Source organism: Bradyrhizobium sp. 87, from assembly GCF_023073015.1.
Lineage (GTDB): Bacteria > Pseudomonadota > Alphaproteobacteria > Rhizobiales > Xanthobacteraceae > Bradyrhizobium > Bradyrhizobium canariense_D.
The window spans coordinates 1-49,539 of record NZ_JADPIQ010000020.1; the positions used below are offsets into that span (position 1 = coordinate 1).

At 57.7% G+C, this 49,539-nt stretch carries 37 protein-coding genes and 3 pseudogenes; 17 read left to right on the forward strand and 23 right to left on the reverse strand.

Translation table 11 applies throughout. The features are described from left to right. Positions 1 to 556: 556 nt before the first annotated feature. The 16 genes and pseudogenes from IVB50_RS04330 to IVB50_RS04405 form a co-directional block, all read right to left on the reverse strand. The gene (locus IVB50_RS04330) at positions 557 to 1,675 is read right to left on the reverse strand and encodes a DegT/DnrJ/EryC1/StrS family aminotransferase (protein ID WP_247294771.1); all 1,119 of its coding nucleotides are present in this window, start codon (positions 1,673 to 1,675) and stop codon (positions 557 to 559) included. A 233-nt stretch (positions 1,676 to 1,908) separates the two neighbouring features. Further along, positions 1,909 to 3,012 carry a glycosyltransferase gene (locus IVB50_RS04335; RefSeq protein WP_247294719.1) on the reverse strand — a complete coding sequence of 368 codons (1,104 nt, stop codon included), beginning with the start codon at positions 3,010 to 3,012 and terminating at the stop codon, positions 1,909 to 1,911. Continuing rightward, complete coding sequence (locus tag IVB50_RS04340; protein WP_247294721.1) at positions 3,005 to 3,550, reverse strand: acyltransferase; 546 nt, start codon at positions 3,548 to 3,550, stop codon at positions 3,005 to 3,007. The genes IVB50_RS04335 and IVB50_RS04340 overlap by 8 nt, the downstream gene beginning before the upstream one ends. Positions 3,551 to 3,575: 25 nt before the next feature. Then, positions 3,576 to 5,054, reverse strand: a complete 1,479-nt coding sequence (locus tag IVB50_RS04345) for an oligosaccharide flippase family protein (protein ID WP_247294723.1) — start codon at positions 5,052 to 5,054, stop codon at positions 3,576 to 3,578. Positions 5,055 to 5,182: 128 nt separating this feature from the next. Next, a complete protein-coding gene (locus IVB50_RS04350) occupies positions 5,183 to 6,235 on the reverse strand; it encodes a Gfo/Idh/MocA family oxidoreductase (protein ID WP_247294725.1) in 1,053 nt (350 codons plus the stop codon). A 166-nt stretch (positions 6,236 to 6,401) separates the two neighbouring features. Beyond that, positions 6,402 to 7,391: a glycosyltransferase family 2 protein gene (locus IVB50_RS04355; RefSeq protein ID WP_247294726.1), complete on the reverse strand. Its 990-nt coding sequence runs from the start codon at positions 7,389 to 7,391 to the stop codon at positions 6,402 to 6,404. 125 nt (positions 7,392 to 7,516) lie between these two features. Further along, entirely contained in the window at positions 7,517 to 8,020 is a 504-nt protein-coding gene (locus tag IVB50_RS04360) for a glycosyltransferase (RefSeq protein WP_247294728.1), read from the reverse strand. After that, the gene (locus tag IVB50_RS04365) at positions 8,017 to 8,517 is read right to left on the reverse strand and encodes a UDP-N-acetylglucosamine--LPS N-acetylglucosamine transferase (protein ID WP_346770934.1); all 501 of its coding nucleotides are present in this window, start codon (positions 8,515 to 8,517) and stop codon (positions 8,017 to 8,019) included. Before IVB50_RS04365 ends, IVB50_RS04360 begins: the two co-directional genes overlap by 4 nt. A gap of 237 nt (positions 8,518 to 8,754) precedes the next feature. Further along, entirely contained in the window at positions 8,755 to 10,182 is a 1,428-nt protein-coding gene (locus IVB50_RS04370) for an HlyD family type I secretion periplasmic adaptor subunit (protein ID WP_247294735.1), read from the reverse strand. Then, on the reverse strand, positions 10,179 to 12,383 hold the full coding sequence (locus tag IVB50_RS04375) for a peptidase domain-containing ABC transporter (RefSeq protein WP_247294738.1): 2,205 nt from the start codon (positions 12,381 to 12,383) through the stop codon (positions 10,179 to 10,181). The genes IVB50_RS04370 and IVB50_RS04375 overlap by 4 nt, the downstream gene beginning before the upstream one ends. After that, entirely contained in the window at positions 12,361 to 12,696 is a 336-nt protein-coding gene (locus IVB50_RS04380; protein ID WP_247294740.1) for a hypothetical protein, read from the reverse strand. The genes IVB50_RS04375 and IVB50_RS04380 overlap by 23 nt, the downstream gene beginning before the upstream one ends. 11 nt (positions 12,697 to 12,707) lie before the next feature. After that, entirely contained in the window at positions 12,708 to 17,972 is a 5,265-nt protein-coding gene (locus IVB50_RS04385) for a DUF4082 domain-containing protein (RefSeq protein WP_247294742.1), read from the reverse strand. Positions 17,973 to 18,062: 90 nt separating this feature from the next. Beyond that, positions 18,063 to 18,939, reverse strand: a pseudogene (rfbA, locus tag IVB50_RS04390) (glucose-1-phosphate thymidylyltransferase RfbA). Next, positions 18,848 to 19,837, reverse strand: coding sequence for a dTDP-4-dehydrorhamnose reductase (gene rfbD / locus IVB50_RS04395; RefSeq protein ID WP_247294744.1), 990 nt, complete (start codon positions 19,835 to 19,837; stop codon positions 18,848 to 18,850). The pseudogene rfbA and the gene rfbD overlap by 92 nt, the downstream one beginning before the upstream one ends. A 7-nt stretch (positions 19,838 to 19,844) precedes the next feature. Beyond that, positions 19,845 to 20,903, reverse strand: a complete 1,059-nt coding sequence (gene rfbB, locus IVB50_RS04400) for a dTDP-glucose 4,6-dehydratase (RefSeq protein ID WP_247294746.1) — start codon at positions 20,901 to 20,903, stop codon at positions 19,845 to 19,847. 14 nt (positions 20,904 to 20,917) lie between these two features. Beyond that, positions 20,918 to 21,267 (reverse strand): annotated as a pseudogene (locus IVB50_RS04405) (dTDP-4-dehydrorhamnose 3,5-epimerase family protein). 347 nt (positions 21,268 to 21,614) lie between these two features. On the opposite strand from IVB50_RS04405, the gene IVB50_RS04410 reads away from it, so the two are divergent. From IVB50_RS04410 to IVB50_RS04420, 3 genes are all read left to right on the forward strand, one after another. Continuing rightward, positions 21,615 to 23,951 carry an AAA family ATPase gene (locus IVB50_RS04410; protein WP_247294773.1) on the forward strand — a complete coding sequence of 779 codons (2,337 nt, stop codon included), beginning with the start codon at positions 21,615 to 21,617 and terminating at the stop codon, positions 23,949 to 23,951. Positions 23,952 to 24,018: 67 nt separating this feature from the next. Further along, complete coding sequence (locus tag IVB50_RS04415; RefSeq protein ID WP_247294748.1) at positions 24,019 to 26,025, forward strand: hypothetical protein; 2,007 nt, start codon at positions 24,019 to 24,021, stop codon at positions 26,023 to 26,025. A 221-nt stretch (positions 26,026 to 26,246) separates the two neighbouring features. Then, the gene (locus IVB50_RS04420) at positions 26,247 to 27,602 is read left to right on the forward strand and encodes an exopolysaccharide biosynthesis polyprenyl glycosylphosphotransferase (RefSeq protein ID WP_247294775.1); all 1,356 of its coding nucleotides are present in this window, start codon (positions 26,247 to 26,249) and stop codon (positions 27,600 to 27,602) included. 68 nt (positions 27,603 to 27,670) lie between these two features. Here the strand turns inward: IVB50_RS04420 and IVB50_RS04425 are convergent, their stop codons facing one another. After that, positions 27,671 to 28,039: an H-NS histone family protein gene (locus tag IVB50_RS04425; RefSeq protein WP_247294750.1), complete on the reverse strand. Its 369-nt coding sequence runs from the start codon at positions 28,037 to 28,039 to the stop codon at positions 27,671 to 27,673. Between the two features lie 736 nt (positions 28,040 to 28,775). On the opposite strand from IVB50_RS04425, the gene IVB50_RS04430 reads away from it, so the two are divergent. Beyond that, positions 28,776 to 29,159, forward strand: coding sequence for an H-NS histone family protein (locus tag IVB50_RS04430; RefSeq protein WP_247294777.1), 384 nt, complete (start codon positions 28,776 to 28,778; stop codon positions 29,157 to 29,159). Between the two features lie 170 nt (positions 29,160 to 29,329). On the opposite strand, the gene IVB50_RS04435 is transcribed toward IVB50_RS04430, so the two are convergent. The 3 genes from IVB50_RS04435 to IVB50_RS04445 all read right to left on the reverse strand — a co-directional run bounded on the left by IVB50_RS04435 (position 29,330) and on the right by IVB50_RS04445 (position 31,970). After that, on the reverse strand, positions 29,330 to 30,358 hold the full coding sequence (locus tag IVB50_RS04435; RefSeq protein WP_247294752.1) for a nucleotidyltransferase family protein: 1,029 nt from the start codon (positions 30,356 to 30,358) through the stop codon (positions 29,330 to 29,332). Between the two features lie 37 nt (positions 30,359 to 30,395). Next, positions 30,396 to 31,511 carry a serine/threonine protein kinase gene (locus IVB50_RS04440; protein ID WP_247294754.1) on the reverse strand — a complete coding sequence of 372 codons (1,116 nt, stop codon included), beginning with the start codon at positions 31,509 to 31,511 and terminating at the stop codon, positions 30,396 to 30,398. Between the two features lie 213 nt (positions 31,512 to 31,724). After that, on the reverse strand, positions 31,725 to 31,970 hold the full coding sequence (locus IVB50_RS04445) for a hypothetical protein (RefSeq protein WP_247294756.1): 246 nt from the start codon (positions 31,968 to 31,970) through the stop codon (positions 31,725 to 31,727). A gap of 694 nt (positions 31,971 to 32,664) precedes the next feature. Between IVB50_RS04445 and IVB50_RS04450 the strand changes: the two genes are divergently transcribed. The 7 genes from IVB50_RS04450 to IVB50_RS04485 all read left to right on the forward strand — a co-directional run bounded on the left by IVB50_RS04450 (position 32,665) and on the right by IVB50_RS04485 (position 41,249). Continuing rightward, positions 32,665 to 32,880 carry a hypothetical protein gene (locus IVB50_RS04450; RefSeq protein WP_247294759.1) on the forward strand — a complete coding sequence of 72 codons (216 nt, stop codon included), beginning with the start codon at positions 32,665 to 32,667 and terminating at the stop codon, positions 32,878 to 32,880. Positions 32,881 to 35,214: 2,334 nt separating this feature from the next. After that, the gene (locus IVB50_RS04455; RefSeq protein WP_247294764.1) at positions 35,215 to 36,672 is read left to right on the forward strand and encodes a hypothetical protein; all 1,458 of its coding nucleotides are present in this window, start codon (positions 35,215 to 35,217) and stop codon (positions 36,670 to 36,672) included. A 123-nt stretch (positions 36,673 to 36,795) separates the two neighbouring features. Continuing rightward, on the forward strand, positions 36,796 to 37,815 hold the full coding sequence (locus IVB50_RS04460; RefSeq protein ID WP_085349055.1) for a TAXI family TRAP transporter solute-binding subunit: 1,020 nt from the start codon (positions 36,796 to 36,798) through the stop codon (positions 37,813 to 37,815). Next, a complete protein-coding gene (locus IVB50_RS04465; protein WP_085349056.1) occupies positions 37,812 to 38,363 on the forward strand; it encodes a hypothetical protein in 552 nt (183 codons plus the stop codon). The genes IVB50_RS04460 and IVB50_RS04465 overlap by 4 nt, the downstream gene beginning before the upstream one ends. Positions 38,364 to 38,397: 34 nt before the next feature. Continuing rightward, on the forward strand, positions 38,398 to 38,994 hold the full coding sequence (locus tag IVB50_RS04470) for a DsrE family protein (RefSeq protein ID WP_247294767.1): 597 nt from the start codon (positions 38,398 to 38,400) through the stop codon (positions 38,992 to 38,994). Between the two features lie 481 nt (positions 38,995 to 39,475). Beyond that, on the forward strand, positions 39,476 to 39,772 hold the full coding sequence (locus IVB50_RS04475) for a hypothetical protein (RefSeq protein ID WP_026233245.1): 297 nt from the start codon (positions 39,476 to 39,478) through the stop codon (positions 39,770 to 39,772). A gap of 1,318 nt (positions 39,773 to 41,090) precedes the next feature. After that, the gene (locus tag IVB50_RS04485; protein WP_018456767.1) at positions 41,091 to 41,249 is read left to right on the forward strand and encodes a hypothetical protein; all 159 of its coding nucleotides are present in this window, start codon (positions 41,091 to 41,093) and stop codon (positions 41,247 to 41,249) included. A 672-nt stretch (positions 41,250 to 41,921) separates the two neighbouring features. On the opposite strand, the gene IVB50_RS04490 is transcribed toward IVB50_RS04485, so the two are convergent. Further along, positions 41,922 to 42,137, reverse strand: coding sequence for a hypothetical protein (locus tag IVB50_RS04490; RefSeq protein WP_247294769.1), 216 nt, complete (start codon positions 42,135 to 42,137; stop codon positions 41,922 to 41,924). 80 nt (positions 42,138 to 42,217) lie between these two features. On the opposite strand from IVB50_RS04490, the gene IVB50_RS04495 reads away from it, so the two are divergent. The 5 genes from IVB50_RS04495 to IVB50_RS04515 all read left to right on the forward strand — a co-directional run bounded on the left by IVB50_RS04495 (position 42,218) and on the right by IVB50_RS04515 (position 45,600). Then, positions 42,218 to 42,643, forward strand: coding sequence for a hypothetical protein (locus IVB50_RS04495; RefSeq protein WP_157642985.1), 426 nt, complete (start codon positions 42,218 to 42,220; stop codon positions 42,641 to 42,643). Positions 42,644 to 43,415: 772 nt separating this feature from the next. Next, on the forward strand, positions 43,416 to 43,784 hold the full coding sequence (locus IVB50_RS04500; protein WP_143275430.1) for a hypothetical protein: 369 nt from the start codon (positions 43,416 to 43,418) through the stop codon (positions 43,782 to 43,784). Further along, positions 43,784 to 43,999 (forward strand): hypothetical protein, encoded by a 216-nt coding sequence (locus tag IVB50_RS04505; RefSeq protein ID WP_161495146.1) that lies wholly within the window; start codon positions 43,784 to 43,786, stop codon positions 43,997 to 43,999. The genes IVB50_RS04500 and IVB50_RS04505 overlap by 1 nt, the downstream gene beginning before the upstream one ends. Before the next feature lie 321 nt (positions 44,000 to 44,320). Beyond that, positions 44,321 to 44,494 carry a hypothetical protein gene (locus tag IVB50_RS04510; protein WP_162847236.1) on the forward strand — a complete coding sequence of 58 codons (174 nt, stop codon included), beginning with the start codon at positions 44,321 to 44,323 and terminating at the stop codon, positions 44,492 to 44,494. 893 nt (positions 44,495 to 45,387) lie between these two features. Beyond that, complete coding sequence (locus tag IVB50_RS04515) at positions 45,388 to 45,600, forward strand: hypothetical protein (protein WP_018456774.1); 213 nt, start codon at positions 45,388 to 45,390, stop codon at positions 45,598 to 45,600. 47 nt (positions 45,601 to 45,647) lie between these two features. Here IVB50_RS04515 and IVB50_RS04520 read toward each other — a convergent pair. Beyond that, positions 45,648 to 45,894: pseudogene (locus IVB50_RS04520) on the reverse strand (cold-shock protein). 395 nt (positions 45,895 to 46,289) lie between these two features. Next, positions 46,290 to 46,589 carry a hypothetical protein gene (locus IVB50_RS04525; protein ID WP_026233247.1) on the reverse strand — a complete coding sequence of 100 codons (300 nt, stop codon included), beginning with the start codon at positions 46,587 to 46,589 and terminating at the stop codon, positions 46,290 to 46,292. Between the two features lie 1,137 nt (positions 46,590 to 47,726). Here IVB50_RS04525 and IVB50_RS42645 point away from each other — a divergent pair. Beyond that, positions 47,727 to 48,032, forward strand: coding sequence for a hypothetical protein (locus tag IVB50_RS42645; RefSeq protein WP_346771295.1), 306 nt, complete (start codon positions 47,727 to 47,729; stop codon positions 48,030 to 48,032). The last annotated feature ends 1,507 nt before the right edge of the window (positions 48,033 to 49,539 follow it).

The following is a 49,539-nucleotide window of genomic DNA, read 5'->3' on the forward strand; positions in this document are numbered from 1 at the left end:
CGTCAACGCATTGTCGGAAATATGGAAGCCGCGCCGGCGCACCACGCGTTCAAAATAGACGTCAAGCACCAATCAAATGGGCCTCAGAGCGACGCTTACGATAGGCGATACGATGCCCACACAGTTGCACAAGCACACGTGCCTCGTCGTGAATGCGCCACAAAACCGCCAAGCCGTCTTTAAAGCGGACAGCGAAATGTTCGCCGGTCAGGTAATTTGTCATGCTGGCCAAACGGCCGCGTTGGCACGTGCACCTGCCCCCGACCAGTTCGTCATGGCTAAGTGAGGGTTTGCCTCCTGATTCCAAGGTAGCGCTCCAGAACGAAGGGGTTCCGCAGGCGGTCATCCGCGGAGTTGAGCCACATATAACGACCGGGCGTTGAGATTTCAGATGGGGACCATTAAACGAGCGTGCGACGTCCAGAGTGTTGTCCGGAGAGCAATCATCCAGAATGAGGAGCTCGAACTGGCTATAAGACTCTACGTATTTCGGAAGCAGACTTGTAATACGGAACAATGAAACTGGTCTAAATTGCGCCTTTCCAAATGGGGGCTGCTATATGCAGTTTCGCAATGCGTCGACAACACGAACCTGATCTCCTTCGCTCATCTGCGCGTAGATCGGAAGCAGGATCGAACGATCCTGCGCGATCTCGGATTGGCGCAGGTCATGGCGTTGCCTATCCCCAGCATAAGGCGGCTCGCGATGCGAACACATGATGCCACGACGCGTCGCAATGCCCTGATCCAGTAAGCGCTGCATCACGGTTCGCTGATTGATCCGATCCGGCAGGCGCACGCAATAGCTCTGCCAATTGGACCGCCCCCAAGATGGCTCGAGCGGCAACCTTAGCCCCTCAATTTTTCCGAGCAATTCAGCATAGCGGGAGGCGATCGCACGGCGACGCGCGACGAGCTGAGCCAACTTCCCAAGCTGCTTGCGACCCACCGCGGCCTGGACATCCGTCATGCGGTAGTTGAACGCGACCATGAGATAATCCTCGAAAATCACTTCCGGCGCCCCGTGCCGAACCGTATCCGGCACGCTCATTCCGTGTTGGCGCAGCAGTCTGAACTTGCGGTCGAGCTGTGGATTGGACGTCGTCAGCATGCCCCCTTCACCTGTCGTAATGACCTTGCGCGGATGAAATGAGAAGCAGGCGATGTCTCCATGCGGCTTCCCGATGGGGTCCCACCGGCCGTCGATGCGGATTTGGCTTCCTGCAGCACAAGCCGCGTCCTCGATCAGAGTGATACCATGGCGCTTGGCGAGAGCTACCAGGGCCTCCAGATCGCAGGGCATGCCCATCTGGTGGACGGCGAGTATTGCTCGCGTGCGCGGCGTGATGGCTTCAGCCACACGTGCCGAACCGACATTGTAGGTCTCCGGATCGATATCCACGAAAACTGGCGTGGCACCGCAATATCTGATTGAGTTCGCTGTCGCGATGAACGAGTGGCTCGCGGTTATCACCTCGTCGCCCGGCCCCACATTCACGGCCGTCAAAGCGAGGTGTAGGGCGGTCGTGCAGTTCGCGACGGCGCACGCATAGGGCGCGCCCACCGCGGCCGCAAATTCGCACTCGAACGCGGCCACCTGCGGTCCTTGCGAGAGCCAGCCCGACAGTACAGCCTCGCGGGCTGCATCGGCCTCGTCCTCATCAAGCAGTGGCATCGCTATCTGGATATCGATTTGCGGTTTGATCTGACCGTCTTGAGCCTTCGAGTCGCGAAAAGGAATCAAAGCGATAGCTCCTCTCTGTTGGAAACGTTTATAAGTCGTATTAACTAATGCCATAAATTATCCAACCGACCAACCGCTCGATTATTAGGCTCCGCGTCCCCGGCTCCCCGAGCCTGCCGCTGTTATGCTTCAGGCCTCGAGATGCCAAGGCCTGGCACACGGTGTCACATTCCGGTAAACCGCCATATCCGCCAATCCAGTTTCGCGCTGAACATCCTAACGTGCTCCCGGCCTAGGAAGATAGGATTGCGCTGAGCACTTTCGATTCCTGCTTTTTGTCGTCGTTCCAAGGCGGCCCATTCTCGCGAATCAGCCACTTCCGGATAGAGCTGCAAGGCAAACGATTTGTATGTTTCCACGCGTCTGGATCCTCCCAGATCCGACATGAAATCGGCGATGGCAAAATGAAGGGCGTTCCGCGCGAGGGCTTGATAGGCCGTTCTACGTAGGTCCGAACGCTGCGCCTCGGAAAGCGCGGCATCGAACGCCCTCTTCGTCTCCTCCAGATTAGCCAGTATCGTGCCGTACTGAACCCTGCTCATGTTCGAGCCGTGGAGGCGATAATAGATCTGATCCACACCACCGACGATGCCGACATCCGACACCAGAGCCGCGCGCAGCCACCACTCGAGATCACCACTATGAGGAAGATCTTTTCGGTAACCTCCAACTTTGTCGAGCACGCTGCGCCTGACCAGCGCATCACTGGATCGAATGACGTTGGCCCCTCGCCGGCACAGAGCAGAGACCCATTCCTCACCCTTCCATACCGCCCAGCGCTTCGCCTCGGTGCGGGCCGGCGGCAAGCTCGACGTGAAGGGAACCGACCAACCATAGGCAAAACCGATGGTCGGATGCATTTCCATCAGCGCCGCCGCGCGAGCTAATGCGCCAGGGACCAGCACATCGTCGGCTGAGAGAAGGAATACATATGTTCCTGTGGCTTGAGCGAACCCAATATTATAGGACTCGATGTGTCCCCTGTTGTGGTCGTTACGAATAAGCTTCACTCTTGAATCAGCGTCTGCGAAGCGCCACGCAACTCGGCTGCTTTCGTCGGTTGAGGCGTCATCAACGACGATGACATCGACATCGACGCCTTCCTGAGTCAGGATGCTTTTCACGCAATCAGGTAAGAAGCGGCCATAATTGTAGCACGGCACCACAACCGAGACCCGAGCCGGTGCTAACGCCAAGCGGGACGGCCGCAGGATACGCGGCGAGCTTCCCGACGAGGCAACTAGTTTCTGAAGTGCCAGATCAAGCATCGTGGCCCACGTCAATGTCCTTATTCACCGACATAGACTCCGACGTCGGTACGGCAGCGGGCTCTATCTTTTTCGAAAGCGACATGGTTCGAGCAGGTACTCCTGCCACGATCGAGCCTGGAGGAACGTCACGCGTCACCACCGCGCCAGCGCCGACGATAGCTCCAGCACCGATCGTTACGCCGCACAGGATGGTCGCATTCGATCCGATCGAAGCTCCCGCGCCGACCCGCGTCGATCCGACCACCCAGTCGGCACAGCCCTGAAGCCGTCCGTCGGCGGTAGTGGCCCGGGGATATTTATCATTGGTGAACATGACTCCATGCCCGATGAATACTCCATCCTCGATCGTTACACCTTCGCAAATGAATGTATGCGAGGATATTTTGCAGCGCGCGCCGATCTTCGCGCCCAGCTGAATCTCGACGAAGGTGCCGATTTTCGTCTCGTCGCCGACTGCGCACCCATAAAGGTTGACCAGCTCCGAGTGAAAGATTTTCACACCCTTGCCGAGTTTTACGTCCTTCGCAATGGGCATCTACCCCTCCCAATCCCAGGAATATCTACAACGCTGAACGCGACGGCAGCAGTCCCGGTGCAAAGCGGGCCAGACCGGCTGCGGTGCGATGGAGATGATACAGAAGCGGGTGGCTGGTCAGCGCCAAGCCCAACCACCAGCTCAGCGCTGCTACAGACAACGCCAAGACCAGTCCGGAAAGCGATGAGAGCGTGCCCGCTGCCGTGAGCGCCGCACAACCGGCGACGCCGGTAGCGGTTATTGCCGTAACGATACTGCTCTTCATTAACGCCAGAGCAATGTCCGCCAGCCCAAAGCGCAGATGCCGCCCGATGAAGTAGATCGCGACTCCGGCCTGGAACGGCAATGTTAGAAGTGCGGATGCGGCGACAGCCTGCACACCAAAGAAGGATGCCCCCAAGACCACAAGTAGGGATGGCGGGATCGAGATCATTGAGGAAGTCAATGCGTCTCGCACGCTTCCCACAGCTACAAGCACGGGATAGCTCAAGCACGCTGCAAATACCGCCGTGCTTGCGACACAAAGCAGGCGCACGAGCGGCACAATATCAAGCCAGGTCTGGCCGAGCCATAGCAAGATGATCGGTCGCGCCATCAGCGCCATGAATATCATGAAGGGCCACTGCACCGCAGAAAGCAGCTCAATCGCCTTGAGGTAAATGGCCTTGAGGTCTTCCCCGGCCTTACGGCTTTCGACGATTGCCGGCATCATAACCGGGTCCAGAACCCGCGAGACGAGCTTGTCAAACATCTGCGTCAGGTTGATCGCGCGGCTGTACAAACCCAGCGACATGAAATCGAGAATCTTCGCAAGGAACAGTTGAGGCGCAAGATTGTAGAATACATTGATGACGCTCACGCCGCTCGAGAGGAGGCCAAAGCTGACGACCTCGCGATATGCGGCGAACGAGGGGCGCAGCAGCGCGCCGAAGTCGCGGTGCCTAGCGAGCAGAACTAGCATAAAAATCATGTTCACCGCTACCCCGCCCCAGATCGGCGCCATATAGCTCCATCCTGCCATCGCAAGGGCGATCGAAACCAGGACGCCCCCCGCATTGGACCCGAGACTGTAGACCGCGAGCGCGCCGAATTTCATGTCTCTGCGCAACAAAGCCGCGATTGTTCCGGAGAACGGCACCAGCAGAAAGTTCAACGCGGTAACCTCGACACCTCTCTTCAGCTCGTGCTCCGCGAACCACTGCGACAGAGGCCCGCCCAGGGCGAACAGAAGGCCCGCAATTCCCAACGAGATCCCGAACGTGACGGTGAACGCTGAACGAATGTCTTCAGATGACAATTCGCGCTTCTGAACGAGATAGTTCGCGCCGCCGAACTCCTGAAAAGAGGCAGTAAGTACGGTCGCGATGGCATTTACGACGGCGAAGACCCCAAACTCTGCCGGCGACAAGAGGCGGGAGAGAACCGCGCTCGCCACAAAGAACAAAATTAGATTGCCATAGCGATCGGCAGCCGAAAGCAAGATCGAGCGTTGTACCGACGTCATTGCGGCTCCATCGCGTGTTTTTACGCAGGCTTCATGTCCGAGCGTCTTGACCGCCGGTCTGGCCGATCTCGCTCGTAGCTTCACCTGCCGAGTGCATTCTGACTCTGTAGCAGTGTTGTACGTTCAGTTCAGCCGGCCGGCTCCTTTTCTCTCTCCGGATGGGTCAAGCGAACCGGCTTGCCTTGCGCCATGATGGAGCGGGAAGCGGCCTCCAGGATCTGCACGACCTGCAATCCAGTAGTCCCGCTGCTTAGAGGACTGCTACCGTTGCGGATACAATCAACGAAGTGCTTTGCTTCGACGCTGAGCGCCTCGCTTGCGCCGAGGTGTGGGGCCCACATGTCGCCGGCTCGATAACCAATCCGAAGCTGGTGCGCCGCCTGGGGGGAGGGGTTGACCGAAATGCCCTTGTCATAGACTTTGATCTTTTCGGTTGGCTCAAGATCGTCGTACACGATCATCTTGCGACTTCCCCCGATGAACGTCTGCCTGACCTTTATTGGAGACAGCCAGTTAACATTGATGTGCGCGACACAGCTGTTTTCGAAGAACAGCGTCACGTGCGCCATGTTTTCCGGAGTTCCACGGACATGGGTCGCCCCTGTCGCAGAAACAGCAACCGGCGCCTCTTTCAGAATGTACTGAATGATCGATATGTCGTGGACGGCAAGATCCCAGATGACATTGACATCCTGCTGAAAGAGCCCGAGGCTTGCGCGATTGCCGGTGTAGTACAGAATCTCACCCAACTCGCCTTCACGAATCAGCTGACGAATTTTCTGCACGGCCGGCGTATAGACAAACGTGTGGTCGACCATAAGGGTCAGATTGCGGAGCTGCGCCTCATCGATTAGCCGACGCACCTGGTCCGAACTCTGCGCCAGCGGTTTTTCGACCAAAACGTGCTTTCCTGCTTTGAGCGCCGCCATCGCGATTGCGAAATGGCTATGAACAGGAGTTGCGATTGCGACCGCATCGACGTTCGTACTCTCGATGACATCGCGAAGCCTGGTTGTAGTTGCCGCACTAGGGTGCAGACGCGCGCATGATGCGAGCCTCGAAGGCTCCAGATCGCTGACTGCCACGAGCTCGCAACCATCCGTGTTCGCAAAGTTGCGTACGAGATTGGGACCCCAGTAGCCATATCCTATAACCGCGACTTTGATCGGCACGCTCGACATTTTTTACAACCTATCGATGATTGAACTGCATTCCAAGCCGCGAGATTAGAGCCACACGTTCCGGCCACCTATTTAATTCGATTATAATCGACGCATTTTGAATCATCGAATAGAATGCAGAACAGAGTTATTTTCGAGCAGAACTCCCCTGAACGACCCTCCACGTTCAGCCAAACTGCCCGGCAGACTTTGAATCTTCAGTAGACACGGCGTTTACGGCGGCTTCTGTCCAGCCATTTACCCAGCGCCAGCGGTTTCCCCAGACCTCATGCCATTCACGCGCATTCGCGCGGTAATTCCTTTCCCGTAACAGCGCTGCTGCCGTTTCATAGCCAAGCCATCGCGTTAACGGCATAAGCAAGTACAATCCCCTCCCGATCGCGCGGGAAAGGGGCGACCAGTGACGGTCCATCAGGGTCACGCGGCCGGCCAGTAGGTGAATTCGGAGCTCGCTTTTCCGAGGATATGAAGCTCCACCGTAATGTACGATGGTTGCTGTTGGAGTAATCTTCGGCCGCGCACCAAGTTTTCGCGCCCGAATGCACAGATCGGCTTCCTCTGCATACATGAAGAACACCGGATCGAAGCCTCCGAGATCCTGCCAGAGAGCGCCGTCGATCAGGAAGAAGCAGCCCGATACGATATCGACCGACCGGACGCAATCCCGCTTCCAATCTGGATAGCCTTCTGGATTGAACACCATGCTGCCCTTAAGCAGGTTCAATCCGACGGCCCAGCAGAACACGCTCCATAACGTCGCAAACTTCCAGCATGATGCCGGGTTCAGCGATCCATCGGCGAAGACGGTGCGCCCTCCCCATATGCTGCACTCGGGTGTCGTGTCGGCAAATTCGCTAAGTCGATCGATGGCGTGGTCCAGAACAACAGTATCCGGATTGATAAGCAACAGCCGGCGCCCTTGTGCACCTTTCGCTGCGATGTTGTTGGCTTTTCCGAAACCAACATCCCGTTCGGACGTGATCAGCTTGACCGCCGGAAAATGTTCCCTGATGGCTTCGGAAGAACCGTCAGTCGATCCGCTATCAAACACGATCAGCTCATATCGAACTCTGGTCGTTTGCTCCAAAATTGAACGAATACATTCAATCGTCATCTCGCGCGTATTGTGTGTTACGACGATGATACTAACATCCATTGCAAGCCTCCGAAGACGATACAAGCGTTCTCAAGCCGGGTGAACATGTGCGGATATGAGCCTAGGCCCGGAGATACCCGACGTGTCGTCGATTCCCTCGTCCAAAACAGCAACACCTCCGGCCATTACGCTCTATTCTCGAAACGAATACGTTCCGCGTCGATGAAGGCCCGAATGGTGCCTATAAGATGAGATGACGCTTGCCCTCCGAGCCGCTCAGCGGTTTCAGTAAAGCTGACTCGATCCAGCTTCTGGATTAGCTCCTTCTCGTCGAGAGCAACGATGATCCGGCCCTGTTGCGCGAAACGCTTTGCGCTTGCGAGCTGATGGTCATTTCGATGCTCGCTCAGATGGGCTCGACGAGGCATTACAATGATTTGCTTTCCCAGCTCGAGAGCCGTGATGATTGACCCCATGCCCGCATGGGCGACCACAAGGCTTGCTGATTCTACGCGACTCCTGAATTCGCTGGGATCAATGAACGGTTCGACGCAGATGTGCCGGGCGCGATAGGCTGACGGGCCCGTCTGGGCGAACACGTCCGTTCTTCCACGTACGCCGGCCCATTCATCGATGGTTCGAATCAACCGGTCAAATTGCCCCTGCGTTCCGACCGTCACAAAGATCATAGCACGGCGCCTTCATAGTGAGGTCCTTCGGGTCGCGCCAAGTGGGGCCACTGTGTCAGCCAGAGGTCGGCAGAACGACCTATCCTAGACCCGGACATCGAGAGATGCTCTACGTTAGCGATGCTATCAAGCCAGATAGTTCGCGCACCGACGATCCGTCCAAGCCGCAACGCCAAATATCCTGGAGCGGCTCCCGTGGAAATGACAATATCAGGCCTCTCCGTCCAAATGATCCGCGCGACACTCCGCGCAGTTTTCAAAAGCCTGATCTTGGTCCAGCGGTTGGCGTCATTCACCACGTAAAACTTTTGACCCGCCACTTGCGGGCGATAGGACTCGTGAACAGTCACGAAAACGACTTCACAGCCTCCGAATGCATCCTTGATGCGCATAAGTTGCACCCAGTGCCCTCCTCCCGAGGAAACCGCCAATACTTTCGGACGATCGCGAGCCGACGGCACACTTCGGTGGTGCTGCAACACGGAGCCTCCAAACATCGGCTGCCTCCCTTAGGCTATCCCCAGCTAAATTAGTTCAAATAACTCATGCGGGGTTAGGCACTTCTCGATTGCAAAATAAATAACATTAAATATTTTAACCGTCAAAATATTTATTTTAAATTATTTAAAGTCGATCAAGGAACCCCGTGTGAAGTTCAAACAGGGAAAGCTATCCAATGGGCCCATCACGGCTTGCATGGGAGCGTCAATCAGAATTCGGCCTTACAGAATTTGTCAGTATTCCCGGATGCTTTCGTCCAGACCGCGAAGCAGTGGATACAGGAAATACGAAATCACAGTCCGCCGCCCCACCTTCAGTTCGGCGGTGACCGCCATACCGGGAATCAACTGAACGCGCTCGGACGGCAGCCGAAGGTGCGTGTCCCGCAGATCGATCAGTACGCGGTAATAGGGAGCTGACGACCGGCGCACACCTTCAGCCTTCGCCTCTGGCGAGAATGAGTCCTGACTGATGACTCCGACCTCGCCAGTAGCGGTGCCGTACTTTTGAAACGGAAATGCCTCGAACTTCACTCGTACGGCCTGCCCGACCGTCAGCTGTCCGATATCCCTGCCTTCGACATTGACCTCCGCCCGGAGCGTCTCGTCGCGAGGGACCAATACAAAAAATGTCTCGGCCTCGCGAATTACCGAACCCACCGTCCGATTGGCAATTTCAAGTACCACCGCATCAGCCGGTGCGTGCAGCACGATCAGTTGCCGGCGAAGCTCCGTCTTCTTGAGCTCCTCCGCGGCGCTGTTACGCTTGGGCAACGTCTCCACGAGCTCCTGATAGGCAGTACGGCGAAACTCTGCAGCGAAGACCTTTTGGTCTGCACGGGCCTTGTCCAAACGATGCATGTTGTCGACAATTGCGCCACGAACACGCGCCAGATTGCTTTCAACCTCCAGCCGCGCGTCCCGGGACAGCAGGAAGTTCAGTCTTGAACCGACCTCCTTGGCCATCAACACATTTCGCATGGCCTCAATGGACTGCATGGTGTCCAGCCGCTGGGCCAGAACGAACTCCTCATCCTGGGCCGTCTTTAGATTGGCCTGAGCGGACGCGATCTGCGCGTCATAGTTCTGAATCTGAAGTTCGTAAGCCGTCTTTCTCTGGAGGAATACCTTTCGCTGCAGCGCCTGATCGGCATTCGCGGACTCCTCGAGGACGTACTCAACGCCGTCCAATTCCGCCCGAACCCGGTCGATGGAGGCGTCCAAGCCCGCCAAGCGGCTGCGCAGTTGATCAAGATCGGCCTGAGAAAAGGTCGGATCGAGTATCGCAAGGACGTCGCCGCGATCAACGAGGTCGCCGGCCTTAACGCGAATGTCCCGAATGACCGATGTTTCCAGCGGCTGTACAACCAGGTTAGGACGTGTGGTGATCAGTTTGCCCTGTGCCGTCACAATCATATCAACACGCGACACGCATGCGAACGCGATGGCGGTCGCGATCAGGGCGACGACACAATAGAGCGTGATCCGTCCTACGCGCGGTGGCGTTCCCTGCTCGATCGCGGCGGCGTCGGACTGAAATTCCGCAACTACGCGAGATGCCGTCGGCGCGGGCCTCAACAGCCCGCGCCGCCTCCGTGAAACGATCGAAGGCCCCGATCTGCCGGAGCTCCCTTCCGCCCTGCTTTTCTCGGCGCCGGTCATGCGACCTGTCTCGTCTGCTGATTCCAGAGATGCCTGTAGATCGTACACTTCGCCAGCAGCCCGTCGTGACGATCCACATCGACGATCCGTCCACGGTCGATGACCAAAATCTGGCTCGCATCCGACAGCATCGAAAGCCGGTGCGATACAATGATGACGGTTCGTCCCTCGGCGATACGCCGCAGATTGCGCCGGATGATCGCTTCGCTCTCGGAGTCCAGCGCGCTGGTCGCTTCATCGAGGATCAGAATGCGCGGGTTGACGATCAAGGCGCGGGCGATCGCAAGCCGCTGCTTTTGCCCGCCCGACAGGTTCGATGCCTGCTCCTCGAGCATGGTGTCGAACCCCCTCGGCAGCCGCTCAATGAACTCGTCGGCACCGGCGAGCTGGGCCGCCCTGACAACTTCGTCGAACGTCGCATCACGCTTCACGCAAGCGATATTTTCGCGCACGGTGCCCCGGAACAGGAAATTGTCCTGGAGCACGACCCCGAGATTCCTCCGCAGATGGGTGAGATCGATCTCGCGCGAATCGTGGCCGTCGATCCGCAGCAATCCCTGCTGTACCGGATACATTCCCGCGATCAGTCGCGTCAGCGTCGTCTTTCCTGAGCCGCTCCGGCCGACAATCCCAAAGACCGAACCTGGAGCGATTGAAAACGACACGTCGTCCAGCGCCGGCGTACCCTCGCCATAGCGGAAGGTGACGTTTTCAAACTCGATCTGGCCGGCGAAATCGGGACGCAGCCCCTCGCGTTGACCGTCCCGTTCCAGCTCCTTATTCATAACCTCGCCCAGCATTTTAACCGCCAGCGCGACCTCCTGATATTCGTGAACCATCGTCACCATTTGGACCAGCGGCCCCGAAACCCGTCCCGCCAGCATGTTGAAGGCGACCAGCGCGCCGATCGTCATCTCGCCAGCGAAGACATCCAGCGCGCCCAGGGCCACGATGCCGAGCGTCATCATCTTCTCGAGAAACCCGGTCAGCGCCTGGGCGCCCGCCGAGATCTTTTCAACCCCAAACCGCATCGATACCGATTGCGCGCAGCGATCGTCCCACGCCCTGTTCTGGTTGGGCTCCATGGCCAATGACTTCACCGTGCGCATCCCATGCACCGTCTCGACCAGAAGAGCCTGGCGGCCGGCTTCGGCTTGGTAGAGCTGGTAGAGCCGTCGTCGGAACGGTCCCATCAAAATCACAACCACGCTGCCGCTGATGGCGGTAAAGGCCAGGACGACGCATGTCAGCTTGACGCTGTAGAGCGCGAGGACAGGCAGGAAGACGAACAGCGAAAGCGCGTCCAAGGCGGTCAGGAACAGCCGACCGGTCAGAAACTCGCGAATCCGCCCGGCCTGCTGCATGTGCTTCACCAGGACGCCGGCCGAGATACGCTCGAAGAAGGTTACGGGAAGCCCCAAAAGATGCCGGAACGTTTTGGTCGCAACCCGGATGTCGATCTTGTTCGTGGCATACAGCAACAGGTAACGACGCAAGAAGGTGAATATGGCATCGAAGGAGAGCGCTATGATCGCGCCAGCCGAGAGTACGTAGAGCGTCGTGAGACTCTCGTGCACAAGAACTTTGTCGATCACGAGTTGAAAGAAGATCGGAAGCGCGAGGCCGAGCGCATACAGGAAGACGGCGGCGATCGCGACGTCAGAGAACAATCGCCATTCCCGGAGCATTTCGGGTACGAACCAGCGCAATCCAAAGGCCCTCTGGCCCTGTGTTGAACGACTCTCGCGCTTGAACAGGATAACCCTTCCGAGCCATCGGGCACAAAACCGTTCAGCATCGACAAGCAGCGGCTCGTCCCTCCGCTCAGCCAAGGGATCGAAGACAGTTACAGCATCGCGTTCCGGCCCGGCGCCGACAACAAGGACCCAGTTCTGGTTCGAGAGCTGAACAAGAGCCGGATAGGCTTCGCCGAGCCGACATAGCGCCTTCCAATCGAGCTGCGTTTCCCGAGCGCGAAGACCGGCCTCATGCGCCATGCGCAGCAAGAGGTCGGTCGAGATGCCGGCATCATCGACGGCATAAGCGTGACGTAAACGATCCGACGGTAGAGAGATACCGTGATGGGCGGCGACCCTCGACAGGCATTCAAGGGCGGTTTGAGCGGCCCAACGCGGCTCGTCCTCAGACGAGAGCGGTGCTGGTTCACACCGCTCAATTTCAACGGAAGTTGGTTGAGACATTTGGAGATCTGGAGCTGTCCGAAGCCGATGACGAAGATTCAAGTGGTGCGGTTGCCTGTGGCGGTGTAGTCGGCGGCCTTGGCCGATTGCGCTGGACGACGCCGGCGTCCACCAGACCCTGAAGCGCGTTTTGCATCACCTCGACAGAGTTCGCGAAGGATTCCGCCGAAAAGATTAATCTCTGGCGAAACACCTTCTTTGGCGCATTGTTGGCGTCACGTTCCGTGGGCGAGAGACTGACCAAGTCCACCCGCACGATCGCCCCGCCAATTGTGACCTCGTCAATCCCGTCGGTATAGAGCTCCGTATGCATTCCGATTCTCCCTATGCTGCGAGCTGCGGCCTGAAGAGGACGTCAACCGCGTAGCTGGTCGCGTTGAAGGTGTTGGTCGGGAAGAGGCTTCCGGATCCGTACGCATAGACGCCGTTCCCCCCGCTGGACGCGGATGACGGGGCGGTCAATGGCCCGTTGGTCACCGAACTGGCAAACAGGTTGGGATCGGCCGAGTAGTTGCCCGCAGTATGGTAGGATGCGACATAGGTTGTCCCCGCCGCTATCGTCACCGGCGTACCGAAATTGACCTGCTGCCAGCCGCTTGCTGTCTCGTTGGTAAAAGTGGCAGTGGCTAGCAGCGCGCCCGTGCTGCTCCATAGATCGGCAACGTGTGTGCCCGTATTGTTCGGGCCTTTGTAGAAGCGCAACCCGACAATGTCGCCTGTGGTGGATGCCTGGAATTTCATGCCAAGTTCCACCGAACTTGGATCGTTGACGGAGACAATGCTCGGCGTGGGATTGGAGCTGAACAGGCTCACGGTGCTCGACGAGGGCGCCTGGACGGTGACGCTTGCTGTTGCGCTGGCGATACCACCGCGGCCATCGGAGATGGCATAGTTGAATGAGGCCGGTCCCGTATAGCCATTGGCTGGGGTGAACGTCACCGTGTTGTTCTGAGCGTTGAAACTGGCGGTGCCGTTGACGGCCCCACTGACCCCCGTGATCGTCAGAGCGTCCCCGTTAGGATCGGTATCGTTTGCTAGAAGTGATGTTCCGGGAATGCTAAGCGCCACGTCTTTGGTCGCGTTGAAGCCGCTATCGTTATTGGCGATCGGCGGCTGGTTGGTTCCGCCGCCGGAATTGCTGAAGACGACGTCCACCCAATAGTTGGTGGCGTTGAACGTGCCCGTCGGAAACAGATTCGCGGTTCCATAGGTGTAGACACCATTGTTGCTCGCAGAGGCCGTAAGCGGCCCATTCGCGTGAGCAGCAGTGAAGTAGCTGGGCGTATCGGCATAGCGGCCGTTGCTATGGAAGCTTGCGATATAGGTGGTGCCAGGCGTGATCGAGACCGGACTACTGAAAGTGACGGTTTGCCAACCGCTGCTGGTCTCGTTGGTGAAGGTGGCGGTCGCCAGAAGCGTGCCTGTGCTACTCCACAGTGATCCGGTATGGGTGCCGGTGTCGTTCGCACTCTTGTAATACTTGATGCCGGTAATCGTGCCGGCCGCGGAGGACGTAAATCGTACCCCCAAATTGACCTGCGACGTGTCGGAGTCCGATAGCACCGAGGGCCTATCGGAGGTCGAGAATAGACTGACCGTCGATGGAGTTGTGCTCACCACGATATTGAACATTTCGCTCGCGGAGAGGCTGCCGAGATCGGCGGCAGTCGCCTTCACACTGACGGTGCCGACATCCGCAGACGTCGGTGTGCCACTGAAAGTCCGCGTCGACGCGTTGAAGGTCAGCCAGGCAGGAAGTGGCGAGCCATCGGCGGCGGTTGCGGCGTAGGCGAGCGAATCGCCGGAATCGACATCGGTGAAGGTGCCGGCAGGCAGCGTCAGCGAGAACGCCGAGCCGACCGTTGCCGTTTGGTTACCGGTTTGGACCGCCAGCACCGGTGCGTCGTTGGCGCCATGAATCGTGATGGTGACCGTAGACGATGATGTCGCACCGGCAGAATCGCGCATCGTGTAATTGAAGGCATCAATCAGCGTATTGGTCGAGAGCCGCAATGCCTGCACGGCGGGATCCGTTTCATTGACCGTGTAGGTAAACGCGCCCAAGGCGTTGAGGACCAAGCTGCCGTGCGCGCCATTGAGTGACGATCCGAGCGTGCCAGACGTCGAGCCAAAGCTGACTGCGGTCACGGTCTTGGTGTCGCCGGAATCCGGATCGGTATCATTCGTCAGCACGTTCCCGGTGCCGGGCGAGCCACCCGTGCCATTGTTAGTCCCACCCTTCTCCGTGGCGTCGCCGGTATCGGCGACGGCAGTCGGCGGCCTGTTGGTGCCGCTGCTGGGGACAAACACCACGTCAGCCCAGTAGTTCGTAGAACCAAACGTACTCGTCGGGAATATACCAGCCGTGCTGGTACCGCCGTAGGAATAGACGCCGTTGCCGCCAGATGCGGCGGACGAAGGCGCCGTCAAATTGCCGCTGGTAAAGGAATTGGCGAAGAAATTGTTCGTGGCGACATACGCACCATTGGTATGATACGAGGCGATATAGGTTGTATTGGCACTGATCGTGACGGGGGTCGCCAGATTGACCGTTTGCCAGCCGCTCGTCGTCGTGTTGGTGAAACTCGCGCTGGCAAGCTTGGTTCCGGTCGCGGTCCAGAGATCGACGAGATCAGCCCCTCTGTCGCTCGGACTACGATAGAATTTCAGCGCGGTGATTTGACCGGCCGTGGCGGAGGTAAACTTCACGCCGACTTCAAGCGGCGTGCCATCATTCAAACCGGTCTGCGCCGGTACGTTGGAAGCTGTGAAGAGGCTTCCTGTACCGCTCCCACCTGTGACGTTGACGCTGACCATGGCTGGAGTTGTCTGCAGGTTGACGCTGTCGTCGGTCGCGCGCGCTTCGATCACATGCGTGCCGGGACCCACAGCGGCCCACGCGTAGCTCCAGTTGGTCGTCCCCGACGCAGGGTGCCAGGTCGTGCCGCCGTCGGTTGAAACCTCAACGCCGGCCACACGGCCACCGACGTCCGAGGCGGTGCCGGTAATAGTGACCGTCTGGTCCTGGTTAAAGCTCGTACCGCCTGTCGGGGAGGTGATGACGGAGGTTGGGACGGTGTGGTCGGCGGAGGCCTGCGCGAGCACAAGGCTGGCCTGCAGCGTCTGCGGCGTTACTCCCATGTCGGCGAACAGATTGACCATCGATTGCTGCACGGCGGTGCTCACCGGCGCAGTAAGGCCACGATAGTCCGCGTGCTGATCTGACAAGCCCCACGACCACATGACCGTGCCGGCGCCGAACACCAACGCGCTGCTGGTCGTGTCACGGTACAGCGTCAGGCTGTGTGTGGCCGTGCCAGAACCTGTGGTCAACCCGTTGTCCAAGAGCAACGTGTTCACGTTCCTCGTCGTCGACGACATGTCGATCAACCCGGCGGGCCGGAAACCGTTGTCGAGGTCGCTGTCCCACTCGTAACCCAGTAGATGCGTCAGCGTCCCGCCGTTGCCGCTGGCGACGCTGGTGTTTCTCCAGAACCGGAGTTGCGACATGCTGGCGGGAATCGTGATGTTGTCGAGCGTGCCGATATCGTCGACCGTGAAGATCGTGCCGGAGAGTGAGTTTTCCGGAGTCCCCGGTCCGTACACGGGATCGCGAAACAGACCCGCTCCGCCGTTGGCGGTGCCGTTCGGGTCAAGTTGCGTGCCGCTCCAGATGTCTTTGTACTCCACAATTGTCCGGTTGGGCGTATGGCTAGCGTCGAAACTCGGAGCAAGCTCCGTGTCCCAATAAATTTGATTACCGCTTAGAAAGGCGAGATCGACACCCGCGTCTGCCGCGGCCTTGACATTGGCGAATTGTGATTGCGTCCAGTATTCGTCGTGGCCAACATCGATGTAGGCGTTGGTGTTGCGCAGCAATCCGGGGCTGGTCGCGGCATCGATGCCGGAGATGTAGCTGACATCGTAGCCGTTCTGCTCCAGCCAATAGATCGCGGCATATTCCTCGCCAAACAGAAAATCCGCCGGCCCGGCCAAGTTGGACGTTGAATTCATGGCGATCGGACGATTGTAGCTGACGGCATAGGCACGATCGTCCTTGCCATTAGGGCCTTGATAAAGATTATATCCGCCCCAGGGATTGTACGCTTCCCAGGTCTGATCACTGGTCTGGAACAGAATGCCCGAGGTGGTGCCGTCGTTACGGACGATGAATGGAATCATGTTCTCGTCATCGCCTGTATCCGTCGTCAGCTTGGCGAAGTAGACCCCCGAGACGGCCGTGCTGGGAATTGTCCATGAGTCCGTCACCGACCAGTTCCCGGCGTCGACAGTTTTAGTCGCAGAATTGAAGATTGGGTTTGGCTGATTGTCCGTTCCAGTGTGATGCATACTGCCGATCAGGTGCGCGCCATTGCCACCATAGTAGCCAAGTCGGTAGATATCGAGCGTGTAGCCCGTCACCGACGAGGCGGTGTCAATCTTGAACGACACGGTCTGTCCGGCATTGGTGCTGATCTGTGTCGCGAAGCCTTCAATCTGCGAGTCGCCTGCGTTCGCGATCGAGCCGTGGATCGCCCATGTGCTCTTCGGCGTACCCGGCAGTTGATTCTCAGTGACAATTTTGTTGCCCGCGTCGCTGAAGGTCGCCGTCCCCGTTTGGGCGCCGGAGGTCGCGGTGAGTTGCAATGTAGCTCCGGTCGCTCGGCCATCAGCGGGCACCTGCCATTGCGCGACGACTGTCCCATTGGCCAGCCCATCCATGTCGCCGATGCCCTCGTCTTTGATCGTGAAGGGCGTATAGACATCGGCAATGCCGTTAGCGCCGGGCGCGCTCACTAGATCGGCAATATTGAATGTGACTGACGCCCCCGACCCGATGCCGGCTGCGCTAAACGTTGCCGTACTGCCCGGCGCGTAGTCCGCCCTGTCCGTCGTTAGGAACAGCGAATTGACGGCAGATCCGCCACGTGCGCTGGAGGGCGGCGCAGCCTCGTCGGGGGAGGCCTGGAACGAGACCGGTCTACTCAACATCGAAGACGTGGATGATGGATCCACCAATCTGGAGTGAGACGCTGGCCGGCCTGCCATTCCCGCAGCCGCATTGGGCAGGTGCTCTGACCCGATGAATGGCCCCGTGTGCAGTGGGGTCCAAGGTCCCTCGAAAGCGGATGGACCGTAGCCGCCGCTCGAATTGGTCCAATGACTGGTGCCGGTGCTCGATGATGCCTGCGCCACCTGATGGTCGGGCACGAATGAGAACGCCGGGCCCCCTGCGTTGGGGCGAGCCAACAGACTTGCCGAACTCGAGAGCAGAGCGGCCAACCTCGATTGGAATGGCGGGATACCGCGGGCCAGCGTCCTGCCGAAGCCGCCACGCGACAGCAATGCAGTTGCCACCTGACCAGCGTTGATAACCGCAATTGCCCTGGACAGGGGATTCGGCCCGCCGACCGCCTGGTCCGCATTCAGCGAGATCCCAAACTGATTCAACACTGGCGGTGTCCAGGCGCCGGCCGTTGGCCACAACCATGCACCTCGCGCGCTGGCATCTGACCAGCCGGAATCGGCTTCTTCCGGCAAGAGGGGCTCGGTTCCTCGATCAAGGACGCTCGCCTTTTGGTTCAGCATGGCCGGCCTCTCGAAATCAGCACAACAGAATGCGATTCAATTAATAATTAAATCAACCGTAATTTCAATCCATTTATTTTAACATTTAACTTAACGGCGAAACTGCAAGATTTCATTGAGATACCTGCCATACCCGCTCTTCTGCAGCGGCTCGGCCAAAGCGAGAAGTTGATCACGATTGATGGAGCCGAGGCTGAAGGCGACCTCCTCAAGACAGGCGATCTTCATTCCCTGCCGCTTTTCGAGGGTTTGGACGAACGTCCCACCATCGATGAGCGACGCACCCGTGCCGGTATCCATGCCAGGCAAACCCGCGCCCCATGCGCTCGACATGGAGCGCGTCGGCTGAAAGGTAGCGCATTTGCAGATCGGTGATCTCAAGCTCGCCGCGCGGCGACGGTTCAACGCGACGAGCGTAGCGGACAACGCGATTATCGAAGAAGTAAAGACCGGTGATCGCCCAAATCGACGCTGGCTTGCTCGGCTTCTCCTCGATCCGTATCGGACGATCCGCCTCGTCAAATGCCACGACGCCATATCGTTCCGGATCGCGCACATGATACGCGAAGACCCTGGCGCCTTCCTCACGTCCCGCCGCCCTGGCCAGCAGTTCACTCAGACCATCGCCGAAGAAGATATTGTCGCCAAGCACCATCGCCACACGATCGCTTCCGATGAAATCGGCACCAACAATGAAGGCGTTCGCGAGACCGGCAGGACGGGTCTGTTCCGCGTAGCTGAGCCGAATGCCCCATTGGCTCCCGTCCTCTAGCAACCGCTCGAACTGACACCGGTCTGACGGCGTGGTAAGAATCAGAATTTCGCGGATCCCTGCCAGGATCAGCGTCGACAGGGGATAATAGATCATCGGCTTGTCATTGATCGGGAGCAACTGCTTGCTGACCAGGCACGTGATCGGATAGAGGCGCGTTCTGCTGCCGCCAGCCAGCACGATTCCCTTCAGCATCGGTGTCTCCTTCTCCGACCAGCTGGTCAAGACAAGCTTCGAGTGAATGGCGCCAGGCCGCCAGGCGAATTCCGAACACGCGTTCGGCCTTGGATGAATCCAGGCGCGAGTTTCGAGGCCGACGCGCAGCGGTCGGAAACTCTTCAGTCGTGATCGCCTCGAGCGCCGGAATCCGCGCTCCACGACGGGAAAGCTCGTCGAACATTGCCTTCGCAAAGTCGTGCCAGCTCGTCTCGCCTTGACCGGCGAGATGAAAGATGCCGGCCGCGGCCCTGCGATCGACCGTTACTGACCGTTCTGCGATCTGAAGGATAGCCTCCGCGAGGTCGTATGCGTAGGTCGGATTTCCCTGTTGGTCCCGGACAACCCTTGCGATGGGCTGCGTCTCGCATAACCGCAACATCGTTCGAACGAAGTTGCTGCCATAGGGGCTGTAAAGCCACGAGCATCTGATGACGGTCGCGAGCGGATGCGCGGCCAATACAGCAGCTTCGCCGGCAAGCTTCGACGCGCCGTAGACATTTAACGGCGCGGGAATGTCGCTTTCGTCGTACGCATCCGGTTTTGCGCCGTCGAACACATAGTCGGTCGAGAGATGGATGAGTGGAATGTTCATCTGCCAAGCGACGTTTGCCAACGTTGCCGCACCATCGCGGTTGATGCTGAACACTTTCGCGGCTTCAGATTCGGCCCGATCGACCGCCGTATAAGCGGCCGTATTGATGATTGCCGACGGCGCGATCGACGCGATGAGCTTGTCGTTCCCTTCGCGGTTCTCCAGATCGAGTTCTGGCCGCCCGAGAGCCACCGCAGGCAGACCGCGCGCTGCAGCGAGATCACGAAGACATCTGGCCAACTGACCGTTCCGCCCGGCAATGAGGATGGGTCGATCTGTCATCTTTACCTCAATGTTGAGCAGCGAGCAGACCCAGACGCGAGCCGTCATAGACACCGCAGCGAGCACGTTGCCACCATGCACGATTGTTGAGATACCATCCGACGGTTTCGGCCAAGCCCTGTTCGAAGGTTCTCGTCGGCTCCCAGCCAAGTTCGCGATGCGCCTTAGACGCGTCGATTGTATAGCGCGCATCATGTCCTGGACGATCCGGCACGAACGTAATGAGAGATCGCCTCGCTCCCGCGCCCGGGGATAACCGATCCACCATGTCACAAATCCGGGTGACCACCTCCAGGTTGGACCGCTGGCCATCTCCGCCGAAATTGTACTTCTCGCCCGGTCTTCCTTCGTACAGAAGTCTTATCAAGCCAGCGGCATGATCATCGACATGAAGCCAGTCGCGAATATTTCTGCCGTCGCCATAGACCGGTAGCGGCTTCCGGTCGAGCGCATTGAGGATCGTCAGCGGGATGAGCTTTTCCGGGAACTGGTACGGCCCGTAATTGTTCGAACAATTCGATACGATGACCGGCAGACCGTAGGTTCGAAACCACGCGAGTGCGAGGTGGTCCGAGGCCGCCTTGCTCGCCGAATACGGCGAACTCGGCCTGTAGGGCGTGTCCTCGCGAAACAAATCCTCCGGCCCCAATGAGCCATAGACTTCGTCTGTCGATACGTGGATGAAGCGGAACTGCTTCCGCCGCGGAAGCGGCAGACGTTCGTAGTAGGTCCTGGCCGCCTCCAACAGCGTGTAGGTACCAACTATATTGGTGCTGACGAAGGCCTCGGGTCCGGTGATCGAACGGTCGACGTGGCTTTCGGCGGCCAGGTGTATGATCGCATCCGGCTCGTAGTCGGCGAACGCGAGACCCATAGCCTCTCGATCGCAGATGTCGGACTGCAGGAATGCATAAGACCCCAGCCCTTCGATGCTCGCCAGCGAAGTCAGGTCGGCTGCGTATGTCAACTTGTCGATGTTGACCACCGCGGCACTGGTCTGCAGCACCAAACGGCGACACACAGCAGAACCGATAAAGCCCGCTCCGCCGGTCACCAGGATACGCATTCCACTCATCTCCACTATTCGAAAACGCAAGCAAGCTGCTTGAGCGCAGGAAGGGTCTGGTCCTTTGGCGATATCTGAGCCTCTGACGGTGTGACGGGCCACTTGATCGCTAATGCGGGATCAGCCCAATAGACGCCGCTGTCATGGCTGGGGGCGTAGACTTGGTCGACCTTGTACAAGACGACGGTCTTGGGCTGCAAGGTACAGAACCCATGCGCGAATCCCTTCGGAACGGAATCAGGATTCCCTTCTCCGCAAAAGCCGATTGCTGAAAGGTCTCACAGAAGTAGCCGCGGGCATCGGAAAACCGATCTGTTCGAATGACTTTGACATCGGGGATCGCCAAGGATCGCAGTTCCAGCATTGGGCACCTCCTGCCGGCCCTTAATATTTCCCCATCGGGGTTCGTTGCGACGGACCATAAGTAAATATTCGACGGAATTTAATTATCCGCCCGCCGATCCGTCTCGAAACGCTCACATTATTTTCGTGCAAATACCGGCTAGACCGTAACCCGTAGAAGCACCTTCCATTTTTCCAACGCCGGGCCGAAACGACAGACCCATCGTCATTTTCAATTTCAGCTTCGATTAATATATGATTTATTTAATTTGGCAAGCAGGTTTTTATATGCATATAATCCCCCCGCCCGCGCGCCCCTTGGTTTGCGGGCGAGCGGCCCAACGTGACCCACCGTCGAACAGGTACGTGATGCTCCAGAACAATCTTCGACACACAGATAGCGTACGGCTGCCTGTGACCGGGCTGGCCCCACCCGTTCAAACGGACAGCGGAGGAATCAGCGACGTCATCAATTTCGGCCTCGGGCTTCTACGACGCCAATATCTCATGATCCTTGTCACTGCCGGGCTCGTAACTGCAGCCAGCCTGCTCTATCTCCGCTTGGCGTCTCCAACCTATACCGCGCAGGTTCAGATCCTGTTGGCTACTCCAAGGCCCCAATTTGTCCAGCAGCAATCGCTCCTCGCCGAGCCGGCCTTCGATCTCAGTCAAATCGAAACCCAGCTTCAACTCCTGAGATCAAAGGCCACTGCGGTTGCTGTCATCGACCAGTTAAAGCTGGCGGACGATCCGGACTTTAATGGGTCAGGGCTGTCTCTACAGTCGCTCTGGCAGCGAATTCGGTCATGGGGGTCGATTGGATCGAAGAAGGATGGCCCACCCGATACACATGGCGAACCATTAGACACTATCGTAGACGCATTTCTCAATCGGCTTTCGGCAGGGCGTGTCGGGTACAGCAACGTCATCGAGATCAGCTTTAATTCGAGCACCGCACTCCGGGCCGCGGAGATCGTCAACGCCGTAGCCAACACCTATGTTGCGGACCAGCTCAATGGGAAATTCGATGCCAATCGCAGGGCAACAAGCTGGCTGCAGGAGAGGCTGCGCGATCTCGGCGACCAAGCCCTCGCTGCACAACGTGCCGTCGACGTCTACAAGACCCAGAACAATATCGTTTCTTTGGACGGAAAGCCCATCGACGAACAGCAGATCACAGAAATCAACAATCGATTGGCTGCCGCGCGCGCGCAGACCTCTGAGGCAACGGCCAAATTGGCTCGCTATGAAGCACTCCTTGCCTCCGATCCGACAAAGCCGTCCTCGATGAACAATCTGGATGCAATCGGAGCCGATTCGACAAACAGTCAGATCATCAACGGGCTGCGTCAGCAGTATCTGGAACTCATGAGGCGTGAGGCCGAGTTGTCGGCCAGGGTAGGTCGCGACCACCTAGCAGTCGTCAATATCCGGAACCGCGCGCGGGAATTTCGCGTCTCCATTTTCGACGAAGTCAAAAGACTTGCCGAAGTCAGCCGAAGCGAGTTCGAATTCGCCAAACAGCGGCAACAAGAAATCGAAAAGCAACTGTCCAAGGCCGTTTCGCAGTCCCGTTCAGTCAATTCTGCCGAGCTGACCATCAAGGAGTTGGAAAGCCGGGCAAAGGGTTTGCGTAGCTTGTACGAGACCTTTCTGCAGCGTTACATGGGCTCCGCGCAGCAGGAGACATTTCCCGTCTCGGAAACGCGGGTACTTTTCCCCGCATCGCCGCCGCCGAGCAAGAGCAAGCCAAAGACAATGTTGGTGCTGGCGTTCGGCATCTTCGGCGGTCTCGCGATGGGCGTCGGCTTGGCGCTCCTCAGAGACATCATGGACCGCGTCTTTCGTACCTCTTCACAGGTGGAAACTGTGCTGGAATTGCCTTGCCTGTCTTTAGTCCCATTGTTACCGGCCCGCAAATCCGCGAAGCAACCAGTTCGCTCCCAGCCAACCGATGATGACGTTCAACAACGGATAGTTCCGTCTCCAATGGCAATTCATCGGACCGTGGTCGGAATGCCGCTATCTCGATATACCGAGGCCATTCGTTCCATCAAGCTAGCCATCGACCACAATCCGGCCAAAATCTCCTCCCAGGTCATCGGCATTACCTCGGCCCTGCCGAATGAGGGGAAGACTACGATTGCAGCCTCGCTCGCGCAATTGATCGGGCACACCGGCAAGAAAGCGATCATCGTCGATTGCGACCTCAGGAATCCCTCACTTTCTGCGATCTTTGCGCCCAGGGCTGTCAACGGAATCATCGAAGTTGCAAACGGCAGCCGATCCCTGGCGGACACGATTTGGCGAGATCCCACGACGAACCTTGCATTTCTACCCGCCGTGCGGCGGGGATCTCTGCTTCACACCAGCGAGATTCTGTGCGCCGACGCAATAAGCAAGCTGTTCGACCGCCTGCGAGCTGACTATGACTACGTCATCGTCGACCTTCCTCCCCTGACCCCGTTAGTTGATGTCCGAGTCACTTCATCTCTAATAGACGGCTATATTCTAATCGTTGAGTGGGGCCGCACCAAAATAGATGTCGTGCAGCACGCACTGCACACGGCACCCAACATTCATGAATCGCTGATTGGGGCAGTTCTCAGCAAGACGGATACCAAGGCAATGGCTCGGTATGACGGCCATCGGAGCTATTACTATCATGACAGCCACTATATCCGTTATGGCCTTTCCGGCTCTTGATGCTGTCTCGTAGCGGCCTGCACGTTCTCCGGCCACCGGAGTGGCCGCACCACACCATGGTGTTTACATGATTATCTGGCTTGTCCTGTTAGCCGAGTTTGTGGCGATCACCGCGGCGCTCGCAATGCCGGAAAGCCTGCAAAGCTTGGGATTGGCATCATTCATACTAGCAACAGCCGCGCTCGTTGTAGCGATCTTTCCATCGCCCGCCTCCCTCGGGCTCACCAAGCTGCTCCGGACTGGTCCCGTCGTTGTGCTCGCGGCTCCGGCCCTCTGGATGGCGTTACAGGTGGTGCCGATGCCTATGGACACGCTCGGAAATCCCATCTGGGCAACTGCTTCGGCGGCTTTAAGCGAGCCCCTCGCCGAAAAAATCACACTCGATATGGGGGCGACTATGCTCTCGCTGGCGCAGTATTGCGCTGTGCTCGCCGCGGCCCTCGTCACTGCGGTCATCACGCTTGACCGATATCGCGCAGCGCAAGTCCTGCATATACTACTGTCGATAGCCACGATTGCCACGGCCATGTGGTTCGGCAAGGAAACTGCCGGTGTCGCCGGGCCCGATGGCTCAACCGTCGCAGTGCTCGGCGTCTTGCTCTCCTGCGCCACGGCAATACGCGCGGCCGATCAAATAGCCCGGCACAGTCGGCCAGGAACAGTTGCGCCAGTTCCGTTCCTTGCTCTGTCCGCCGCGACCATCGCAATGATTGTCTGCTTGGCCGCGCTGCTCATTCGGACCAACTCCACCGCCGTCATCGCCGCCCTCCTCGGATCAGCAATCTTGCTCTCGGTTTTCGTTATTCGCAGGTTGTTCTTGGGCTTGTGGGGCACCGCTGGCGTTTTCGCAACCGCCGCAATATTCTTTATTGCCAGCGTAACGGTTATTCCGTTTAGGACGAACACCGATGTGACGATCGCCTTGTCAACGAGCAGTCAGATCGCGACAGAACGGATGCTACAGGAGGTCAGGCCGGCGGGATCCGGTGCCGGCGCTTCGACGGTCCTTTTGCCGCTTTATCGGGACATTGGAATCGGCGCCCCGCGAGAAAGGCCAACGGCTGCCGCCTCAATGGTTATAGACATGGGCTGGGCGTTCCTTTGCGGCCTTGTAGTAATAGCGATGCTCGGCGCTTGTATTCTGATCAGGCGTTCTCTGTCACGAGCTTACGACTACGTGTACCCCGCCTTGGGCGCCGGTGCTTCGATTGCACTGACGATACTGGCCTTTGCCGACCATGGAATTCTGGGTTTGGGCGCATCGCTTTTGGTCGCTGCGCTTTTTGGGCTGGCGTTCGGTCAAAGCGTCTCCGGTGCGGCCCGAGAGCCCATATCCTTGGAATCGAAAGGGGCTTCGGACTGGATGGCCGGTCCAGCTCCGGCGTCTCGTCCAAGGCTAGCGCCAGCGTTTGCCATCCCATGGCCGCGCGCTGCTCTGGCGGTGCTTGGAATAGCGCTGATCATACAGACGATATGGATGGTCCTCCCTGGACGGTATCTCGGAGATCAGTCTTCTTTGTCGCCAGCTGTTTCGGCCGCAGCAGCATGGCCAAACGGGATCTCGAAACCAGTTTCGGCTGCGGCAGCGCATGAAGACCTTTGGATCCGAGGGGAATCACGATCCCGTGGAGATCCGGCTCTCGCCGCGGACGAGCAAAAAACGGAACTTCCGGCAGCGTCGAACGCGTTTGCCCGCGCGCTGCGCTCGTCGCCGCTCCGCGGCGACATTTGGCTCATGCTCGCGGCGGCGCCGAAACAGAATTCGATCCGGACGGCAGCCATGCTCAAGATGTCGTACTATACTGCGCCGAACGATCTGGATCTGCTTCCGTTAAGGCTGTCCGTCGCGCTCGCTACAGATGCTGTGGTACGCGAGCTTGAATTTCGGGACTTGATCAAGCGGGACGTCAGCCTCGTCGTTACGCGTCGACCTGCTATCAGACCAGCGCTTGTGGCCGCGTACCGGTCAGCCTCGGCCGAGGGGAAGATCTATCTCGAGAACTTAATTTCGGAGCTCGATCCGACCTACCTCGACAACATGCGCGCACGGAATTCCCGGCAGGGATCTCGATAGGATCCTCTGAGCAGTGCGACATATTTAAATGGTGGAAACCAGAATTTTTCTCTTGAAATCGGATTAATTAATAATATATTAAATATTAAATCGCGGGTGTCCCGACAATGAATTTCGTGAACCGACATTTCCCCGATCGGGAAGTTACGGATCGTGTCAGTCCCGGGCCGATAGTATCCCGCCAGCCCAAATGGCCTCTCCGTTACGACTCGATCGAATACGTGGCGCTCTGTGCGGATATTGCGACCGTTGTTTTTGCGAGCGTCGTTTCGACGTGGCTGTGCCAAGCTCAGAATGGGTGGGCTGCAGGCGACTTAAGCAACGCACTTGGCCTGGCGCTAGTCAGCGCGGCATGTCTCGTTTGCCTCTTGAAGACCCACGGTCTTTATCGGCCAGCTGAGCTCCTCGTCCTCCGAAGGCAGATGCGCGCCGTCTGGATTGCATGGGCGTCATTGTTGTTCTTGATATGGGCCGGGTACGGTTTTGCAATCGGTTCGGGCTCTTCTCACCAAGCGGGCACACTTTTCGCCGTCCTGGGCCTCGGCTTGCTTATGGCCGAGCGGTGGGGAGTGAGAGTGCTTCTCGGACGGGGCCTGAGCGGCAGAAAATTTGCCAGCACAAATATTGTTCTGGTCAGCGACCAGCCGCCAGCGAAAAACGCCGGACTGTCTGAAACGCTGGCGATGCACGGTTATTGTGTCCGAGGCCGGTTCAGCTTGCCCCCAGTCGGCTTCGGTCCTGCCTGTCGAAGGCGGCTCACGGCTCGCGTGATTGACTACATTCGCAGCTCCGAGCTCGACCAGGTGGTTGTGGAAGCGAACCCGGAACGATGGCCCGAACTCCGGGCCTTCGTTGCCGATTTGCGGGTCTTGCCGCTACCCGTTGTGTTCGTTCCGGTCGGCACGACATCCGAATTGCTTCGACACCCCACGCGAAGCCTTGGAAGTACGGTTTGTGTTGAACTCCAGCGTGGGCCGCTTACGCAGCTGGACTGTGCGACCAAACGAATTATTGATCTTTTCGGCGCCGCGCTCGCCTTGACGATACTTGCCCCGCTGCTTGTGCTGGCCGCACTTGCAATCAAGCTGGACTCGCCCGGCCCCATATTCTTTCGACAACAACGCTGTGGTTTTAATGGCCGGATCTTCCTGATCCGCAAATTCCGGACGATGCATGTGCTCGAGGACGGGCCCGCGATCCTTCAGGCCCATCGCCTCGACCGACGCGTGACCCGCGTTGGCAAATGGCTGCGTCGGACAAGCTTCGATGAACTGCCACAGCTGTTAAATGTTCTCGACGGCAGCATGTCGCTGGTAGGTCCGCGTCCTCATGCCTTGGCTCATGACGGAGAATTTGACAAGCTCGTGCGGAACTACGCCCTACGCCGTAGGGTCAGGCCAGGATTGACCGGATGGGCCCAGGTCCATGGCTGCCGCGGTCCAACCCCCACAGCCATCACGGTCGAAACACGCGTACAATACGATCTCTGGTACATCGACAACTGGAGCCTTCGGCTTGATCTCGTAATCCTGCTGCGAACTCCCGTCGAAGTGCTGCGGGGACGCAACGCCTATTAGGCCACAGGATCACGGGCACTGCGGCGGCCATTTAACCGCAACCACCCCGTCGATGAGTGCAGATCAGGTTACGCGCGCTGACGAAGCTTCGGACTTGCATCCCCTATACGAAAGTCCTCAATTCTCCGGCCAGACTTCATGGCAGCAACCAACCACCGCGGCCGCTTGCCGCGCCCCGACCAGGTCTCGGAGGTCTGGGGGTTCCGGTACTTCGGCAGCACGCGCGGATATTTGCGTCTCGCTTTGGCAGTCGGAGAGACGCCCGGTCCGCTTGAGTCCGCCAACACAGCCACCCCGCCCCCGAGAACCGCCAAGCGCTTCTCCAGTTCGCGCTTTTCTGCCTTAATCCGGTCCGATAAGATCCCGCTAATTTCCTCATGAAGCGACCAGAGATCGTCAAGGGACATTGATTCTAACTCGAGTTTCTTAGCTGGCATGCTCGCACCCTGTAGTTGCGCCAAACTTAATATGCCCCGGATCGACATCAATCAAGATGGTGAACTCGATTTACCCAACAAAATGTATGGAACCGAACTGAAATCCGCAGTTCCAGATAACTGCGTCGCAACAGTCAATCAAGCCGAAAAAATGGACTATCTGCATAATTAATCGCGGACGGGGTAAATTCACACGCCCTGCGTGCAGCCATGCAACCTTCAAGCGAGACCCGACGTGACGGACCACATCAAGTGGCCGCACGGGAATCTGCAACGCAGTATTCTCCATGAATATGGTTGGCGTAGGCTGTCCTTCGTTCGTTCTGGGCAGTCTCGTATTGCAGGGCTTCGGATATGCATAACTCGACGCGGACAAAACTCAATATCCCTCAGCGCTAGGCTAGTCGCCTGAGCTCGATTTGAGCCTTCAGGTCCCCAATGTCCGACCGTGCAGCCGCGGGGAGAACGCTCCGAATGTATGTTGAAAACTTGAAAATACCCAAGAGGAACTCGATTGTGATTTCCTCTTTGTTTGCCATGCAGCAAATCATTGGATCTGCCCGTCCCATTTAATGAAATAACCCTCGCAATAACTATTAAATAATATATCATTTATTTATTGTAGTGTGAATTTGAAGCACTGACTTTGCTCTATCGTTGATCCGCTGCTCGGGCAACGATGCCTCGAAAGCTGAGGATGACAGATGCATCAGGCGTCGATCGAACGGTGACGAGAATGCTGCGTCGGCAAGATCTCGAAGCCATGGACTTTGAGGAACTTTGGCTCCTTCACGAAGAGCTGACAAAGATACTTGCCGAAAAAATCACAGTCGAGAAGCGGGAGCTCGAAAAACGTCTTGCGCAACTCAACCAGCCGGACGTCGGTGGGCCCGAAAGCGGGGCGGCAGAGATGGGCCTAGCCCAGCCTCCCCGCCGTAAATACCCAAAGGTCGTGCCAAAATACTTCAACCCCCTCAAACCGACGGAGACCTGGTCTGGGCGTGGTAAACAGCCGCGCTGGCTAGTTGCGGCGCTCCAATCCGGGCACACGCTCGAAGAGTTCAGGATTCGCGAGAACGGTGAAGCCTCCAACCGGAATGCTGGTAGTCAGGAGCATTGATGAAACGCACGAAGCTAGGGCTCCCGCTAAATTGCATCGACTGCAATAACAGTCAGCAATCGTCGCGAAATGGCCGCAAGTCTCTCCGAGAGGACCGGTGTTTCAAACTTCGAGTGCAAGCGCTCGTGTTCGAATCCTCAATGCGCAAGGTTCCTGGTTGAAGATCGATCCTACACTTTTCCGAACCGAACTGCCCCCGCCGTGCTTAAGATCAACCGCACGGAGCTTGCTCTCGGCAAAGACCATGATCCTCGACCGCGCTTGCCAGTTAGCTGCGATTGAATGCTGATCTCTCGCCTATAATTTCCGTAATCCAGAAGCGCCATCGTCAGGAAAGGCCACCGCATGATCGGAAACCGGGCTTGGATGAGTCGTCGCGCGAATTGCAAACGCGGAATCAGCCGGGAGCGCAGCGGGTGCGGAACATCAACCCCGAGCAGTTCGACGAGAGCGACTAGCTGGGTTTGGACTGCATTTCTCATCAATTTGCCGGAAAGATGAGAGGCGAGCTCCTTCCAATCGATGCTCTCAGCTGAATTGCTTAGATCTCGTAGATCAACCAGATGTCGCAGATCGAGATCGCCGATCCAATAGCCATAATCTTGAAACTGATCATGGATAATCAGCATGAGTGCTTGATACGTTGGCGTAGGAATATAAACCCTCCCCTGCCCAAACGGCTTCGACACGCATCCATCCAGCGTACATCCCGGACCTCGGTAGAAATGGGTAATACCGGGAGCGCTCCGCTGTAGATCGATCGTCCCGACATCCTGCGCGCGTTTAAGGTCCGCATGCCATCTCTGGCTTTCGGAAGGGGCGTGTTCATGAATTTCGTAACCAACAGCGACCAGGGCCGAGACAGCAGCTTCGGTCTCGTCCGGCACGACCATGATGTCCAGATCGGACATCAGCCGAACTCCTCGCCGCTCGACAGGTGCTGTGGCTAGCGTTGCCGCACCTTTGAGCAACACCGGCGTAACTCCCTGGCCGTTCATCGCAATGACAGCCTCTTCCAATTGACTGGCCAACCGGTCGTTGCGCAGCACGTTTCGGCGATGGATCTGGCGGATATAGGTGCACACGTCCTCCGGCAACACCGATGCAAATTGATCGACGAAGTCAATGAGCGCAGGCGTCGTCAACGTCTGGTTTGCGAGCCCGATGACGGAGGTCCACTCCACGTCGACGGGCGGCAAGCCTCGCAAGCAGTTGCATAGGCTTGTCAGTGCCGCACTATGCCTTGTCATCGCACAAGTCCATCAGCAGCTGTCGAGCCTGCGCCGATTCCGAATAGATAAGCTGGAACGATCGTGCGCCCCCAACAATCCGCTTCAAAGCGAAAAAGCCAGACTGCGACAGCTTCCCGTCTGCGGCAAAAGCGCCCTCAATGAGCCGCTTGATGGAATCAAGCTGATCCAGGGGGGTCAGCTCGACGGGGCCGCTTGCGACCCGGTTCAGAAAGATGATCCACTTGGCAGAGAGGCTCCCATTGTGCGCATCCGGAATCGGCAAATACCGCACTTCGGCGCCATCGGACCGGCGGTGCGTCACGTCGTTCCAATCGCCATACAGTCGGGATAGCAACCGCCACGATCCCTGCTTGAGGGTGAGGGCAAATGGGATGCCGCAGATCGTTCCGTCAGCCCCAATCAGCGCAACGTCATCGCCGGCATACTGAAATCCAGCGTCTACCAGTTCTAGTGCAAGAGTCGACTTGCCGGCTCCCGGTTGGCCGCACAGCAGCAAGCCCATGCCGCACTTTGCAAGAGAAGCGGCGTGGAGCGCGAAAGCCCACTGATTGCTTCGGATAAGTCGCTCTGTGATGTGAGCTTTGATTGTAGGGGCCAGAGCTGCGGCTTCACATCTATGGATGCTCCCGTCATTCCCGCGGAAGAATACTCGATCGCCGAGCATCATTGTCTCGATCGCAATATCCTCCTCCTCGCCGCTGTCGTCCGTAACACAAAATAGCGAAATCAACTGTTGCGAGAGCTCCCGATTTGCAGCCCGGACGCCGATCCTGCGCTGACCAAGAACCGTTGAGAAGGCACAATCGGCCGACATTCGCCAGTCGAGATCGAGCACCCCTCGATCGATCCAGACGTTCATCGCCTGCCACGTGAACTCGCGCGCTGCGCGCTCGCCAATGCCTAGCTGCCCGAGCTCCTGATGGACGTCTTCCAAAGAAGCGCCTTCTGCCAACTTGCACCAAATGAATGCCCCTAGCTGGTCCAACTCATAGAGTTTCTGCCTTGTCTCGCTGAAAAGCACTGATCGACCGTCCACCAGCGCGAAGACTGCACCCGCGGCGGGTCTCAACACCATCTCTGCCGATGTTTTTTCCAGCATGGCTATTCCCGATAGCAACGATATCTGTTTCGCCGCCGTGTCGACGCGGTGGCGACAACATCCTGCAATGTACTGTCCGCGGTGCGTTCAAACGAGCTGCAGTTGCCGAGGAAATTCGGCTTGATTGCCGTGCTGCAGCGGTGCAAATCCACCTTCAGTGCGGATGCACATCGCCTGACTGAGATTCGTTTCGAATGACCATACGGCCCCGGGTCACGCCGCCAGCTGACCACCCTCGTTCACCCCAGATGGAGAAATATTCAACACTTGTCCTCCGAGAAAGGTCGCCGGCGCGGTCAACCGGTGAGAGTCCAGCAGATAGCGGTAAAGTTCGCGAGCAGCACTCCGCTCTCCTAGAACGCGCTCCCTCTCGCTGATGCTCGCTAGCTTCTCGCGCATTTGAGCCAACTGCTTCGCAGCCGAGGTGGAGTTGCGCTTCTTCTGGACTGATTCCCGCATCGTCGCCTCCGACCAAAAAAATGACGAAAACAGCTTACGTCATTGACAACAATTAACAACGAGATTTATATGATCTCAATATAATCAATATTTATTTCATGTTTGAACCGGATGCAACCATTCAAATACCAAGAAGCGGGTCCTGCGTAGAAATAACAGCCTACCGAGAACAACGTCGCAGAAATCGCCGCGATGATCTTGGCCTCCTGCGTGCAGGACAGCAAAAAATAAAACTTGACGAGAGTCGCAAACCAGACCGACAGCGCAAGGCTTAATTTGCAGGATTAAATCCTAACGACGAATATTTCGCTGACGAGAGTGGAGTGAAACCGGTGATCGAATTAGCCAATTTGCCCATCACGGGCGACATGATCGTCTTCGTCGCGAGCGGCATAGCACGCCCAAAACTCCCACCCGCTCAGATTGGCCCATTTTCAGTGGCGCCCCAGGAGCTTTCGAGAGACGAATAATCAACGCCCGCGCTGTCGAGCCAAAGAGCGGCGGCGTCCAAGGAATCGCTCAAGCAGCGATCCGGCCGGTTGGAAAAACGTGGTCACGAGCAACCCGCCCTGCTCGAACAAGCACTCCCAGTGTGCGATGCCCCCCAAGTAACCCACACTGAGATGACGACGCACTCCAGCCGGCCGGTTCTCTTTCGTTCGACAACGAATAATAATTTCCTAGGGAGGCTCGCATGGGAATGATCATGGTCAAATGTCCGCAAACCGGTCGCGCGATTCCTACTGGTATTAGGTCGGACCGTGAGGCTTTCCTGCGGAGCGTTGTGTTTTATGGCAATACTCGTTGCCCGGCCTGTCGCGCCAATCACAACTGGTTCGCTCGCGAGGCCTGGGTCGATGAGCCGGTCGTGCGGCCCGGGGAGATATTCGAGGAAGCGCCGCTGTGCTGATGCGTAGCGGGCTTCGGTACAGACGCGGAGCCGAACTGACTAGCATTACACGAATTTGGGCCGACCGCCTCATTTGACGCCCCGTGTGCGGAGTTGACCTGTTGCGGCATGGTTGCCGCACCGACTAGTCTTGGTACGGGCTGGATGCGCTCAATCATGGCGCAGCGTTCATCCAGATTCCTGTCTTGGCGGCTATTTCTGCCAGGGCTTACTGGAGGGATGCGAAATATTTTGGCCTATCGTCGTAAAGCGAACTGACGCCCTCATGAACCGTAAGTTAAGCGTCACACCGGCAGGTCGGCGCAAACTAACGCTTCCGATCGCTGATCCTGCAAGGGCCTGTTTGGGGGTATTGTAGTGAGTAGTGGGGTTTGCAGCCGCTTGGCTGTTCTGCGTCAAACGGCGATGGAGCTCGTTAGCCTGCTTGCCCAATTGCACAGGCTACGAGAGCAAGTGCGAAGGGCGGAAGGGCGAAGCCTCGGAGAAAGAGCGAGACTAGGGGCGGCGTCACGGATGCGTAGGCCCCGGTTTGGGACGAGTTGCCGCACGCGGATTCAATGATGGCGAGCGGCGCGCGTAATTTCAGCGAACTCGAAGACGATCGTTTCACGGATCGACCTTGAAGCCTCCGATAACCCTTGCACAGCTCCAAGCCGCCCGATCGCCCCCAATGAGGCGTGCGCACAGCGGGGTTTCAAGGCAGGCCGATGCGAGTGAAGGCTCTGTGTCGGGAAAAGTGCTGCACTTGGATCCGGCGTCCCTTTCCGGCTCTGACCGAGATCATCCACGAGCGGCATGCTGCGGATCATGTCCCGCACCTGAGCCTGACTTTTTATCTGTTTTTAGTCTTATGAAGCAGCGCTTCATCTGAAAGACAATTTGAAAGCAAAGCCGAAAGTCGTTCGCGTCAAATCGTTTCGGTAGTCGCGCCACGGAAGGCAAATTTGATTATCCGGTATAATCATAATTAATATGACGCAAAACAGAAAATAAGGTGGGGAAAAATAATGGGAGGAGTGGATGGAGACCGTACGCCGCTTGCGCGCGATGGCGTCGCTGTGCCGACAGACTTCTGCGCATCATCCAGATCGAAGCTGGAAGCTTCTCGCCGAAGCTGAGTTCTGGGAGCACTTGGCTAATGACATGCTTCGCGAGCATTTCGAACAATGCACGGCTGGCTCCTCGCTCCGACCGATCGGACGTGATCCGAATGCCGCGGAATCGAGCGCTCGCATAACCGCGTGAATGCTCTCGCCTAGCCCAAATCCCACTCGGCCGTGTGCCGGGCGTCAGTCCTCTTCAAGGCGCCCCATGGAGAACCAAGCCCTGCCGGCGCCTTCGTCGGGCGGCGCGCAGACCTGAGCAGGGACGCCAAAGCGCGCTCGGCTGCCCGGCTCGGTCCGCTCAGACTACCGAGTTCTGTTTTCTAAGGCGGGAATGCGCTTATGCGAAACTGTCGTTCGCCGTTGGACTTGCACTTTGGCGTCCAGCGGCGTCCAGCACTTTTTCCCCAGTTCGTGCGGCGCGCGGCCGGCTCACTTGGTCCGAAAGGCTGGAGCCCCTACCAACTATTCCAGCGATATTTCCGTCGACCTTCGCTGCCGGTATTTTTCGGTTAGGTGACGGTCCAACGATCATCTGCTCCTCGTTGCTCGTGCCAGTGCCAAAAGCTCCGATCGGCAGACCATTTTGAGCGTGGCCAGCGCAGGCAGTTCTCTTGGCCTGCGCCGCCGCCCGCGACTTCGACGTGGTGGGTTGAACGTCCGGGCTGTTGGTTTGACTGGTGCGGTTCAGGTTTGCACCGGTACCAACGTCTCGTGTCCCTATTCCTGGAGGCGCCGATGGACCAGGGTTGGCGCTGCTCGCATTTGTACCCATGCCGGACGGAGCTGACCCACCAGTGTTGGCGCTGCCCGTGCCCGTCCCAGTGCCGGCACCCGCGGAGCCCGCCACGGCGCCGCCTGCTTGGGCCAGGGCCAGCACAGCTACGCTCGTGATAATCGCAATGATCAGCGAGGGGAGTCGGTGGAGCATTGGACGATCTCCTTCTCAAGCGACCGGCAGCATCGGCCGAACATTTAATTGGCGATAAATGATTGAATAAAATAAAATATGGTTTATTTTGCCTGAGGGTAAATTGAAATTGAGAAACGGATTGACGCATTAATGTCGCGGATGTGGGCACAAGCGTCGATGCAGGCAGGGTCGGGCCTTGGATCGCCCGTTCGCCGCGCAGACGTGTGGATTGCCTCGGATTGTGTTCGTAGCTGTGCGCGCACCTGCGCAACAAGGTCGGCGTGGGTTGCACCGACTGTCCTGACGATAATATCGGTTTTGACCATACCCGTTCTCGCGCAGCAGCCAAATCGGCCGGCGAGCGACGCCCATGTCATGGCGACGCACTTGCGCGGCACGACCGGCTCGGGAGGGTGGCGCGCGGCGCGGCTGAAACCATCTGCCGACACGACACCCCTGAAGCTCGCACAAGCCACAATCAGCAATACCGAGCGATCGCGGCAAGTGCTCGCCACAGAACAGGAGAGGATACGGGCCCTTGCTGCTGACCTTCGAACATGCCGACGGGAGCAGGATACCGTGCTGGGGCTGTTGCAGCATGCACGCGAGCAATGGACCAGCATTGCGGAGGCCACCGAGAATGAAACCGATGAGCTCCAGAAATCGCTCCGGGAGGAGCGCTTGCACACGCAGCGTCTGGAACGGGAACTTGTCAAGGCGCGCAACGATTTCGAAGTGCAGGCACGGCTAAGCCGCGAAATCGGCGCAGAGGGTCGCGAACCCGAACGCCGGGCACAGAGCGATCCGAGAGAGCTGCAACAGGCTGTCGAGCGGGAGAAAGATCGGGCAAACCGGCTGGAGCAGAATCTGACAGCCGCTCATCACGACCTGGAGACCCAGTCCGCAGAGGTAACCAGACAAGCCGCAGAGATCAGTGCAAAAGAGGCAGCGGAGGCTCAGGTACAGGCAAGCCTCCGACAGGAGCACGATCGTACCAAACAGCTGGAGGAGACGCTCGCGACGACGCGAATCGAGCTCGACAACCGATCCCAGCAGATCGCGAAGGCAACCGAAGAAACGGTGCAGACCAAACGAACGGCGGAGAATACCTCGGCTAAACTGAAGCTCTCATTAAAGGAGGAGCACGAAAGAGCAGATGCGCTGGCGCAAGAGCTCTCGTTGGCTCGTTCCACGGTGTTCGCCTATGAAGCGCAAGCCGCGGCAAACGATGATCGAGCCGAACAGTTGAAAAAGCGGCTCCGGCGAGAATGCAACCAATCCGGCCGAGATGAGCAAGAACTTGCCGCAGCGCGCCCGAGTATCGGACCGTGGCTACCCGCCGGGGTGTCGGGCGAAGGCGGAGCCGGCAATTCGCCAACAAGGGAACTGCTCCGAACACTGCTGCTGGGATCGCCGCAGGCGCCGCCCGCGCAATTCGCGCGAGAGCTCGTGGTCACAGCAGCTGAGCCGAAGGCGCCATCCCCGGTTCCCCGGAACGAAAACGCCGCCGAACTCGTGCGATTGATCGCTCGCGCAACCGGATTGCTTCGACAAGGCGATATTGGCGCGGCACGAGTTGTCCTAGAGCGTGCTGCTGAATTAGGGAGCGCACCGGCAAGTTTCGCCCTCGCGGAAACGTATGATCCGAGCTTGCTTGCAAAATGGGGCGCGAGCGGAACGCGCGGCGACACGTCCAAGGCGCGAGAGCTTTACGCCAGAGCAGCAGCCGGAGGGGTCAAGGAGGCAAGGGAGCGATTCGACGCACTTGGTCATTAGCAGCATCGGTGCAGACAAATGGTCGTGCGCTGTATCGACTAGCAGATCGAACTTAAACTTACGTGTCGAAGTGAAGAGCGCAGCGGACAAAACAGAGTAGACGCTCCTAGGGGAGCCGGATCGATGAAGCAGCTGGTTGGAATACGCTCTTGGTTTCTCCTCATCGTGATAGCCACTCCGCTTTTGATCATGGGCTGTTGCCCAGCAATGGCCCAGCAGACTCCGCGGGCACGTGCGGATCATGCAAGGGCGGAAATTGCGGCCATGAACGATTGGACTGTCGGAATAGCCGGAGGTCTGCTGGAAGGAGCTCCCATTCGGCTTGCCGCGGAAATGGCGCGAGTGGCCGATGATGGAACGGACCTCCACGTGCTGCCCATCGTGACCCGTGGCGCAACCGAAAACGTCAATTCGCTGCTGTATTTGCGGGGCATTGATGCAGCAATCATCAATTCCGACGCACTTGACGAGTACAAGAGCCAAGTGCCGGACATCCAGCGACGGATCACCTATGTGCTCAACCTGTTTCCATCTGAACTGCATGTATTCGTCAGGCCCGAAATTCAGAGCTTGAGTGATCTGGTCGGAAAGAAGGTCAATTTCAACACCCAAGGTACCGCCGCAGCTTATTCGGGCCCGCTGATCTTCAGCCGGCTGGGGATCGAGGTCGATAAGGCATTCATCCCCCATCAGGTTGCGATGGAACAAATGCGCAGGGGTGAGCTGGCCGCCGTCGTTTTCATAACATCGAAGCCGGTGGATGCATTCATACGTGGTCGCTGGGATGCCGGCTTCAAGTTCTTGCCGGTCCCCTACGAGAGCAAGTTCGAAGATTATTATCTGCCATCTTGGCTGGACGCAGCTGATTATCCAAACTTGATCAGGCAGGGGGAACGCGTGACAACTATTGCCGTTCCAACCGTGCTGGTCGCTTTCAATTGGCCGATCAAATCCAATCGCTTTAATCGTGTGGCGCGCTTTGTTGACCGCCTGTTCTCGCGGATCAACAAACTGCAGGAGCCCGGTTTCGATCCGAAATGGAAGTCGATCAACTTGGCGGCGACGGTCCCTGGCCTGACGCGTTCTCCCGCGGCGCAGGCCTGGCTCGATCGTCTGCCGCGTTCGAGCCAGGCGGCGCAATGACGTTCACCCTGATCGCTCTCGTCGTGACGCTCGCGATCGCAAATGACCTAGCTCGGGCCCGAGGCGCCGAAGACCCTATGGCGCCGGTTCGCGTCTCTGATCGGCCCGCAAATGGAGCCGGGGCGTGGATCGTCAGCGAGACCACCTCGCCAGTTGATTATTCATCGATCATCAAGGCGACACTACCATCTCAAGGGGACGCAGCAATGAGCCTGTCGATACGCTGTCGCGGCGGCCTGACCGAAGTGTTGCTTGATGGAGCCGGCCTGTCGGGCCGTCGCGAGGATTACACCCTATCCCTGCGCATCAATGATGATCCACCTCTTCAGGTCTCAACAATTACGTCGGTACGCGGTGTCGCGCTTGAAGGCGATGTCGTTCGCCTGTTGCAATCGATCCCCGGCCACAGCGAACTTTCCGTGCATGTGTCACGCCGAACGGGGACTAGCGCCGGTGCAGTGTTCGCTCTCGATGGTATCGAGAGCGTACGTGCAAAATTGGCGGCAACATGCAAATGGCCACGCGCGATCGCGAAGCCCAACAATTGATCATGAACCTCAGCTTGCTTGGAGAAACAACATAATGCACAAATTTCCGAAGATTATCACAGCGATGATCGCGACAATCATCTCGCTCCCGGTCGGGCTGTCTAGTTCCGCGGCACAGGAGACTCGCTTGCTCTCGGCACAGCCCAGTTTGCCTGCAGCCTCAACACATGGCGCGGCAAGAACGCTCGCGAATTCATCGGCGCGGGCCGCGACGCCAAAACAATTTGAGCTGGCGCGCATCGCGCCATCGTCTGCTGCCAAGAAAGAGCACCGCTTAATCCTTCAGGTCAACACAAGCGACTCCGCGTCAATGAATCTTGCATTGAACAATGCACTCAACGTCGCGCAATACTACAAGGAGGTTGGTGAAGGAGTGAAAGTGGAGGTGATTACCTTCGGCCCCGGCCTCCATATGCTCCGCGATGACACATCGCCGGTGAAAGCGCGAATTGAGGAAATGGCTCTGAGCACGCCGGAAGTATCATTCAAAGCCTGTGGAAACACGCAAGAGAAAATGCAAAAGGCCGAAAATAAAGACATTCCGATCGTTGCCCAAGCCCAAGTGGTGAGGTCGGGCGTCGTTAGGGTGATGCAGTTGCAGGAGCAGGGATGGACCTACGTCAAGCCATGAAATGGCGACCAGACAATGCCTATTGAGCGGCTAGGTGCCGGCCTGCGGTCGCGACACCCCGATCGAGTGGGTCGCCGCAGCCGATGCAAATTGACTGGCCTCGATCGGGACAGATCTATCGCGCGCTATTGACCGGGCAGCGCCAGACCGACTGTCTGATCATGCGCACGAGAGCGACTTCGGGAGCGGGTTGAGCGAACATCGGTTCGTCTCAGTCACTTGCGAGGTCTGGTAGCAATTTTCCGGGGCAGCCCCTGCCCCGTCCATCCTACTCGGCCGCCTGCTAAGGTCGATTGTCCCGTAGCGCATAGGGTATCGGAGATGCAGGGCGGCGCGAGCTGTGACGCACGGTGCTTCGATTTACGTCAGTTCTGATGACCTCTTTTTCGAGGGCAAGCGATTAAATTCCACTGGATTTTATTTTGTTAACGCGTCAGATTTCTAAACTTAAAGCGAGTCGATTTTACGTTGGGGATGTTAAATGGCAAAACCTGCCGTTTCCCGTAATGCCTTTCGAGGGTTATTCGCTTTTTATGCGAAAGCTGATCACAAGCACGATGGCGATTATTGTGTGTTGAAGCTGCCTGGATCCGCTCAAGGCATTCCTGATCGGCTGCTACAGCAGTGGTCGCACCAGGCTGATCTACCCGGCGCTGAAGCCATCGCCAGCACACTGGAGCCGCGCACCCGCGAGATCGTGAATGGTCGTAAACGCTATGACCACGCCAGCGACTTTCTCCACGTGCTGCTGAGAGACCTAGAGCTAAGGGAACACTGAAGAGACGTCGCTGCGTCAGGCTCCGCGAGGTCTTGCAGACCTGAATGATAATGCCTTTCGCCTCCGCGCTCTATATGCACCAGTCTGCTATTCCAATGCCGGGCAGCCGGCCCATTTTGTCGATATGGTGCTCGCATGCCGAGGTCGATTTACCAGCCATTGCATGAAAGGCTGCGAACGGAGAACGGTCAAAGTCTCCGCCTGACCTTTTCAGAAATTGAAGCGATCTTGGGGAAGCCTCTGCCGAGATCGGCCTACACCTTCACTGCGTGGTGGAGCACACTGAAGAGAGCAGGTCCTCAAGCGAGAGCGTGGATATCCGCTGGTTATCGTGTCCGGGTCTCAATGAAGCACCGCATCGTCGAATTCTATCGTTCTGATGTGAACACCAATGATCGTCATGGAACGCCCTGGCTGCATTGAAGCTTCCCATGATGGCGGACCTATCAACCTCGGTGTTCGGGACAAACTGCGAGAACAAGCCGACGCAGAATCAAGTTGCAACTTCAGGGCCGCAGCGAAAACTGCTGCGGCCCTGTTTTTGAGCGGAAGCCGCGAACCGGATGCTCCGGAACGTGCGAGAAAACTCTAACGGGAACGCTGCGCGATGGCTTTAGGCCGCATGAGGGTTGACGATGGTGTACCCTCGCAGGGAGCGCGGGTGAATTCGCGTTGCGTGCCCACCTGAGTTGGCATCGTACGCCTTCCAGATGTCACCAGCGATGTGCTGTTCAAGGACGAAGACGTGTCCACGTCGCGCGGCAACCATTCCCGGTGCTGGCGAGGTGCGGGGAAAGCGCAGCCAATTGGCTGCGAGGTTCAGTTCCGGTACTACCCGACCAAACACTCGGATCGCCGCACCACATCCGCAGAACGATCGAGGGCAACCGGCCGGACGACCGCTAACGATCTCACTACTTAAGGCCCCTGAGCTGGCCACAGACATCCGTAGGCTAGCAACGGCACCTCGCTGCAGGCGCGGTGCCGGTCTCGTGTATCTCTGCGCCTGCACCAGCGAAGATGAAAAGTCGCATGGCATAATCACGTTGCATTCAGGTGGCAAAGCGGCGCGCAAGGGGCGCGCTTCAGATGAAATGGATGTCGCAAAAGCGAGCAATAAAGCTACGACTACTCGAGTGAACATGCAGGACTCCGGGTTAATAGCCCTGCCCCAACGCCCAGAAAGCGCCTTTTAATTTGGCGAAAATAAGTTGCAAAACCAGCATTAAATAGGATTTTATGGCCGAATTAAATCAAGAAAGGAACGTTTCGATCTGCCTCGAGTCCTGCTTGGGCCCTTGTTGTCGTGGATCGATAGATGGAAAAGGCAGTCGCCTACGCAATCTCAGCGGCCCTCGTAGGTATCGGTGTTTTGATACTGGTCGTTGGCCTGTCCTCCAGCTCGCCCGCTTTGTGGGTGATGGTCGCGCTCGTGCCGATCACGATCGGGATCGTGAGCGCTTTTGGCCCCGTGTAAGGATGGGGAAAACGGCCGATGCGTCAGATCGTCTGCATTTTCCGAATCGCGCCTCTGTGCACGCTCTCAACTGGTTTCAGATTTGCGGGTACACGCGCGTGAGCCATTTCGTCTCTATGCTTCTGCTTGCCCTCGCCCTGACGCTGACCTTGTGCTTCGGGGTGGCAGCCTGGCGCGTGTCGGCCGGCAATGACGTCGAGATCACCGCAACGATTCCGCATGGGGAATACGGATGGAGATCGAGGTCGAGGAACTGAATGCCTTGCGCTCACCCTTCGGCTACATCCTGGCGACTATGAACGTGGACCTTGACGACTCGCCATCGAGCGGAGGCTGCCCCGCGTCTCCTACCGTTCCTGCCTCGGGCTCGCCGACGGGCCTTTAGGACCGCAGGTCGTCCGTTCGCAACATAGCGATCAGATTCGCGACCGCCAGCTCCAGGTGCGGCAGGGCATCACAGGGCTCTGCGGCATCGAGATCGTCCACGTGCCAATTCTGGACCCGGTCCGCGATGGCCAGGAAAGCGGCGTTCGACCATCGATTGATGCTCCGCCTCTTTTAATCCTATGACGATATCTGCTTGCCGGAAGTCAGGTAAGGTGCACGGCAGCGGAAGTTCATCAGCATCGTTGCCGAAAAATCCCCGACACGCGGCGAGGTCATAGCTTACCGTCAACTATTCTGACGAAGGAGGAATGGCATCAGCTTCTCAAAGATTTCTATCCGAAAGCGATCAATCTCCCAACTGAGCGCATCGCTGAATCCCGCGGCATACGCATGGATGATCGCTCGGTCCGCAGTCACTTTGGTCGTCACGCCATTTACGACCACCGAGCCTGTCAGGATGTTTCCGTCCCATTCAACAGCGCGACCATAACCCACCGACATGGCAACTCCAAACACAAGAAGGGTTGGTCTTATGCCGCACCAGGCGGTTATCTCACACCCACGTCGTCGCTTGTTTGTTCGTGCTGCCGCTCATCGTCCTCATCTCGGATAAGTTTGTGAGATTAGCGCAAACCAAAGCAAGGCACGACTGCGCACCACAGTCAGTTCCTTCCGATTCTCTCGATGAATTCCAACGCGGCTGGCGCAATGTCATCGAACTCGACAAAGCAGCGGCGCAGTTCATCTGCGATCTCTACGGTTACATCACGCGACCATCCCTCAACCGTGTTGAAGACCACGATCCGAGCAGGGTGCTTGTATTGACCTTCCATTATTTGGCGCATCAGCGTCGCTCGACCAGTGTCGTCTTCGGAGGTTTCGCTCCAGGCACGGCCGAGCCCACCTCCATAATCCTCGAGCACAAGATAGACGTCACGTGGATATGGATGAGGCACGATGGACGGAGAATGAGGCATGATCCCAAAACTCTGAAAATCGTCATTTAATTTCTATATTAAACTATATTAAATATGGAATTTCAATCTAATTTACAGCCGTCCGGCTGCGCTTTCGATCGGTCGACACTGCCTATCGAGCGACCCACTCGCCGGCACACGCGCTTTTGGAGGCGAGCAAAAAGCGAGCCGTGGGGTAACGGCGGCGGCGATGGCTGTCCCAACGGCAAGGACGACAGAGGCCGCTAACGTTTTTCGGAGGCACGGCGGTTGGTACGGGCTCGCCAATTACCGCGTTTGCCCGATTCCTCTCCCCAAGTGGGCGATGCAGTCGGGCCCCAGCTTTCCCCATTGCCCCAAGGCAAGGCTCATTTTGTTCGGCTTGGAACGACTTACTGATTGCCAAGTTTTCCCGTGCCTCCCCAAGGGGCAGCTGCCTTCACCAAGGCGGCTCGATAGCCCCAGCTTCACCGCCCTGAGGCTGGGGTCCTTTTGCTGTCTGGATAGCTGCAGACTCAGGAGGGCGTTGATGCAGGGTTATAGCTCGATCCTTCTTGTCCAACGGTTGAACGACCTCGTTTGTCAACTGTCAGAGCTGGAAGATCTGCGGCTTAAAGTCCAAGAGGCGGAGCGACGCGCCTCGGCTGTACCTGCATTGCAGTCGCCTCCGAGCACTCAATCGCAGCGACGGCGAGCCGCGGGGGAGCGGACCCCCGAGGAGTGACTGGAACCCGATTTATCCTGCGTTAGCGAACGAGCGTAGAGGCTGTGCAGCTCGACTGCCCTGAAGGGAGTGAACTTCACGATCCTCGCGTGGTGAGGCTTGAGCAAGGGGCTTCGCATTCCGCATTTATCTTCGGCTTTCTCGCGCGACAACACGCGCCAGTCAATTATCCGCGCAGAGCGACTGGCCGCCGAACTGATTGAAAATATCGATCGGCTGTTTGCCCCTCTTCATCTCGATGAGGGAAATAGGGCGCAGCGCGCTCGAGCGGTCGACCAGCGCAAGCGTGTATTGGCGGATTGGCGCAGGCCGCACGCGACAGCAATGGCGATGAGACAGCATGGCGTTCTGAAGCCTTGCCCCACGCTGATGTTCGTCAATGGCGCCAGCGAACTCGACAAAAGCACGACCAGGACTTACGTGATACCTGCGTCATGCTGCTCGATCGGGCTGGCTGCGACTTGCTGATGACCTGCGACATCACTGGGCATTCATACCGAAGCGCGCAGACCATTGTGAAGCACTACCGCGCCCGGAAGGCGGCTCAGGCCGAGTCCGGCATCGACTGGCTTGAATTGCAGGTGCGGAAGGAAGGGCTGAACCTGGATCGTCATTCTGTCGGTGTTTTTCAGCGGTGCATGGCTCCGGCCGAAGCCTTCGGCTATGCGCGCTCTCGGGCGTGAGAGAGGTGCGCGTGAGCTAGTTCATGTCCGCGCTGCTAGTGGTGACTGCGTTGACGCTGACCCTATGCTTCGGCCTGGCAGCCTCGCGCCAGTCCACCGGCAGGGCAGCCGATTTCACCATTGCCTCCCAAAATTCCAGACTGGGACGCGGATGGGATGCCCCTGAAGACAAATGGCCTCGCCTCGGAAGCAGTAGCATGGCTTCCATTGACGGGGGCTCCCCACCTATCGTGAGCACCGCATCATCAACCGGCAATAAAGGATCTGGAACTATCTTACACGTAGGTTCTTCCGTTCTGATTGGCCACTGGAGGCTAACAGATGACGGATGAACAGCTAGCTCTTCAGGCTGTGAGTGACGCCCAGCGCATTTTGGAAAAATACTTAGAACCGAGGCCCCGGAATAACGAGCGCATCATCTTGGACAAGCTGGTGGAGGTGCTCGAGCGGCCAGATCTTCTGGTCGCTGTTCATCGGATGCAGCGCGGCTCGTAAGCGCGCCGTTGCTGGTCGGCTCGTGCGAATTCGAGCCAGTCCTCAGCAAGCTTTAGCCACGGCTCCGCGTCGACGGAACTGACGGGCTTGCGCCGTCCGTTCCCTGCACACGTCAGCTAACTGGTAGAAGCGAAGTACATCTTCAGACATGCAAAATGACGCGACTAGGCCCATCACCCCGCCTCAAGAGTATCGCCTCTTCCGACACTGCCTGTCGAGTATCTTACATATCATCCTGATTAGGTGACTCCTCGCCCACTGTGCTAACTGGCAACCCCGCCGGCCCGCAGACGCTTTCAAGTGCCGGCTTTGCCGGTTGCCAGCACCATATAGGCAGACGCCGCGTCACAACTCAGCAGGTGGCGTACCAGCCATCAGGAAACGGGAGCGGAGGCCATTCGCCCGCGGTGTCATTCGCGGCCTCCGGCTCGGCGTCGATTGGCCCACCTGCCGAAGGACGCCACGCAGGAGGCGCACCCGGCTCGCGATCATAGGGGTGCTGGTCGGAAGGCGCTGTGCTGCCGAAGTGCATAGACTCTATCGAGGGCATAAGTGCACCCCGCGCTCTTGATATCTCACAATTAAATAGACAATGCATCTATTAAATATATTAAATGTTTGACTTGTTCAATCGCGAAATGATTGAATAGGTTTGTCCTACGGCGCCCGTGAGCGCGGTATTTTGAGGCCAGCGACCATGTCCTTGGCATTCCCGCACTGGCTGATGATCGCAGGGCGGGGTGACGGCTATATTGGTGTCCTCGTCAGCGGAAAGAAAGCGAACCGGGTTGATCGACCGCCAGGCGAGCCGATCGATGTGCCGGCTTTACCGCTCCTCAACTCGCATGACCCGCAGTAGCTCGCGCGCGTTCCGCCAAGAGCGAGGGTTAGCAATGGCTGTCAGAATTGAATGGGGTCCGCTTGAGGCGATAACGAACGTCCGCAACGAAGCGTGCAAGGCCCGAGACTTCATCATCCAGTCCCATGATGGACACGTGCAGGGGCAGATTGTCGTGCCTGACGACGCCGATCAGTTCGTCATGGGGGCATGTGAAATCCGGCTTCTCGAGCTGCTAAAGGACGCCATCAAGGAACTGGAGCGGTGAACGCGCCGAAGATTGCCGCCAAAGCGAGTACTAAATTCGATACGTGGTCAAAGCGCCCGGCCCGCCTGTGCGAACCGGCGGGCCCTGTCCCAGCCACGCCTACGTCTCAGATTACCTGCGGACTGCTCGCCCCGATCGCTCACGATCTCGTAGCTCACCTTTGCACCTTCTGCCAAACCACTGAAGCCAGCCTTCTCCACCGCTGAAATGTGGACAAAGACGTCCTTCCCGCGGTCGTCGGGCTGAATGAAGCCATAGCCTTTGGTTGAGCCACTTCACAACACCTGTCGCCACGCACGTCTCTCCTAAATGACCGTCGCCACATGACAGAAGCTGATAAAAACGAAAAGCCCACCAACTTAGGATTTAGTTTAAAATTCGAGTTGGATGAATGACCGCCTGTACTGGGACAGGCGTCATGTTGCCCACATGAGGAAGGCAGCCAACGTGAACCGGCGCCCTCCCGTCAATTTCCCACGGTGGACCAGCAGGGAACGAACACCTCGATAGGGAGCTTGAGAATCTTGCCGGCTCCTCGCGAGCTAACTGAGCGGCCGCGGCCACCCAAAAGTCGGCCTGAAGCCGGGGCAATCTCACTGCTGGCGCCTACACAGCCGGGACGAACTCGTCGGCTTGGAAATGGCCCGCAGTGTGAACCGGCGAATTTTGTCGCAATCAAATGCGACGCGCTAACGCACTGAGCGCAGATAATGGTCTGGTCGGTTGGCGCGATTCATCTCAGCGAAGGCCTTCCCCAACTCTTCCGCCGTATGCTTCGCCTTGAAATTCTCCCATGCGATCATGAACCGCCCCTTCGCTTCATCGAGTGAGCCAGCTTTCCCGAACGGCGGACCGGGAAGCGTCACGATGCACGTCCACAACCAAAACCCCGGGGAGCATTCGTTGGCGTAGCGGATGCGCCCGACTAGCTGCCGGTCCTCGTGAACCGTGTAATCATCCAGGCCTATCATCCGCAGTGTCAGAGGCATTGTGGCTTGCCGCAGGGTAGAAACGAAGATAAAGCGCGGCGGATTACATTGTGCCAATTAAACCTCGCCTGACCTGCGCGGCGAGGAACCCGTGTCCTCACTGCGCCGTTGCTGTCTCGCTAGCTTGCCCAAGCTGGCGGAGCGGCTCCGGCGTACCTCAAAAGCCAACCCTGAAGCCGGGGCCGTCTCTCCGCCATCGGTCTTTTCGGAGCATATGTTGTTGCGCGGCGCACAACGCAGGTCCTACCGCCATAACCCCAGCTTGAGTCACGACCGCGGGCAGGAAACCGTTTCGAGCCTCACACGCAATGACGCGAAACAACGCCCTCCAAGACTGAACGGCATTGACGTCCTCTCGAGGAGAGTAAGATGAGGAAACTATTTTTCGGTGCGGCCTTACTCGCGATCGCATTCGTGGGGTGTTCAACGATTATCTCGGCCGCTCTTTCTGCAGCCCGGGAGCCAAGGCCGCAACATTCTCCGAACGCTTTGCGCCCGCGCTGAAGTCCGCCTCGAGCGGCTAAATGCACTCATAGCCGTTATGAACCTGATCTGGCGGCGCCTTACTTACATGATACTGGCCGGCATGCGGTCTAAGCTCGTGAGAGCAACGACTAAAACGACCGGTGTGACCGGCGGGTCATTTTTCCACTTTGACAAGATAAATCGACCGCACGATGCGGCGAGCTGACTGAGACGATCATGCGTGATCGCGCGCCGCTTCTCATCAGCTGTTAGTTTCTCGCGTCAGTCAAATCGTGACGAGAACAATAATAATTGCGATTTCAACCAGTAACACCGCTGCTGTCATGGTGGGGACGATAAAAACGTAGCCATGCGGAGGATGATCCGCCTCACCATCGGCCAAGAAACGGCCCCTCACATCTCATGGCGTAAGCAGGGGCGGGATGCGGGAGCCGTTTCTCGGTGGCCAGACGCGTTCGTCCGGCGCCAGGCACTCTCAAATTAATTCTATTTTAAATATCGGTCAACATTTAAATTGGCATTATATTATTTATTCATTTAAAAATGACCCTGTGCTTTAAAATCGCCCAGCTTGCCTTGGAGCGAGCGCATCCGTCGTTCCCCATCCTTTGCTGCCTCGCAAGAGAGCAGGACGTATCCGCGGACAAACGCGTGCCGCCCGCTATCGCGCATGGCACGGATTGGATCGAGCGTTACCCATGGATTGCCGCGGCCGCTCTGAAGAACCGCCAGAAGCACTTCGTCGTCGAGGGTGAGGAGGTAGTGCTTGGCGTCGATGACGTTTCCGATTTCAACGCCCTGCACTCTCTGCCAGGCAGCTTCAATTTCCCGTCTCCGTTGGATTTTTTCAAAGATCCGGTGGCTATGGGCAAGCAGATCCTCGCGCAGTTCGACCCGTCGAAGATACTCCCGAAGGCACCGAATCTGCCGATGCCTGACCCCGCCCAACCCTACTGAAGCGGGCCGCGACCTGGACCAGGCTCAATTGCGCTTTCAGCACGAGGACGAGAAATTGCTTCCTCGCTTCTAGTCAAGCAAAACGGCCTCGGGACTTAATGGGGCGGTTTCTGCATCCAGGCTCGTTTGTTTTAGGTTACTGACCCCTCGATAAATCCCCGGCTCCATGCCTATGAACTCACTTCGGAGAACGACACGTATGGCGCACGAACTGCAATTTCTCTTTCTCCACGAGATCACGCAGGAGCAGCCCACTGGAGAGGTTCCGAAGCACGACCCAATCCCGCTCCTGATACTCTTTCTTGATCCTCCCAACCGTGTTTGCTGCAAAGTCTTGCGCAACCCGTTGGCTCCTTCGCTTAGGCCGCCCACATACGCCATGATGAGAACTGTCGGAGCGAAGCCCAGCAGGCGCGCGACATCTATTGCTTCTGACCCTGTTGATGCTGTCTTGGTTGCCATCACCTTGAAAGCCAAAGAAGATAACTGTCTCAGTAGCCGACGCACGTGCCCTGGAGGGCGGCGAGGAGTCCTCGGCTGGGATTTCTGACATTGCGATGCTCGCGCATGAAGCTTCGCATCTCGTGCTGCCGTCCCGTTGCAGTCTCGTTCGCTTTACCGCGCAGCGGGGGTCGGCGAGCAAGCATTCGAAATCCATGTGAAGCTTAAACCGAAAGCAGTTCCCGGTCGGCTTACAAATGGAACCAAATTGACCGCCATTAAATGAGAAATTTGATTATTTTATATAATCATGATGACTCCATCGCAAATTTGAAAAATATGTTTGGGGAAAACATGGGAGGTTGAAATGGAAGCTGCCCGCCGCCTGCGTGCGATGGCGCTGCTGTGCCGACAGACTGCCGCACTCCAACCTGAGAGAAGCTGGAAACTGCTTGCAGAGGCAGAGTACTGGGAGCATCTGGCGGCTGCGGCTTCAGCTCGTTGAGTTTCGGTGGAGTATTCTTTATCTTTTCGCTTTTCGTCGACTTCTTACTTCAAATCATTTTCTGAGGCATGTGATGTCGAGTACGCGTCAGATTTTTTCTAGGGCTGTTCTGAATGAACGGCACCAGGAGCTTCTGGAGGAGCTTAGAGAGGTGGAGAAGCTTCGAAGTAAACTCCGACATGTAGAAGCAAGAACAAGAAGAAAGCGTACCAAAGCGAGCGGCGGAGCAAGAGCCGTTTAGAGACGCGCCGGTCCGAAGGTTGACCCGCGTTGGCTCACTCGGGCGATTCGATGGACGGATTGCCCGCGTTCCTCGCATCTGCCACTATTCTGAAAGCGGACTGGCGCCTCCATCCCGCAGTAGCGAGCCTCGGTGACGACGTCGCTGCGACATGTCGGCAACCAGCCAGGCCGGGGTGCCTCACAATGCTCTAACTAACTCGGCGGCGAGACCGGCCGTCGATTCAGGATCGCGCGTTAGCTCCGACCTTCATTCGACGTTGCACTTCGGAACACAGCAACGAGTCGATCGCCTTGCCAAAGCTCAACGTCGTGCTCGTC

Coding starts and splice junctions, on each gene's coding strand:
- IVB50_RS04330 (WP_247294771.1), bottom strand. CDS start 1,675: ATGCCACTGCTTGATGAGGACGAGGCCGATGCAGCCCGCGAGGCTGTA.
- IVB50_RS04335 (WP_247294719.1), bottom strand. CDS start 3,012: ATGCTTGATCTGGCACTTCAGAAACTAGTTGCCTCGTCGGGAAGCTCG.
- IVB50_RS04340 (WP_247294721.1), bottom strand. CDS start 3,550: ATGCCCATTGCGAAGGACGTAAAACTCGGCAAGGGTGTGAAAATCTTT.
- IVB50_RS04345 (WP_247294723.1), bottom strand. CDS start 5,054: ATGACGTCGGTACAACGCTCGATCTTGCTTTCGGCTGCCGATCGCTAT.
- IVB50_RS04350 (WP_247294725.1), bottom strand. CDS start 6,235: ATGTCGAGCGTGCCGATCAAAGTCGCGGTTATAGGATATGGCTACTGG.
- IVB50_RS04355 (WP_247294726.1), bottom strand. CDS start 7,391: ATGGATGTTAGTATCATCGTCGTAACACACAATACGCGCGAGATGACG.
- IVB50_RS04360 (WP_247294728.1), bottom strand. CDS start 8,020: ATGATCTTTGTGACGGTCGGAACGCAGGGGCAATTTGACCGGTTGATT.
- IVB50_RS04365 (WP_346770934.1), bottom strand. CDS start 8,517: ATGTTTGGAGGCTCCGTGTTGCAGCACCACCGAAGTGTGCCGTCGGCT.
- IVB50_RS04370 (WP_247294735.1), bottom strand. CDS start 10,182: ATGACCGGCGCCGAGAAAAGCAGGGCGGAAGGGAGCTCCGGCAGATCG.
- IVB50_RS04375 (WP_247294738.1), bottom strand. CDS start 12,383: ATGTCTCAACCAACTTCCGTTGAAATTGAGCGGTGTGAACCAGCACCG.
- IVB50_RS04380 (WP_247294740.1), bottom strand. CDS start 12,696: ATGCATACGGAGCTCTATACCGACGGGATTGACGAGGTCACAATTGGC.
- IVB50_RS04385 (WP_247294742.1), bottom strand. CDS start 17,972: ATGCTGAACCAAAAGGCGAGCGTCCTTGATCGAGGAACCGAGCCCCTC.
- rfbD (WP_247294744.1), bottom strand. CDS start 19,837: ATGACAGATCGACCCATCCTCATTGCCGGGCGGAACGGTCAGTTGGCC.
- rfbB (WP_247294746.1), bottom strand. CDS start 20,903: ATGCGTATCCTGGTGACCGGCGGAGCGGGCTTTATCGGTTCTGCTGTG.
- IVB50_RS04410 (WP_247294773.1), top strand. CDS start 21,615: ATGCTCCAGAACAATCTTCGACACACAGATAGCGTACGGCTGCCTGTG.
- IVB50_RS04415 (WP_247294748.1), top strand. CDS start 24,019: ATGATTATCTGGCTTGTCCTGTTAGCCGAGTTTGTGGCGATCACCGCG.
- IVB50_RS04425 (WP_247294750.1), bottom strand. CDS start 28,039: ATGCCAGCTAAGAAACTCGAGTTAGAATCAATGTCCCTTGACGATCTC.
- IVB50_RS04430 (WP_247294777.1), top strand. CDS start 28,776: ATGCTGCGTCGGCAAGATCTCGAAGCCATGGACTTTGAGGAACTTTGG.
- IVB50_RS04440 (WP_247294754.1), bottom strand. CDS start 31,511: ATGCTGGAAAAAACATCGGCAGAGATGGTGTTGAGACCCGCCGCGGGT.
- IVB50_RS04445 (WP_247294756.1), bottom strand. CDS start 31,970: ATGCGGGAATCAGTCCAGAAGAAGCGCAACTCCACCTCGGCTGCGAAG.
- IVB50_RS04450 (WP_247294759.1), top strand. CDS start 32,665: ATGGGAATGATCATGGTCAAATGTCCGCAAACCGGTCGCGCGATTCCT.
- IVB50_RS04460 (WP_085349055.1), top strand. CDS start 36,796: ATGAAGCAGCTGGTTGGAATACGCTCTTGGTTTCTCCTCATCGTGATA.
- IVB50_RS04465 (WP_085349056.1), top strand. CDS start 37,812: ATGACGTTCACCCTGATCGCTCTCGTCGTGACGCTCGCGATCGCAAAT.
- IVB50_RS04470 (WP_247294767.1), top strand. CDS start 38,398: ATGCACAAATTTCCGAAGATTATCACAGCGATGATCGCGACAATCATC.
- IVB50_RS04475 (WP_026233245.1), top strand. CDS start 39,476: ATGGCAAAACCTGCCGTTTCCCGTAATGCCTTTCGAGGGTTATTCGCT.
- IVB50_RS04485 (WP_018456767.1), top strand. CDS start 41,091: ATGGAAAAGGCAGTCGCCTACGCAATCTCAGCGGCCCTCGTAGGTATC.
- IVB50_RS04490 (WP_247294769.1), bottom strand. CDS start 42,137: ATGTCGGTGGGTTATGGTCGCGCTGTTGAATGGGACGGAAACATCCTG.
- IVB50_RS04505 (WP_161495146.1), top strand. CDS start 43,784: ATGACCTGCGACATCACTGGGCATTCATACCGAAGCGCGCAGACCATT.
- IVB50_RS04510 (WP_162847236.1), top strand. CDS start 44,321: ATGACGGATGAACAGCTAGCTCTTCAGGCTGTGAGTGACGCCCAGCGC.
- IVB50_RS04515 (WP_018456774.1), top strand. CDS start 45,388: ATGGCTGTCAGAATTGAATGGGGTCCGCTTGAGGCGATAACGAACGTC.
- IVB50_RS04525 (WP_026233247.1), bottom strand. CDS start 46,589: ATGCCTCTGACACTGCGGATGATAGGCCTGGATGATTACACGGTTCAC.